Below are 54,990 nucleotides of genomic sequence, written 5' to 3'. Positions count from 1 at the left end.
GGTCGGGACCACCCCAATGGGGTCCCGATGCCGGATGGCCCCGAAGCCTTGTGGTCGTACATTACGGTCTACATGGAACAGGGCCCGGATGCACTGCCGTCGTTGACCCCGCGGGGCGAAGACTACGTCAAGCCGTCGGAATCGCTGGTGAGCCCGTTTCCGATTCTGACGGCCCGCAATCCGGTCTGGTGGCCGTTACAGCTGTTCGTGGGGTTTCCGCTGGCATGTCTGTTCATCGTGACGTTCGTGCCCACGAGTCTGCTGCATTACTGGTTGTATACCTCAATACCGCGCCAACCGCTTCCGGAAGCGATGTTCGACCCGGAGAACGATGACCCTTCGGTGCTCACGGGTAACAGCCGGCCGCCGGGGCGGACGCTCCGGGACATTATGCGGCTGCGGGGCCAGGTTGCCCCTCGAGGGATTCTTTTCTTCCGCAATCGTGAAGAGGTTGATGCCGCGCTCCGTCGCCGAGAGCGTGAGGCGGCCCGCCGCTCGCCGAAGTGAAGTCAGGAGCATCGTTGCATGGATCGCACACACACCATCGATTCGACCTTCGCCACGCCCGGAGCGGGCTCGCAGATCGAGCGCATCGGCCCCACTTGTCTGGATGTGCGGGCCAGGACCGAGAATTTCTGGACCGGTATCGGTGGCGGCGGGTGGGGGTGGCTCTGGATGATTCTGTGTTTCTCCGCGTTCGGGCAGATCGTGGTGTTTGTGCTTGAGGGCGCGCCATGGGAGCCGGGGAACTCCTGGGCGGCCCATTTCCAGATTCATGTCTGGCTGCTGCCTCTAGTCTTGGCACTCAAACTGGTGGTCCCGATCTGGGTTTGGCGCAAGCACCTGCCGGTGCGGTTCAACCGTCGGACCCGGGAGGTGAGCATGGAGCTTCGCGGCAAGGTGTACACCGTGCCGTGGGATGAACTGGCGGGGCGGCGGCGCGACCTCACCGGGTTCACGTTCCCGGGCGTGGTGCTGCACGACCAGCTGCTGCAGATCGACTTCCCGGATGGCAAAGGCGGAACGCTGAAAATGCTGATTAACGGCCAGGATCACCACAAGGGGGCGCGAGTACCGGACGGCCCGGAGGCGTTGTGGGCATACATTACCGTTTACATGGAACAGGGACCTGATGCGTTGCCGGGAAGGACGCCCCGCGGTGCTGACTACATCAAGCCTTCGGAGTTCGGGTTGGTAACGAACCCGCTCCCCATCTTTACCGCGCGAAATCCTCTGCTTTGGCCTCTGCAGTTGTTCGTGTCATTACCGCTTGTATGCCTATTTCTCGTTACAGCAATTCCGACGTCGCTAATACACTACTGGTTGTACACCTCCATCCCGCGCCAGCCGATGCCGGAGGCGATGTTCGACCCGGAGAACGATGATCCCTCGGTGCTCGCGGGCAACAGCAGACCGCCGGGTATAACGCAAAAGGACATGCTGGACTTGTGGCCGATACCACCACTTCGTGGCGGACTGTTTGTAAGCAATCGCGCTGAGGTTGAAGAAGCGTCGCAGGCGTTAAAGGCACGGAATGCGCGGAATGCACAAAGATTACGTTAATGGAGCCCACGCATGGATCGCACCCGCCCCATCCTGCCGTTTCTGAGCAAGCCCGGCGCCGGCACGCCGGGTCGCTGACACCGGCTTGTTGAGCAGGCGCACCGGCCCCGGGCATCGGCAGCTGCACGCGATTGCCGTATACTTCCGCCTTTCCCCGCGATCAAGCCGAAGACCACGAGCCACAACATGAGTATGGACGACGCCTACAAGCCGGAGATCATCGAAGCCGACGCGCAGCGTTTCTGGGATGAAAACCGCACGTTCCACGTCACCGAGGAGCCGGGGCGCGAGGCGTTCTACTGCCTCTCCATGTTCCCGTACCCCAGCGGCAAGCTGCACATGGGGCACGTGCGCAACTACACCATCGGCGACGTCATTACCCGCTACCAGCGCATGCAGGGGCGCAACGTGCTCCAGCCCATGGGCTGGGACGCCTTCGGCCTGCCGGCGGAGAACGCCGCCATGCAGAACAACGTGCCGCCGGCGCAGTGGACGCGGGAGAACATCGCCGCCATGCGCGAGCAGCTCAAGCAGCTCGGCTTCGGCTACGACTGGTCGCGGGAGTTCGCCACCTGTGATCCGTCCTACTACAAGTGGGAGCAGTGGCTGTTCACGCGTCTGTATCGCAAGGGGCTCGCCTACCGCGCCGTGGCCACGGTGAACTGGGATCCTGTGGATCAGACCGTGCTCGCCAACGAACAGGTGGTGGACGGCAAGGGCTGGCGCTCCGGTGCCACCGTGGAGCGCCGGGAGATTCCGCAGTGGTTCCTGCGCATCACCGATTACGCCGACGAGCTGCTGGACGCCCTGGATGACATGCCCGGCTGGCCGGAGCAGGTGCGCGCCATGCAGCGCAACTGGATCGGCCGCTCCGAGGGCGTGGAGCTGGAGTTTGCGATCCAGGGCCGGGAGGACACCCTCCGCGTCTACACCACCCGCCCGGACACGCTGTTCGGCGTGAGCTACATGGGGCTTGCTCCGGAGCACCCGCTCACCCGCGAGCTGGCGGAGAGCAACCCGGAGATCGCCGCCTTTGTGGAAGCGTGCAACAAGGCCGGCGTCGCCGAGGCCACCGTCGCCACCATGGAGAAGAAGGGGCTGGACACCGGCCTGCGGGCCGTCCATCCGCTCACCGGCGAGGATATCCCGGTGTGGATCGCCAACTTCGTGCTCATGACCTACGGCTCCGGCGCCATCATGGCCGTGCCCGCCCACGACCAGCGCGACTGGGAGTTCGCCACCAAGTACGACCTGCCCATCCGCCCGGTGATTGCACCGGCCGACGGCGGCGCGCCGGACGTGAGCGCCGAGGCATTCACCGACAAGGGCGTGCTGGTCAACTCCGGTGATTACACCGGCATGACCTCCGACGAGGCGTTCGACGCCATCGCCGGCTGGCTGCAGCAGCGCGGCATCGGTGAGCGCCAGACCAACTACCGCCTGCGCGACTGGGGCGTGTCGCGCCAGCGCTACTGGGGCGCGCCCATCCCCATCATCAACTGCCCCGCGTGCGGGCAGGTGCCCGTGCCGGACGACCAGCTCCCGGTGGAGCTGCCGGAGGACGTCCAGTTCGACGGCGCCGGCTCGCCGCTCAAGCAGATGCCCGAGTGGTACCAGACCACCTGCCCCGAGTGCGGCGGCGCGGCGGAGCGTGAAACCGACACCTTCGACACGTTCATGGAGTCATCCTGGTACCCCGCCCGTTTCGCCTGCGCGAACAACGACGGTGCCATGCTTGACGAGCGTGCCGGTTACTGGCTGCCGGTGGATCAGTACATCGGCGGTATCGAGCACGCGATCCTGCACCTGCTCTACGCACGCTTCTACCAGAAGGTGATGCGCGATGAAGGGCTGACCACCGCCGACGAGCCGTTCACCAACCTGCTGACCCAGGGCATGGTGCTGAAGGATGGCGCCAAGATGTCCAAGTCCAAGGGCAACACCGTCGATCCCCAGGCGCTGGTGGAGCGTTATGGCGCCGACACCGTGCGGCTGTTCGCCATGTTTGCGGCACCGCCGGAGCAGTCCCTGGAGTGGTCCGATTCCGGTGTGGAGGGCGGCTATCGCTTCCTCAAGCGGCTGTGGCACCTGGTGCGCAATCACACCGCCCGGGGGGCAGCCCCGGCGCTGGATGTGGCCGGCCTCACCGACGCGCAGCGGGATACCCGGCGCAAGGTGCACGAGACCATCCGCAAGGCCAGCGAGGACATCGGCCGCCGTTTCACCTTCAACACCGGCATCGCCGGGGTCATGGAGCTGGTGAACACCCTCTACAAGGTCGTGGACGACGACAGCGAGCAGGGCCGGGCGGTGATGCAGGAGGGGCTGGAGGCCTCTGTGCTGATCCTCGCGCCCATCGTGCCGCACATCTGCCACCGGCTTTGGCAGGCGCTGGGCCACGACGACGCCGTGGTGGACGCTGCCTGGCCGCAGGTGGACGCGGATGCGCTCACCCAGGACACGCTGGAGATCGTGGTGCAGGTCAATGGCAAGCTGCGGGGCAACATCCAGGTGCCGGCCGACGCCGGGCGCGACGCCATCGAGTCCGCTGCCCTGGACGAGCCCAACGTGCAGCGTTTCATTAGTGACAAGACCGTACGCAAGGTGATCGTCGTCCCGGGTAAACTGGTGAACGTCGTCGCCAACTGACCCTCAATCGCGGAGGTTCCATGCGTAGCCTGCAGCGCATCCTGATCGTGGTGCTTGTCCTGGCACTGGCCGGGTGCGGCTGGCATCTCCGTGGCTCCGCGCCGGGCACGGCATCCCTGGAAGGCGTCCCCGTGGTGGTGGACAGCCAGATCGGGCAGGGCGAGCTGATCCGGGAGCTGCGCCGTACGCTGGCGGCCGCCGGCGCGGACGTGCGGAGTAGCGGTGATGGCGCGCGGCTTGTGATCGAAAGCGAAAGCCGCGATCGCCAGCAGCTCAGCGTCGCGGCCGGGGGCGGCACCGAGGAGTACGAGGTGCGCTACCGGGTGCGCTGGTCCATCCGTGATGGCGATGGTGACACCCTGGCCGGCCCTGATACGTTCGAGCAGATCCGCGAATACCGGTTCGACCGTGAGGCGGTGCTCGGGAGCGAGGAGCGCGAGGAGGCGCTGATCGAAGAGCTGCGCCGCGACGTCGCATTCCTGCTGACCGAGCGCGTGCAGGCAACCCTGGGCGAGTGAGATGCGTCTGAAGCCTGAGCAGGTCGCCGACACCCTGGAGCGCAATCTGTTGCCGGTCTGGCTGATCACCGGCGATGAGCCGTTGCTGGTTGGCGAGGCCATGGATGCGGTGCGCACCGCCGCTCGTCAGGCCGGGCACACCGAGCGCGAGGTGCTCGAGGTGGAAGCGGGGTTCGACTGGCAGCGACTGGCTGCCGCCGCGGACAACCTCTCCCTGTTCGGCGACCGCCGCATCATCGAGTTGCGCATGCCCACCGGCAAACCCGGTCAGGCGGGGGCGCGTGCGCTCAGTGACTACTGCGCCCGTGCCCCTGAGGACACGGTGCTCATGATCTCCGCGCCCAGGCTGGATGCAGGCACGCGCAAGGCCGCCTGGGTGAACGCCATCGACACTGCCGGCGCGGTGGTCCAGGTCTGGCCGCTGGAGCAGCGCCAGCTCCCCGGCTGGCTGGAGCAGCGACTCCGTCAGGCCGGCCTGGCGCCCACCCGTGATGCCGTGCAGCTCCTTGCCGAGCGCAGCGAGGGCAACCTGCTGGCCGCGGTGCAGGAGATCGAAAAGCTCCGGCTGCTGGTGCCGAAGGGCGAGCTGGACGCGGACGCCGTGCGCCAGGCCGTCGCCGACAGCGCCCGTTTCGATGTCTTCGACCTTACCGCCGCCGCACTCCAGGGCGAGGTGGCCCGGTGTGCCCGCATCGTCGGTGGTCTGCGCGAAGAGGGCGTGGAGCCGACGCTGGTGTTGTGGGCGCTGTCCCGGGAGGTCCGGCTGGTCTGCCAGCTCCAGGGCGCCCCGGGCCAGGCGGAACAGGTCCTGAAGAAGAACGGCGCGTTCGGCCCGCGCAAGAGCCAGCTCCAGCGCGCCGCCCAGCGCGGTGGCCCGCGACGCTGGCAGGCGCTGCTGATGCGCTGCGCCCGGGCGGATCGGGTTATCAAGGGAGTGGCACCGGGCCGCATCTGGGATGAGTTGTTACAATTAAGCATTGCCATTGCCGGCGGTTACGGAAAACGGCGGCGCCCCCAGCCGGCGCGTGCCTGAAGCCGGGGCCGGCAGGAGATGACCACAGGGCGAGCAACCATGAGCGCAACAGCTGAAAGCGTACAGAACATCCAGGCCTACATGGCGGAACTGGGCCAGCAGGCCCGGGCTGCGGGCCGGGCCATGGCCCGTGCCGGGAGTGACGCCAAGAACCAGGCCCTGACCGCCATGGCCGACACCATCGATGCCCGCGCGGCGCAGCTGGTGGAAGAGAATGCCAAGGACATGGCTGCGGGCCGTGAGCGAGGGCTGGACGCCGCCCTGCTGGACCGCCTGGAACTGACCCCGGAGCGCATCGCCGCCATGGCTGACGGCCTGCGCCAGATCGCCGCGCTGCCCGACCCGGTGGGCGCCATCGACGACCTGCGCAGCCGTCCCTCCGGGATCCAGGTCGGCAAGATGCGTGTGCCCCTGGGCGTGATCGGCATCATCTACGAGTCGCGCCCCAACGTCACGGCCGATGCGGCCGGGCTGTGCCTGAAGTCCGGCAATGCCACGATCCTGCGCGGTGGCTCCGAAGCCATCCACTCCAACCGGGCCATTGCCGAGTGCATCCGCAGCGGGCTTGATGCCGCCGGCCTGCCCAAGGACGCGGTGCAGGTGGTGAACACCACGGACCGCGAGGCCGTGGGTCATCTGATTACCATGACCGGCGAGGTGGATGTCATCGTTCCGCGTGGCGGCAAGGGGCTGATCGAGCGGATCAGCCGCGACGCCAGTGTTCCGGTGATCAAGCACCTGGACGGCGTCTGCCACGTCTACATCGACGAGGCGGCCGATCTCGACAAGGCACTGGCGGTGGCGTTCAACGCCAAGACCCAGCGCTACGGCACCTGCAACACCATGGAGACGCTGCTCGTGGCCGAGAGTGTCGCCGCGCAGGTGCTGCCGCCGCTGGCGGAGCGTTTCACGGACGCCGGTGTGGAGCTGCGCGGGTGCGAGGCCAGCCGTCGGCTGGTGCCGGCCATGACGGCGGCAACGGACGAGGACTGGGGGGCGGAGTACCTGGCCCCGGTGCTGGCCGTGCGGGTGGTCGCCGATCTCGATGCCGCCATGGAGCACATCAACGCATGGAGCTCCGGGCATACCGAGTCCATCGTGACCCAGGACTGGAGTCGCGCCCAGCGCTTCCTGCGCGAGGTGGACTCCAGCTCGGTCATGGTCAACGCCTCCACCCGCTTCGCGGACGGCTTCGAGTACGGCCTGGGGGCCGAGATCGGCATCAGCACGGACAAGCTGCATGCCCGCGGTCCGGTTGGGCTGGAAGGTCTCACCTCGCAGAAGTGGATTGTCCTGGGGGACGGGCATGTGCGTGGCTGAGTGGCCCGCCCGGTGCCGGAGTCGCGGCGGGTGAGTGGCACGCCCCGCCCGCTGCGCGGCATGTTCGGTGGCACCTTCGACCCGGTGCACAACGCCCATCTCCGCGTTGCGCTGGATATCGTCGAAGCCGGCGCGCTGGAGCAGCTTCACCTCGTTCCCTGCCATGTCCCGCCTCACCGTGGTGATCCCGAGGTCACCGCCGCGCAGCGTCTCGCAATGCTGGAGCTGGCCGCCCGCGGCGAGCCACGCTTCCGGCTGGACGACCGGGAGCTCCGGCGCGATGGCCCCTCCTATTCGGTGGATACCCTGCGCACGCTGCGCGAGGATTACCCCGGCGACCACCTCTGCCTGCTCCTTGGCAGCGACAGCTTTGTCAGCCTGCCGCGCTGGGATCGCTGGCAGGAGCTGGCCGTACACGCACACATCGTGGTGATGCGGCGCCCGGATCACCCGCTGGAGCTGCCGCCGCCCCTGACCGACTGGTTGCAGGGCCGGGAGACGGCGGACTGGGCCGCGTTGCGAGGCGAGCCCGCCGGGCGCGTGCTGTTCCAGGACGTCACACCCATGGCGGTGTCCGCCACCGACATCCGCGCCCGTCTGGCCGACGGGCGTTCGGGACGCTATCTGTTGCCGGATGCGGTATGGGACTATATACGGGACAATAACCTGTACGGGGCCGGTGGATACGCCGGCTGAGTGGAGAGCAAGTCGGCGGCAGTGTTGCCGTCGTGGAGGTGGATCATCAGCGCAGTGGATCATGTCGAAACACTGGACTGGGCGGCACTGAGGGACGTGGTGCTTGCCTCTCTCGAGGACATGAAGGCCGTGGATCCCGTTGTGCTGGATGTACGCGGCAAGACCGGTATCACCGACATCATGGTGGTGGCGTCCGGGAATTCCGGGCGACACGTCAAGGCGATCGCCGACCGCGTCGTGGAGGACGCCCGCGAGCAGGGCGTCCGCCCGCTCGGGGTGGAAGGCGAGGACAGCGCCGAGTGGGTGCTCGTGGACCTGGGTGACGTGGTCGTCCACGTCATGGGCGCCAATACGCGGGAACTCTACCGCCTGGAGCGGATCTGGGGCATCGACGACGCGGATTCGGACGCGTCGTCCGCCGATAGCTCCCGGGCCTGAGCCGGTGCGGGTCCAGGTGACGGCCGTGGGGCAGAAGATGCCCCGGTGGGTGGCCGAGGGTTACCAGGAGTACGCCGGGCGCATGCCCCGCGAGCTGCGGCTGGACCTGCGTGAGCTGGCGTCGGGCGATCGGGGCAAGGGCGGTAATCCCGCCAGGGCGCGCGAAGTGGAAGGCCAGCGCCTGCTGCAGGCGGTGCCGAAAGGCGCCCGTGTCATCGCACTGGATGGTGGCGGGCGGCGCATCGACACGGAGGCGCTGGCAGGAGCCATGCGCGAGTGGCTGCAGGATGGCCGCGACGTGGCCCTGCTGATCGGCGGCCCGGACGGCCTGGACGACGCCTGCCTGAAGGCGGCCGACCAGCGCTGGTCCCTGTCGCCGCTGACGCTGCCGCACATGCTGGTGCGGGTGCTGGTGGCCGAGCAGCTCTACCGCGCCTGGACCCTGATCACCGGGCATCCGTACCACCGCTAGGGCCGGTCACCGGAGCGGCCAACAGAACCGATCATCGAGCAGCTTTCGAGGTACAACATGGCGTCCGAGACATCGTCCGAAATCTACCTGGCGTCGCGGTCGCCGCGCCGCCGGGAGCTGCTGCAGCAGATGGGGCTGCCGTTCACGCCGCTGGATGTGGCCGTGGACGAAACCTTCGACCCGGAAGAGAGCGCAGAGGTCTTCGTCATCCGCCTTGCCCTGGAGAAGGCCCGTGCCGGCTGGGCCCAGGTGGAAGGGAACCAGCCGTTGCCGGTGCTGGGGGCGGATACCGTGGTCGTCATGGACGACCAGGTGCTCGGCAAGCCCGGCACCCGCGACGAGGCGGTCGCCATGCTGGAGATGCTCTCGGGCAACGAACACCGGGTTCTCACCGGGGTTGCGCTCGTGGACGACCGCGAAGCAACCCGGCTCAGCGTCAATCGCGTGCAGTTCCGTGAGCTGACGTCCGCGGACATCGATCGCTACTGGGCGTCCGGCGAGCCCGAGGGCAAGGCCGGTGCCTACGCCATCCAGGGCCGTGGCGGCGTGTTCGCGGAGTACCTGGAGGGCAGCTACTCCGGCGTCATGGGGCTGCCGTTGTTCGAGACGGCGGATCTGCTGGACGAGTTCGATATCGACTACCGCCGGCACTGGTAATGAGCCAGGAAATCCTGATGAACTGCACGCCACAGGAGACCCGTGTGGCGGTGGTGGAGAATGGCGTTCTGCAGGAAGTCTCCGTGGAGCGCACGCGTCGGCGCGGCCTGGTGGGCAACATCTACAAGGGGCGCATCCAGCGCGTTCTCCCCGGCATGCAGGCGGCATTCGTGGAGGTGGGCCTGGAGCGCACGGCGTTCCTGCACGCCTCCGACGTCGCCGTGGCGCCGGACAGTGAAACCGGCGAGACCCGCCTGCGCCGCCCGGTGCCGGACATCCAGCAGCTGCTCCATGACGGTCAGGAGATCATCGTCCAGGTGATCAAGGACCCCATGGGCACCAAGGGTGCGCGGCTGACCACCCATCTGACCATTCCCTCCCGCAACCTGGTGCTTCTGCCCCGCAGCCGCAACCTGGGGGTCTCCGGGCGAATCGAGGACGCCGCGGAGCGCGAACGGCTGCGCCAGATCGGCCAGCGCTTCCTGGACGAGGGTGATACCGGCGGCTACATCATCCGCACCGCTGCCGAGCAGGCGCCCGAGAGCGCGCTGGAGGCGGACCGGCGCTTTCTCTGCAAACTCTGGGAGAACGTGGCCGCCCGCGCCCGGGAGGCCAGGGCCGGGCAGTGCATTCACGAGGACCTGCCGCTGGTGCTGCGCTCCCTGCGCGACACCATGAGCAGCGAGGTGGAGCGCATCCGCATCGACTCCCGGGAGAATTTCCAGAAGCTGCAGGCCTTCTGCGAACAGTTCTTCCCCGAGATGAACGCGCGGCTCGAAGCCTATCCCGGCGAGCGGCCCCTGTTCGACTTCTACGGCGTTGAGGAAGAGATCCAGCGTGCCCTGTCGCGCAAGGTCGAGCTGAAGTCCGGCGGTTATCTGATGATCGACCAGACCGAGGCCATGACCACCATCGACGTCAACACCGGCGCCTACGTGGGGCGGCGCAATCTCGAAGAGACCATCTTCAAGACCAACCTTGAAGCCGCCCAGGCCATCGCCCGCCAGGTGCGCCTGCGCAACCTTGGCGGCATCATCATCCTCGACTTCATAGACATGCAGGACGAGGAGCACAAACGGCAGGTGCTGCGGGCGCTGGAGAAGAGCCTGGAGAAGGACCACGCCAAGACCCAGATCAGCGGTGTCTCCGCCCTGGGGCTGGTGGAGATGACCCGCAAGCGCACCCGCGAATCCCTGGAACATATCCTGTGTGCGCCGTGTCCAAGCTGTGATGGCCGCGGCTTCATGAAAACCCCCGAGACCGTCTGCTACGAGATCTTCCGGGAGCTGATGCGCGAAGCGCGTCAGTTCGAGGCGGAACAGATGCTCGTGATCGCCTCGCGACCGGTTGTGGACCTCATGGTCGAGGACGAGAGCATGAGCGTGGCGGAACTGGAAGAGTTTATTGGGCGGCCCATCACATTTCAGGCAGATCCCATGTATGCACAGGATCAGTTCGACGTCGTCCTGATGTAATCTGGGAGCTGAACGTCACTGCTTGACCCCGGACGGGCCATGGATGCCTTGCTCGCCATGATTCATTCTGATTCGCCGACGCCGCTCGCGGGATGCGTGCGGCGCGACACGCCATGCTGACCCTGCTTACCCGCACTTTCCGAATGGTCGTCGGTCTGCTGGCGGCATTGCTCGTGCTGCTGGCCGTGGCCTTCGCCCTGGCGCGGCTGGGTGTGCACTATCTGCCCGAGTACCGCGCCCAGGTGGAGACGCGCCTGGGCGCGGCGGTCGGGCAGGACATCCGCATCGAAGGGCTGCAGGCGCACTGGGCATGGCGCGATCTGCGGCTGACGCTGGATGGGGTGCGCCTCGGTGACGGCGACGACAGCGTTCTTCTGCCGCGCCTGGAGGTCAACCTGGACCTGCTGGCCTCACTGCAGGATCGCATGGTGCGCCTGAACGAACTGGTGCTGGTGGAGCCGCGGCTCACGGTTCAGCGCGATTCCGACGGGGCCTTTCGCGTCGTCGGGGTGGGTATCGAGCCGGGCGCGGCGGGGCTGGATGAGCTTGACGTGCTCATGGCGCAGCCGGGGCGCCTGCGTGTGCAGGGCGGCCGTATGGATCTCCTGGATCTGGTCCACCAGGAGCGTTACCACTTCGCCGACCTGGACGCCGCCCTGGACGATGTCGACGGCCAACGCCGCCTTGCCGGCTCCGGCAGACTGCCGGAAGGCTGGGGTAACCGTGTTCGGTTTGCCGTGCACTGGCCGACCGACGCCGAGCAGCCGCTGACCAACGGGCCCGTGGATGTCTACGCCGAGGGCGAGGACGTCGGCGCACGGGTCATGGAGCGTATGCTGGGCCGGCCCGGCGAGCCCCCCTACGCGGCGCTCAGTGGCTCCCTGGAGCTCTGGGCCAGCTTTGGCGAAGGCCTGCCACAACCCGATGGCCGCCACCGTCAAGGAGACCTGCTGGTGCGTGCCCGGGACGGTGCGGCCGACATGCCCTATCTCTTCCGCGAACGCATCCCGTTCAGCGAACTGGACGCCGAGGTGGCCTGGAGCCTGAATGACGACGGCTGGACGGTGAACGTGGGTCGCTCGCGGGTGCTCAATGACGACGGTGAAGTCCACGGGCGGGTCCGCGTTGACAAGCCGTGGGACGGCGCGCCGTTCCTGGATATCCGCGCCAGTATCGACGGCAGCGCCGGTAATGCCGCCAATACCGGGCGTTACCTGCCGGTGGCGATCATGATGCCGGCGCTGGTGGAATGGCTGGACGGCGGTATTCTCGCCGGCACCGCCCGCAACGCGGACGTGGTGTTCCACGGCCGCGCGGACCACTTCCCCTTCGACAATGGCACCGGACGCTTCCACGTGCGCGCCGATGTTGCCGACGTGACCCTTGCCTACCACCCGGAGTGGCCGGAGATCACCGGCCTCGATGGTGCGCTCCGGTTCGAGGGGCGTTCCATGGCAATCGACGCGACTGATGGCGTCATCAGCGGCGCGCGGATTCGGGAGGCCCGGGCCTCCATTGATGACCTCCAGCGCAGCCCGCTGCGGGTGGACGGCGCGTTCTCCGGATCCGGTGATGCCTATTTCGACTTTCTCTCCACCATGCCTGCGGGCGGCGACGTGCTTGCCGGGCCGCTGGGCGCGCTGCAGCTCGACGGGCAGCACGACCTGCAGCTGGGCCTGGTGATCCCGTTCGACGGCGAGCCGGTCACCATCGACGGCACCGCCACCCTCAATGACGGACGCCTGCGCCTGCCCGACCGGGATCTGGCCATCGACGGCCTGGACGGCCAGGTGCACTTCGATCAGCGCGGCATCCGCTCGGAGGGTGTGACCGGACGTTTCCTGGACGGGCCGCTGATGCTCGGCCTGAGCACGGACGACACCGGTACCGACGAGGATCGCATCCGTCTCGCGGTGTCACTGGACGCGCTTGATGCGGGGCGGCTGGAGACGGCCCTCACCGGCGGTGAGGGGCTGCTCTCCGGCGTTGGCGCTGCGCAGGTGGATGTGCGCTTCCCCGTCTTCGATGCCGACCCCGAGCAGCAGGAGCTGACGGTGGATGTGGCCATCGCCTCGGCAATGGACGGCATCGGCGTGGCCATGCCAGCGCCGCTGGGGAAACCGGAGACAGGGGAGCGGCCGCTGGCGTTGTCGTTCCGCATCGGCGCCGATGGCCTGGAGCCCCTGCAGCTGGACTACGGTGACGACGTCAACGCCGTCATTGCGCTTGACCACGAGGCCGGTCTACAGAGTGCCGCACTGCGCTTCGGTGGCAACCCGGCGGCGCTGCCACCGTCCGGCAGCCTGCGCATCGATGGCCTGTTGCCGGCGCTGGACCTGCTTGCCTGGCACAGATGGGCGGACGACCGGGTGCCGGACAACGGCGGGGACGGCCCGGAGCTCGACGCCATCGACCTCACCGTGGGATCCCTTGCCGTCGGCGACGCGCTGCAGTTCCGCAACCAGCGGGTTCGTGGAGAACGGGACGTCACCGGCTGGTTGTTCACGCTTGCCGGGGAGGACCTGGCCGGGGAGCTGCGCTGGCCGCAGTCCCCAAACCTTGCCGTGGAGGCGGATTTCGAGCTGCTGCGCCTGCCCGTGCCGGACGAGCCGGATGTCGACGGCGAACCGGCAGCGCGCGATGACGCGCTGCTGGCAGAGGTTGACCCGTCAACCCTGCCGAGCCTGCGTGCCCAGGTGGACCGGCTGGAGCTGGACGGCCGCCTGCTGGGCAGTCTGCAGCTTCTGGGTGGTCCGGATGACGACGGCTACCGCCTCACCAACATTCTCATGCGTGGCGAGCACCATACGCTCACGGGCACGGCGGGCTGGCTCCGGGACCCGGATCACCGCACGGAGCTGGCCATCGACGTGCGCAGCGACGACATGGGCGGGCTCATGTCCGGGCTCGGTTACCAGGACGTCATCCGCGGGGGAACCGGGCGGGCAAGCTTCGATCTCAACGCCCGGTCCGCGCCGGTGCCCCTGGCCCTGGAGACGCTCTCCGGCGATGTCTCCCTGCGTCTGCGCAACGGCCACCTGACCCAGGTGGAGCCGGGTGCCGGCCGGGTGTTCGGTTTGCTCAGCGTCGCCAACCTGCCGCGCCGGCTGGTGCTCAATTTCGGTGATGTCTTTGACGAAGGCTTCGCCTTCGACCGCATCGACGGCGAGTTTCTCATCGAGGATGGCATCGCCACACCGGGGGTGCTGGTCATGGACGGGCCGGCGGCACGGGTGGAGGCGACCGGCCCCCTTGACCTGAAAGAGCGCACCTACGATCAGCTGGTGACTGTCACCCCCCGGGCATCGGCGACGTTGCCCATTCTCGGTGGCGTGTTCGGCGGCCCTCCCGGCGCCGCTGCCATGTTGTTGGCGCAGCAGGTCTTCAGCGGCGGATTCGATCGCGTTGCCCAGCTCCGGTACCGGGTGACCGGCCCGTGGGTTGAACCCGTGATCGAGCCCGTGCGTCGCGCCCAACAGCCCGCGGCCGCGCCACTGGAGTCGGGCGCCGCTCCCGGGAATGCAGACTGAAACGCCAGCGGATCGGTGCTTGAAGAGACGGGCGCCGCCCGTCCGGCGTACAATGCAGGAAACGCAGAGGAGCGGCGCGATGACGAGTAGCAGTCGGCAATCCGGCGCGCGTGTGGCGGCCGTGCAGATGGCGTCCGGTCCGCTGGTGGAGGGCAACCTCCACGAGGCGACCCGCCTGGTCGGCATGGCCGCGGAGGCGGGGGCCGAACTCGTGGTCCTGCCCGAGAACGTGGCGATCATGGGCATGGACGAGTTCGCCAAGCTTGATCACGTGGAAACGGATGCGGGCGGTCCCATCCAGGACTGCCTGGCGGGGTTGGCGCGTCGGCACGGTGTCTGGCTGGTGGCCGGCACCATCCCCATGCAGGCGAGTGACCCGCGCCGTGCCCGGGCGGCCTGCCTCGTCTACGACGCCCACGGTGAGCGGGTGGCCCGCTACGACAAGCTGCACCTCTTCGACGTGGACGTGGACGGTGAGTCGGCCTACCGGGAGTCCACCACCTTCGAGCCCGGCGAGCGGGTGGTGACCGTGGAGACGCCCTTTGGTTGTATGGGTGTCGCGGTCTGTTACGATCTGCGATTCCCCGAGCATTTCCGGGTCATGGTGGACCGGGGTGCCGAATTCTTCGTTCTGCCGTCCGCCTTTACCGCCCGTACCGGGGAAGCGCACTGGCGGCCGTTGCTGCAGGCGCGCGCCATCGAGAACCAGTGCCACATCATCGCGGCCGGCCAGGGCGGCTACCACGTCAACGGGCGGGAGACCCACGGCGACTCGCTGATCGTGGACCCCTGGGGCCGCGTTCAGGACAGTCTGGCCCGGGGATCGGGCGTCGTGCTCGGCGTGCTGGACCGCCAGCGTCTCGCCGATGTCCGCACACGCTTTCCGTCCCTGCGCCACCGCCGACTCAGCTGTGCGGACGCCGTGCAGCCGCCGGCGGCCGGAGCCACCGCTGCCGACGCAGCGAACAACGAGGCCTGAAACCACTATGGAACAGACGCTGTCGATTGCGACCGAGCGCCTGCTGGAGCCCGCCGGGCTGGGCGACGCGGCCCTGGAGGACGTGTTCGGCCGTTTGATGGGGCCGGGGGTCGATGCCGCCGATCTCTACTTCCAGGCCACGCGGCACGAGACATGGATGCTGGAAGACGGCCTGGTCAAGCGCGGCAGTCACAGCATTGACCAGGGTGTCGGCGTGCGCGCCATGGCCGGGGAGAAGACCGGCTTTGCCTATTCCGACGAGATCGTGCTGCCGGCGCTGCTGGAGGCGTCCGGCGCTGCCCGCGCCATCGCGCGCTCCGGCGACGAGCGGCGGATTCAGGCCTGGCGCCGTGGCACGGGCCTGAACCTCTACCCGCCGGACAGCCCCCTCGAGTCCATGCGTGACGCCGACAAGGTGGATCTGCTGCACCGCGTGGAAGCGGAGGCGCGGCGACAGGACCCGCGGGTGGAGCAGGTCATGGTCAGCCTCTCCGGATTGCAGGACACCGTTCTGGTTGCCGACCACGAGGGTCGGCTCACCGCCGATGTGCGGCCGCTGGTTCGCCTGAACGTCTCCGTACTGGTGGCGCACAACGGGCGGCGCGAGAACGGCAGTGCCGGAGGGGGCGGCCGCCACGGCTACAGCGTGTTCGTGGATCAGGAGCAGGCGCTGGCCTACGCCCGGGAAGCCGTCCGCCTGGCGCTGGTCAACCTCGAAGCGGTGGATGCGCCGGCCGGCACCATGCCCGTGGTGCTCGGGCCCGGCTGGCCCGGCGTGCTGCTGCACGAGGCCGTGGGGCATGGTTTGGAGGGGGACTTCAACCGCAAGGGCACATCGGCGTTCGCCGGCCGCATCGGCGAGCAGGTGGCCTCCGAGTATTGCACCGTAGTGGATGACGGCACCCTGCCGGGGCGGCGCGGTTCGCTCAACGTCGATGACGAGGGCGTGTCTACGGAGAGCACCGTGCTGATCGAGAACGGCCGCCTGGCCGGTTACATGCAGGACCGCATGAACGCTCGTCTCATGGGCATGCAACCCACCGGCAATGGCCGCCGGGAGTCCTACGCGCACCTGCCCATGCCGCGCATGACCAACACCTACATGCTCGCCGGGCCGCATGATCCGGAAGAGATCATCCGCTCGGTCCAGGACGGCATCTACGCCGTCAACTTCGGCGGCGGCCAGGTGGACATCACCTCGGGCCGGTTCGTGTTCTCGGCCAACGAGGCGTACCTGATCGAGAACGGCAGGGTCACCCGCCCGGTCAAGGGCGCGACCCTGATCGGTAATGGCCCCGAGGTCCTGAAACAGGTGAGCATGGTCGGCCACGACCTGAAACTGGACACCGGTATCGGCGTCTGCGGCAAGGAGGGCCAGAGCGTGCCCGTAGGCGTCGGCCAGCCGACCCTGAAAGTGGATGCCCTGACTGTCGGCGGGACCGAGGCCTGACGGTACCAGGAATCAGCGAATCGCAGGTCAATCGCCTATCGCGCCGGACCGGTTGCCCGGTTGCGGACCGTCATCGGCCATGGACGGCCGATGACGAGCCTACAGGGATGGACTCGCAGGCGTGTCCGCAACCGGGCAACCGGTCCGGCGCCCCAGACGGCAAGGAACACATACGATGACAACACCAACCGTGACCGCCAGCGCCGCGCTCCCCTCGGAAGCCGATCTGGAGTGCATCGTCGAGCAGGTGCTGGCCGAGGCCAGCAAACAGGGGGCCACCAGTGCCGAGGCGTCGGTGAGCGTGGGCACCGGGCTGTCCGTGCACGTGCGCCGCGGCGAGGTGGAAACCCTGGAGCATGAGCGCGACCGTGCCATTGCCGTTGCCGTCTACTTCGGCCACCGGCAGGGTACCGCCAGCTCCAGTGACTTCTCCGCCGATTCCGTTCGTGACACGGTCGCCGCCGCCTGCAGCATTGCCCGGTACACCTCCGAGGACCCGGCGCAGGGGCTGGCCGATCCGGAGCGTATGGCCACCAAGCTGCCGGAGCTGGACCTGGATCACCCCTGGGACCTGAGCGCGGATGATGCCATCGAGCTGGCGCTGACCTGCGAAGCCGCTGCCCTGGATGCTGATCCGCGTATCAGCAACTCCGAAGGCGCGGGCGTGACCACCGGCCGTTCGCTGCGGGTGTATGGCAACTCGCACGGGTTTCTTGGCAGCGTCACCGGGACCCGCCACGGTCTGAACTGTGTGGTGGTCGCCGGTGAAGGGGCCGGCATGCAGCGCGATTACTGGTATACCGTGGCGCGGGAGCCGGGGGCGCTGGAAGCCGCCGCGGCCGTGGGGCGTCGCGCCGCCGAGCGGGCCGTGCGCCGCCTCGGCAGCACCCAGGTCGAAACCGGGCGGATGCCGGTGCTCTACGTGCCCGAAACCGCGCGCGGGCTGATTGGCCATTTTATCGGCGCCGTGCAGGGCAGTGCGCTGTATCGCAACGCGTCGTTCCTGGTGGACCACCTGGGCGAGCCGATCTTCCCGGAGCACGTCACCATGACCGAGTACCCACATCTGCCCAGGGCCCTGGGCAGCGCGGCGTTCGACGGCGAAGGCGTGGCCACTGCCGACCGCACCCTGGTGGACGCGGGCGTGCTGAGTGGCTACGTGCTCGACAGCTACTCCGCCCGCAAGCTGGGCATGTCCACTACCGGCAACGCCGGCGGCGTGCACAATCTCACGGTCCAGCCGGGGGCGCTGGATTTCGACGGCCTGCTGCGGGAGATGGGCGATGGCCTGGTGGTCACCGAACTCATGGGGCAGGGCGCCAATACCGTGACCGGCGATTACTCCCGCGGGGCGGCGGGGTTTCTGGTCAGAAACGGGCAGCTTGATCAGCCCGTGGAGGAGATTACCGTTGCAGGCAATCTGAGGGACATGTTCCGGACCCTGCGTGCCGTGGGCTCGGACATGGATACCCGTGGTGGCATTCGCACCGGGTCGATCCTGCTGGACGACGTCATGGTGGCCGGACGGTAGCCGTCGTCCACCTCCGCCTCAGCGCGATCAGGACGAATCCTGCTCGCGCTGGAGCCGCTCCAGGTGTTTGCGGGTGAGGGCGTTGAAGCGCGGCGTCGTGCCCGCGTCCTCGTAGATCGGGTCGCCCTGGTCGTCCTCGGCGATGACCTGCTTGCCCTGAATGTAGGGAAAGCCGGCCTCCAGGTCGTCCAGCGCCGCCGACAGCAGGTCCGTGATCAGATCCTCTTCCGAGCGTCCGGGATACATCTCCCGCAGGGCGGCGATCTTGGCCGCGTCGTGAATGGGCAGATGGACTGCGTAGGTGGTTGCGGTCCGGCGTTCGCCGGCCGATGTCTCCCAGGCTTCGATGAGTTGCTTGACCTTCATGGGCACCCCCTCCCTTGGCCTGCCGGTGCGCGGGACGCGGCCGGCACTCGAAACCGGGCTTCGCCCGTCCCTTTCAGTGTATCATCGGAGACGGCGCGGGCACCGTGCCTTGCCGCCTATTCCGCCTCCTCGAAACGCGCGTTGATCAGCGTCTCCAGAGCGTCCAGGGCCTCGCTGGCATCCTCGCCGTCGGCCTCCAGTGTGAGCGTTGTTCCCCGCCCGGCGGCCAGCATCATCATGCCCATGATGCTCTTGCCGTTGACAGTCTTGCCGTCGCGGTGAACCTGGATGCCGGCCTGATAACGCCCCGCCATGGCGACGAACTTCGCCGCCGCGCGGGCGTGCAGGCCGAGCTTGTTGATGATCGTGACGTCGCGGGTCGGCACGCGTCTACAGCTCCTTTCTTGTTCTGAACCGTTCCACCAGCAGGACGCCGTCCTGCCCACCGGTCAGCGCCTTGTCGGCCAGTTCCGCCAGGTGCAGACCGGGGTAATTGAAGATGCGCAGCAGCATCGGCAGATTGACGCCGGCCACGACGGTGATGCGCTGGTCGCTGGCAAGGCTGGATGCGACGTTGCTGGGCGTCGAACCGTAGGCGTCGGTAAGCACCAGGACGCCGTCGCCGTCATCGAGCTCGTCGACGATCGCCTCGGCGTGACGCATCATCTCCGCCGGGTCCATGTCCTGGAGCACGCCCAGGGCCCGGGTCTGCAGCGGGCAGAAGCCAAGGGTCTCCTTGGCCGTCTCCAGGAGTTCGCAGCCGATGCGGTTGTGGGTAACCAGCAGGATGCCGACGCTCATGATAGCTCCCGGTGTCTCATGCTCACGTCCTGGGTGCCGTCACGGAAATGGTCCGCCAGGCGGTTGCTCAGGTAGACCGAGCGATGCTGCCCGCCGGTGCAGCCGATGGCCACCGTCAGGTAGCTGCGGTTCTCCCGTTTGAACGCCGGAATCCAGCGCTCCAGGTAATCGCGGATGTCGGCAAACATCGCCTCGACCTCTGCGTGGCACGACAGATACTCCGCCACGGCCGGGTCCAGCCCCGTGAGCGGGCGCAGGTGTGGCTCCCAGTGCGGGTTGGGGAGCACGCGCACGTCGAACACGAAATCCGCATCACTGGGAACACCGTGCTTGAAGCCGAACGACTGGAACAGCAGCGACAGCTGCCGGGAGTGGCCGATGAGCCGCTCGCGGACCAGTTCCCGCAGCTGGTGCAGTGTGGTTGCCGTGGTGTCGATCACCAGGTCCGCGCGTGACTGGATGGGCACCAGCAGGCGGCGTTCCCGGTCGATGGCGTCCGCCAGGGGGATGTCGCCGGTACTGAGCGGGTGGCGGCGGCGTGTCTCCGAGAAGCGTTTGATCAGTGTGTCGTCGTCGGCGGTGAGGAAGAGAATCTCCGGGCGGATCCCGGTGACGGACTCCAGCTCGGCAAGAAGGCCGGAGAATGCTTCCAGGTCCGTCATGCGGTTGCGGGCGTCGACACCGACGGCGAAGTGGCTGGCCGTGTCCTGCTCCAGGCTGGTGATGTGCTTGCCGAAGGACGACAGCATGGTCACCGGCAGGTTGTCGATGCAGTAGCAGCCGCTGTCCTCCAGCGTGTGGAGCGCCACGGTCTTGCCGGAGCCGGACAGCCCGCTGACGATGATCAGCCGAGTGCCTTCGCTCATGCCGTACCTCCTGTCAGTTGACCGCCGGCGTGTAGCCGGGCGACGACTTCGACCAGCAGGGCAAGAGGACGTTCCGGAGACACGGGCAGGGTGACACGGGGTACCGGCCTGTCGGCCAGCACGGTGTCGTCAACCGTGGGTGTCAGCCGCGGCCAGTCGGCCCAGGACGGAGGTGGCATCAGCCGGATCACCCGGTCCACTGCGGCCTGCGCCAGGACGGCGTGGCCACCGAACAGGTGGGTGACAGACTGCGGGCCAAGGCCGCGGACCTCCAGCAGGCCCGCCAGTGCGGCAGGTGCCCGGCCGATCACGCGCCCGCCCTCGACGCACAGGGCGACGGCGTCGTCCGCGACCAGCCGGTGGCCGCGCCCGAGCAACTGCAGCGCCGTATCACTCTTGCCGGTGCCGCTGTCACCTGTGAGGAGGAGGCCGCAGCCGTGCACGCTGACCAGCACGCCGGGGACGGTGGCGCCCGTGTCACCGGTCACGTGATCACTCATGTGCTCCCCTGGGCGGCCTCCCAGTCCCTGAGCAGCTCATACATGGCGTCGGCGTCGTTGGCATCGCGGAGCCTGCGGCACAGGGGCTGGTCACTGAACATCTCGGCGAGCCGGGCAAGAATCTGGAGGTGTTCGTCGGTGAAATGTTCCGGTACGACCAGGGCGAACAGGAGGTCGACGGGTTCGTTGTCGAAGGCGTCGAAGTCGATGGCTTCGCTGGTGCGGATGAAGGCCGCCGTGGCCGTGTCATTGCCGTCCATGCGGGCGTGGGGCAGGGCGACGCCGTGGCCAAGCCCGGTGCTGCCGAGCTTCTCGCGGCTGATCAGCTTGTCGAAGATGGCGTTCGCCGGCAGGGCGGAGTCGGAGCCGGCCACCATGTCACTGAGGACTTCCAGGCCGCGCTTCTTGCTGGTCACCTGGATGTCGCAGGCGATGCGCTCCGGTGTGATTAGGTCGGCAATCTTGATCATGCTTGTCCACGCAGGGTCGTGTCTGCGGTTTCGGAAGTCGGCGGCGGCCCCGCGCTGGTGGCCGCCGCTGCGCGCTGTTCAGTCCTCTTCGCCCTCTCCCTGGGCCTTGGCCTGGGCGCCTTCGTTGCGCCGGTGGTCGGTCACCTTCTCCTTGTGCTTCTTCACCTGCCGGTCGAGCTTGTCGATGAGCCCGTCGATGGCAGCATACATGTCTTCGGCGCTGGCATCAGCGTAAAGCTTGGCGCCACTGAGCAGCATGGTGGCCTCGGCCTTCTGCCGCAGCTTCTCCACCGTCAGGATCACGTGGACGTTGACCACGTTGTCAAAGTGGCGCTCCAGCTTGTCCATCTTGGAATGCACGTACTCGCGCAGTGCTTCGGTGAGATCCACATGGTGCCCGGTGATGTCGATCTGCATAGAGACTCCTCCCGTATGAGAGCCGGAAACGGCTGGCCCAGTGTTGCCTCAGGCAATCCTTTTTCGTTCGTTCGACGAGGCAATCGACATGGATTCACGATACTTTGCCACTGTCCGTCGCGCCACATCGATTCCCTCATTTTTCAGGATTTCGGCCAGTTTGCTGTCGCTGAGCGGTTTGCGGGCGTCCTCTTCGGCGATCAGCCGGCGAATCCGGGCGCGGATGGAGGTTGCCGAGCACTCCTGTCCGTCCACGGTATGCACGTGGCTGGAGAAGAAATACTTGAACTCGAACGTGCCGCGGGGCGTGTACATGTACTTCTGCGTGGTGATCCGGGAGATGGTGGACTCGTGCATCTCCACTTCTTCCGCCACCTCGCGCAGCACCAGCGGCTTCATGGCCTCCTCGCCCTGTTCCAGGAACTCCTGCTGGTGATTGACGATGCACGTGGCCACCTTGAGGAGCGTTTCATTGCGGCTCTTCAGGCTCTTGATGAACCAGCGTGCCTCCTGCAGGTGCTGGCGCATGGTGGCGTTGTCGTTGCCCTGGTCGCCGCGGCGGACGAGGCCGGCGTAGTAGCTGTTGACGCGGATCCTGGGTGATGCCTCGGGGTTCAGCTCCACCCGCCAGGCGCCGCGCTCCTTGCGGACGTAGACGTCGGGCACCACGTACTCGGCCGCGGGTGTGCCGATCTGGGAGCCGGGCCGCGGGTCCAGGGTGCGTACCAGCTCCAGTACCTGGCCGAACTCCTCCTGGGAGACCTTGAGCTTGCGGGTGAGGGGGCCGAGCTGGCGGCTGCCGAGGAGGTCCAGGTGCTTGTCCACCAGCAGCCGTGCTTCGGCAAGCCAGGGGGTGTCTTCCGGGAACTGCTCGAGCTGGACCAGTAGCGCCTCGCGGGGGTCCAGGGAGGCTACTCCGAGCGGGTCGAACCGCTGGATCAGGTGGCGTACCGCCTCCACCTCGTCGGGCTCCACGGGGTCGTCGCCGTCAGTCACCGATTCGCAGATTTCCTCGATGGTGACGCCCAGGTAGCCGTCGTCGCGGACGCCGTCGATGATGGCCTCGGCGATGGCCATGTCCCGTTCGCTGAAATGGGACAGCTGAGCCTGCCACAGCAGGTGGTCGTGCAGGCCGCCGCTGCTGCCGGCGGTCCGGTTCTCCCACGCCTCGCGCTGGTCGTCCTCGCCGGCGGGCGCGCTGTAGGCGGTGCTGCCGTCGTAGATGTCGTTCCAGTCGGAATCCAGGGGCAGGTCCTCGGGGATGTCGGCCTGGTCCGAGGCGGGCTTGTCATCGGCGCCGTCGTGATCGTCGATCGTGTCGGCGACGTCCGGAGCGGTGTCGGTGTCCGTCGCTTCGCCACCGCTTGCCTCGCCGTCGCCGTCCGTTTCGCCGGACTCCCGGGCGTCGGTCGTGTTCTCGGTGCTGGTGTCGGTATCGGCGGCATTGGCGCTGTCGTCGCCGCGGTCGGTGTCAGCGGCCGCCTCGTCAGCTTCGTCGAGCTCGTCAGCGGGCTCCAGCATCAGGTTGGAATCCAGTGCCTGCTGGATCTCCGTGCGCAGCTCCAGAGTCGACAGCTGCAGCAGTTTGATCGCCTGCTGGAGCTGCGGTGTCATGGTGAGCTGCTGGCCGAGACGTAGCTGCAGCGACTGTTTCATTGGCGATGCCTCTCTCCTGCTGCCCCTCGGGCTGCGGGTCAGGCCGGGCCTGCATGCGAGTGGGTTGATGACCCTATCGTAACTGACTCTGTCGCCGGTTAGAACATTGGCCCGATACTTGCGTGGGCTCCTGGAAAGTGCTAAGCCACGAGATCACAGGCGAAAATGTTCGCCCAGGTACACCTCGCGGACCTGCTTGTTCGCCAGGACCTCGTCGGAGCTGCCGCGGGCGATGACTTCGCCCTGGGCGAGGATGTAGGCGCGCTGGCAGATGCCGAGCGTCTCCCGCACGTTGTGGTCGGTGATGAGTACGCCGATGTCCCGGTCCGCCAGGTGGCGGATGATTTCCTGAATGTCCAGCACCGAGATGGGGTCGACGCCCGCGAAGGGTTCGTCCAGCAGGATGAACTGCGGGTTGGCGGCGAGCGCCCGCGCGATCTCGACCCGCCGGCGTTCGCCGCCGGAGAGGCTGATGCCGTTCTGATCGTGCAGGTGGCCGACGTTGAACTCGTCCAGCAGCTCTCTGGCGCGCTCCCGGCGCTGCTTCCGGTTGAGTTCGGGGCGGGTTTCCAGAATCGCCAGCAGGTTGTCCATGACCGTGAGCTTGCGGAAGATCGAGGCTTCCTGGGGGAGGTAGCCGACGCCACGGCGGGCGCGCACGTGCATGGGCAGGTCGGTGATGTCGTTGCCGTCCAGCTCGATGCGCCCGCCGTCGGCCTGCACCAGGCCCACCACCATGTAGAAGCACGTGGTCTTGCCTGCGCCGTTGGGGCCCAGCAGGCCGACCACCTCGCCGCTGGAGACTTCCAGCGACGCGCCGTGGACCACGGTCTTGCGGCGGTAGGTCTTCACCAGCTTCTCGGTGCGCGGCGGGCTCACTCGTCGTCTCCGTTGTCCTCGTCGTCGGGGAACAGTCGGATCTGCACGCGGCGTCCGGTCTCGGGCTCGCCGCGCGCATGCACCCGGTCGGCGGCCACCTCGTATTCGATACGCTCGCCGGTGAACGTGTTCCGCCCCTGGGTCAGCCGCGCGCCTTCCAGCAGGATGACCCGCTCGGGGCCGGAGGCGTAGTACTCCATGCGCGGCGCTTCCGCCTCGATGGGGCGGCGGTCCTCGCCACCCCGCTGGTTGTAGACGGCGGGCTCGCCTTCCACCACCACGTGGTCCAGCGCCTGATCGCCGGCGTCGTCCTCCCGCAGGTGTACGGTCATGCGGTCGCCGGTGATGCGGCGTGGCCCGCGTGTGAGCACGACGTTGCCGGTGTAGACGCTGACGCCCCGGGCGTTGTCGATCTCGGCGTTGTCGGCGTCCAGGTCGATCGGCTCGGCCTGCGCGCCGGCGGCGCCGAGCAGAATCAGCAGGGCCGGCAGCAGGCACAACGGGAGCGCGCGCCTCCAGGCGCGGACTGCGGAATTACTCCGGCGCATCATAACGACCTCTTACCTCGGACAGCAGTTCCACCAGTTCACGGTCCAGGTAGGCGCGGACGCCGACCCCCTCAATGCGTGCGCCGTCGCGCCAGTAGACGGCGTGACGGTCGGTTTCCGCGTACCGGCGCTCCGGCTCCAGGTGAACCTCGCTGGTGTCCACGTTGGCGGGCAGGTTGTCGCTGCCGCCGGCCCGCCGGATTTCCACCTCGCCCTGGAGGTGGACGTTCTCGACGTTGTTGGTGGCGCGGCCGCGCTCGGCACGCAGGTGCCACGGCTCTCCCGAGTCGGCGAAGTAGGTTACTTCCGGGTGTTCCATCAACCAGAGGTCCTGCCCCTGGAAATGCTCCATGCGCGGCGACGTGACCCGGTAGGTCGGGGTGCCTTCCTCGCTGGTGGCGTTCAGGGTGAACGTCTCCATGAAGTAGTCGGGCCGCTGCTCTGCTTCCTCGGGATCGGCTTCGATGGGCTCATGGGTCTCCTCGTCCAGCACCCACCAGCCCACCGCCACCAGCAGGATCACGGCGACGATTCGGAATGTCCAGCGTTTATCCGGAAGCATAGTCCGCGATCACCCCGTCCAGTGCGCCGTGGGCCGCGAGCAGTAGCTCGGCCATCTCGCGGACGGCACCATCACCGCCGCTGCGGCCGGTCACGTAGTGGGCCGCCGCCCGAACGGCCGGGTGTGCATTGGCCACGGCGAAGGCCAGCCCGGCGCGGTGGAGCACGCCCAGGTCGATGAGATCGTCACCGGCGAACGCCGCCTGGGCGGAGGTCAGCCCCGTGCGCTCCAGCAATGCGGCCCATGCAGCCGGCTTGTCGTGCTGGCCGAAGTAGGTGAAGCCGATGCCCAGATCGTCCGCGCGGCGCTGCAAAGGTGCGGACTGGCGGGCACTGATGATGGCGGTGCGGATACCGGCGCGCTCCAGCAGGCGCAGGCCGAGACCGTCCATGATGTTGAAGGCCTTGAGGGTCTCGCCGTCGGCACCGTAGTACACGGTGCCATCCGTGAGGACGCCGTCCACGTCCAGCGCGAGCAGCTGGATGCCTGCCGCGCGCCCGCGCAGCGCGTCGTCCAGCTCCGGTGCCAGGGAGGGGTGCGCCATCAGACCACCCCCGCCCGCAACAGGTCGTGCATGTTCAGTGCCCCCACCACGCGCTCCTGGGTGTCGAGCACGATGACCGCATTGATCTTGTGCTCCTCCATGGTCTGAAGCGCCTCGGCAGCCAGGCTGCCGGCGGTGATGGTCTTGCACTGGCGGGTCATGACGTCGGCCACGGCCGTCTGGTGGAGGTCGATGCCCTGGTCCAGGCTGCGGCGCAGGTCGCCGTCGGTAAAGATGCCCACGAGCCGCTGATCGTCGTCCATCACGGTGGTCATGCCCAGGCCCTTGCGGCTCACTTCCACCAGTGCGTCGCGCACCGATGCCGAGGGCGACACCCGCGGCACGCCGTCGCCCTTGTGCATGATGTCGTCGATGAGCAGCAGCAGCCGCCGTCCCAGCTTGCCGCCGGGGTGGGAGCGGGCGAAGTCCTCACGGGTGAAACCGCGCGCCTCCAGCAGCGATACCGCCAGAGCATCTCCCATGGCGAGAGCCGCCGTGGTGCTGGACGTCGGCGCGAGGTTGAGCGGGCAGGCCTCCTGCTCCACGCCCACGTGGATGTTCACGGACGCGGCCTGCGCCAGGGTGGACCGGGGCTTTCCTGTCATGGTGATCAGGGGCACACCCAGGCGCTTGATCAGCGGCAGGATGGTGATGATCTCGTCCGTCTCGCCGGAGTTGGACAGTGCCAGCACCACGTCCCGCGGCGTGATCATGCCCAGGTCCCCGTGGCTTGCCTCGCCGGGGTGGACGAAGAATGCAGGCGAGCCGGTGCTCGCAAGGGTGGCGGCGAGCTTGCCGGCGATGTGTCCGGACTTGCCCATGCCCAGGACGACGATGCGACCCTCGCAGCCGAGCATGTAATGGCAGGCGCGGACGAAATCGCCGTTGACCCGCGGCAGCAGGTCGGCAATTGCCGCTGCCTCCGTCTCGAGCACCGCGCGTCCGAGCGCCTGGAGGCGGTCGTCCGTGACCTGGCTGGTCACCTGGCCCGTATTTGCATTCATGGCGTGTCAGGCTCCGTTTTCAATCGTCGTAGTATGCCTTTGCGCAGGTCACCATAGATAGAGCGACCCCTGGTAGCCGGCGTAGAGCGTGACCATGGCCACCCCCATGAGGCGGGAGCCGGTCATCCGGCCCGTGGCGAGCAGGATGAGCGGGATGGTCAGCAGGGCCATCAGGGCGCCGTCGCGCAGGAGCACTTCCGGTGACAGGGCGAACGGGCTGATGATCGCCGCCAGGCCCAGGACGGCGAGCAGGTTGAACAGGTTGGAGCCGATCAGGTTGCCGTAGAGCAGCCCCGTCTCCTGCCGGCGTGCGGCGGCAATGGCCGTGGCGAGCTCCGGCAGGCTGGTGCCGACCGCGACAATGCTGAGGCCGATCACCAGCTCGCTGATGCCCGCCCGCTCGGCCAGCAGAACGGCGGCCCATACCAGTGCCCGCGCGCTGGCCAGCAGGAGCAGCAGCGCGACCGCAATGGTGGCGGCGCTGCGCAGGCGGGACATGGCCGGTGCGTCCGGCTCCACGCCCACGGCCGGTGCGCCGCGGCGGCTGGTGTGAAGCATCCAGGCGAAGCTGCCGACCAGGCCGGCCATCAGCGCCATGCCCTCGATGCGCCCCAGATACCGGTCGGCGATCAGCAACAGGGTGACGGCGGTTGCCACGGCCAGCAGGGTGACGGTCACGCCCTGGCCGGCGTGCTGACGCGCCAGCGGAAAGACGGCCAGCGTCAGCGCCAGGATCAGGCCCACGTTGGCGATGTTGGACCCGATGGCGTTCCCCAGCGCCAGCTCCGGTTCGCCGTCCAGCGCGGCGAGGGCGGAGACCAGCAGTTCCGGGATGGAGGTGCCGAAGCCGATGATGAACAGCCCTACCAGCAGCGGCGCCAGCCCCAGGTGCAGGGCCAGTGCGGAGGCGCCGATCACGAGGCGGTCCGCGCTCCAGGCGAGCACGATGAAGCCGGCGGCGAGCGTCAGCCAGGGGAGCAGGGCCTGCATGGGCGGATCCTTGCTGCGGATGAGACGGACGCGATGATACCAGTCCGCGCGGCTGACCGCTCGGTCATTGACTCTCCCCGGGGGTTGCCGGATACTCGACCCGCTTCAAGCCCATCGCCCGGCGGACCCGAGTCTATGACCGATCCAACTGCTGCAGGTGACGTCCTTGTCGATATCCGGGATCTCCATTTCGCCCGGGGCGAGCGTGTGCTCTTCGACGGTGTGGACCTGCGCATCCGGCGGGGCGAGGTTACGGCCATCATGGGGCCGAGCGGCACCGGCAAGACCACGCTGCTGAAACTCATCGGTGGCCAGCTGCAGCCCGCCAGCGGCACCGTCCACGTGGACGGCGAGAACGTCCACGCGCTCTCCCTGGGCGACCTCTACGTGCTCCGTCGCCGCATGGGCATGCTGTTCCAGAGCGGTGCGCTGTTCACCGATCTCAACGTGTTCGACAACGTGGCGTTTCCCCTGCGCGAGCACACCGACCTGCCGGAGCAGCTGGTGCGCGATCTGGTGCTGCTCAAGCTGCAAGCCGTGGGGCTGCGTGGCGCGCGCGACCTCATGCCGGCACAGCTCTCCGGCGGCATGGCCCGACGGGTGGCGCTCGCCCGTGCCATCGCGCTGGACCCGACCATGGTGATGTATGATGAACCCTTCACCGGGCAGGATCCCATTTCCATGGGGGTGCTGGTGGACCTCATCCGGCGCCTGAACGACAGCCTGAACCTCACCAGCGTCATCGTCTCCCACGACGTCGCCGAGACCGCGCGCATCGCCGACCGGATCCATGTGCTGTCGGGTGGACGCATCGTCGAGTCGGGAACACCGGAGGCCCTGTACGCGTCCGAGTCCGAGTGGGTGCGGCAGTTCATGCACGGCCTGCCGGACGGGCCGGTACCGTTTCATTACCCCGCGGCCGTCGGTTTCGACGATGACCTGCTGGGACACGCCGGGAGCGGGCGCCCATCATGACGGATCTCCTGCAGCGCATCGGTGCACGGACGCTGGGCGTCGCCGAGCGGCTCGGGCGCGCGTTTCTGTTTCTGCTGCGCGCCCTTGCCGCAATGCCGTCGCTGGTGCTGCGGCCCGGGCTGGTGGTCCAGCAGCTCTACTCCGTGGGTGTGCTGTCCCTGGTCATCATCGTCGTCTCCGGGGTGTTCGTGGGCCTGGTGCTTGGCCTCCAGGGGCATACGACCCTGGTCAATTTCGGCGCGGAGCAGTCCCTGGGGGTTCTGGTCGCGCTGTCCATCGTGCGCGAGCTCGGCCCGGTGGTGACCGCGCTGCTGTTCGCCGGTCGCGCCGGCTCCGCCCTGGCGGCGGAGATCGGGTTGATGAAGAGCACCGAACAGCTCTCCGGCATGGAGATGATGGCGGTGGACCCGATGCGGCGGATCGTCGCGCCGCGTCTGCTGGCCGGCTTCATCGCCATGCCCCTGCTGGCGGCCATTTTCAGTTTTCTCGCCATCTTCGGTTCGTACGTGATCGGTGTGGGGCTGCTGGGCGTCGACACGGGGGCGTTCTGGGGGCAGATGCAGGACGCGGTGGAGTTCCGCGAGGACATTATCAACGGCGTCATCAAGAGCCTGGCTTTCGGCTTCGTGGCAAGCTGGATTGCCGTGTTCGAGGGCTATGATGCCGAGCCCACGTCAGCAGGCGTCAGCAGGGCCACCACGCGTGCCGTGGTGTACACCTCGCTGGCCGTGCTCGGGCTTGATTTCGTGCTTACTGCGCTGATGTTTGCATAACAAGGCAGGCGATTCGCCTGGTACCGGGAGCCGGCATGGGAAGCAACAGACGACTCATCGAGATCTGGGTAGGCGTGTTCGTGGCGCTGGGGTTTGCCGCGTTGTTCGGCCTCGCCATGCAGGTCAGCAACGTGCAGTTCTTCGAGGCGCGCGACGGCTACGAGGTGGAGCTGCGGTTCGAGAATATCGGCGGCCTGCGCACGCGCGCACCGGTGACCGTCGGCGGCGTGCGCGTGGGTCGGGTGACCGATGTCGGGCTGGATGCCAATACCTACGAGGCGGTGGTGCGCGTGCGCATTGACGAGACGTATCAATTGCCCGAGGACACCAGCGCCAGCATCTACACGTCGGGCCTTCTGGGCGAGCAGTACATTGCTCTGGACCCGGGCGGACTGGATTTCTACCTTCAGGATGGGGACGAGATCACGCTGACCCAGTCGGCGCTGGTGCTCGAGCGCCTGATCGGGCAGTTCCTCTACCAGATGGGAGACGGCGATGACTGAGACCGTGCGCGCCTGGCCGGCCATCTTCTGGTTTGCGCTGCTGTTGCTGCTACCCGCCACGGCACTTGCGGAAGACAAGCGCCCCGAGCAGATCGTGCGTGACACGACCGAAACGGTGCTGGAGAAGCTGCGCAACTACGACGGCGACCTCTCCGAAAACCCGGATTACGTCTATGACGTCGTGCGCGAGGACGTGCTGCCCTATTTCAATTTTCAGCTCATCACGCGGTTCGCCCTGGGGCGGCACTGGAATGATGCCACCGAGGAGCAGCGTGAACAGTTCACCGAGGAGCTGACCACGCTGCTGGTGCGCACCTATTCCCAGCCACTGCTGGAGTACGACGGCGAGGAGGTGCGTTTTCGCTCCGAGCGGGTCGACGAGGACCGGGGTCGGGCGTCCATGCAGATGGAAGTCCAGCAGCGCGACGGGCCGGCGATCCCGCTGACCTATCAGTTCCGCCGGCACGACCAGCACGGCTGGCAGGTCTACGATGTGGTGGTGGAGGGCATCAGCCTGGTCACCAACTACCGGGACACCTTCAACAGCGAGATTCGTCGTAACGGCATGGACGGGCTGATCCAGCGATTGCGCGAGCGCAACCGCCGGGGGGAGACGGATCTGTGAGCGGGGGACGGCTCAGCAGCATCGATGGCGGCGGGCTGCGCCTGGAGGGCGAGCTCGGTTTCGCCACGGCCAGGTCGCTGTGGCAGGAGGCGGCCGAGCACCTTCCGGCTGCCGGTACGGTCAGGATCGACCTGGCGGGCGTCACCCGGGCGGACAGCGCCGGGGTTGCCCTGCTGATTCACTGGACCCGCATGCAGCGGGATCACGGTGGCGGCGTCGAGTTTGTTAACATACCGGCCCAGATGCGTTCCATCGCCCGGGTCAGCGGCGTCGACGGGATCCTGCCGTTGTCGGACCAGTAAGCCCGCGGGGCCCGTGTCGGGCGTGGATTGGTCGAACACAGCACACAGGAGCACCGGCTCGTCATGATGGAGCCCCAGGAAATCAAGAAGCTGATCGAGGGCGGTCTGCCGGACTGCCACGCCACCGTTCAGGGCGACGGCCGGCATTTTCAGGCGGTGATCGTCAGCCCCGCGTTCGAGGGTGCGGCCCCGCTTGCGCGACATCGGCTTGTCTACGGAGTGCTCGAGCAGCACATCCACTCCGACGAGCTGCACGCCCTGTCCATGCGCACCCTGACCCCTGAGCAGTGGGAGCGGGAGCAGGGCTGATCCTCTCCGGGGCCTTTCGCCCCGCTTGCATACCGGATTCGATCAATGGAGAAACTCACTATCAACGGCGGGGGGCCGCTGGACGGCAGCATCCGTATCTCCGGCGCCAAGAATGCAGCGTTGCCGATTCTCTCGGCGACCCTGCTTGCCGATGGCCCGATGACCATCGGCAACATCCCCCACCTGCACGACATCACCACGACCATGGAGCTGCTCGGGCGCATGGGCGTGCGGCTGACCGTGGACGAGCGCATGAGCATCGAGGTGGACCCCTCCACCATCGACAGCCTGTATGCACCCTACGAACTGGTGCGGACCATGCGCGCGTCCATCCTCGTGCTGGGGCCGTTGCTGGCGCGCTACGGCGAGGCGGACGTCTCCCTGCCGGGGGGCTGCGCCATCGGGTCACGCCCGGTGAATCTGCACATCGACGGCCTGAGCGCCATGGGTGCGGACATCACCGTCGAGGGTGGCTACATCCGCGCCCGGGCCAGCCGGCTCAAGGGCGCGCGGATCGTGCTGGACCTGATTACCGTCACGGGGACGGAGAACCTCATGATGGCCGCGACCCTGGCGGAGGGCACGACGGTCATCGAGAACGCCGCCCGCGAGCCCGAGGTGGTGGACCTGGCGGACTGCCTCAACGCCATGGGTGCGCGGGTCAGTGGCGCGGGTACGGACACCGTCACCATCGAAGGCGTGGAGCGCCTCCACGGCACCCAGTACCAGGTGCTCCCGGACCGCATCGAGACCGGCACCTACCTGGTGGCGGCGGCGATGACCGGCGGCCGCGTGCACCTGCGCGACACCCGCGCCGGGCTGCTGGACGCGGTGCTGCAGAAGCTGCGCGAGACCGGTGCGGAGATCGATGTCACCGATGACTCCATTACCCTCGACATGCACGGGCGGCGACCGAAGGCGGTGAGTCTGCGCACGGCGCCGTATCCCGCGTTTCCCACGGACATGCAGGCGCAGTTCTGTGCGCTCAACGCCGTGGCCGATGGTGGTGCCACCGTGACCGAAACCGTGTTCGAGAACCGCTTCATGCACGTGCTGGAGATGCAGCGCATGGGCGCCGATATCCGCCTCGAGGGGAACACGGCGATCAGCCGTGGCGTCGATGCCCTGAAGGGCGCACCGGTGATGGCCACGGATCTGCGCGCGTCGGCCAGCCTGGTGCTGGCGGGGCTGGTGGCCGAGGGCGAGACCGAGGTGGATCGCATCTATCATATCGACCGCGGTTACGAGTGCATCGAGGAGAAGCTGGCACAGCTTGGCGCCGAGATCCGCCGCGTGCCGGCCTGAGGACAGCTGGAGAGGCAACAAGTCATGGCGGATTCGCTGACCATCGCGCTGTCCAAGGGGCGCATCCTGGAAGACACGCTACCGTTGCTGGCGCAGGCCGGCATCGAGCCGACCGACGACCCGGACCGCAGCCGCAAGCTGGTGCTGGACACCACCGACCCGGTGGTGAAGCTGGTGATTCTGCGCGCCACGGACGTGCCCACCTACGTGGAGTACGGCGCCGCCGATGTGGGTGTCGCCGGCAAGGACGTGCTGCTGGAGCACGGCGGCGAGGGGCTCTACGAGCCGCTGGACCTGGGCATTGCCCGCTGCCGCATGATGGTCGCCGGCTTTCCCGGCGCCAACGCGGGGCGGGGCAAGGTGCGCGTGGCCACCAAGTTCGTGAACATCGCCCGGCGCTACTTCGCCGAGCAGGGGCGGCAGGTGGAAACGGTGAAGCTGTACGGCTCCATGGAGCTCGCGCCCATCGCCGGGCTGTCCGACCTGATCGTGGATCTGGTGGACACCGGCAACACCCTGCGCGCCAACGGCCTGGAGCCGCTTGAGCATATCGCCGACATCAGCTCCCGGCTGATCGTCAACAAGGCGGCCATGAAGATGAAGCACCGCCGCATCAAGGCATTCACCGAGCGCCTGTCCGACGCCGTCGGCGGACGTGCGGCCTGAGAGGGGAGAGGGAGATGCTGGAGATCACGCGACTGAGCACCACCCAGCCCGATTTCTGGGAGTCCCTGGCCCGGTTGACCAGTGACGAAACCGAGACCGACGCCGCCGTCGAGAATGCTGTCACGGCCATTCTCGCGGCTGTTCGCAAGGAGGGCGACGCGGCGGTGTTGCGCTACACCAGCGAGCTCGATCGTCTCGACGCGTCCACGGTGGCGGAGCTGGAGGTCGCGCCGGAGCGGCTGCGGGCGGCGTTCGAGAGCCTGGGCGAGGAGCAGCGCGCCGCGCTCACCCGCGCCGAGGAGCGTATCCGCGCCTACGCCGAGCGCCAGCGTATGAAATCGTGGGAGTACACCGAGGCCGACGGCACCATGCTGGGCCAGAAGGTGACCCCGCTGGACCGGGTCGGCCTGTACGTGCCCGGCGGCAAGGCGGCCTACCCGTCATCCGTGCTCATGAACGCGGTGCCCGCCAGCGTGGCCGGTGTGTCGGATATCGTCATGGTCGTACCGGCGCCGGACGGCGAGCTGGATCCGCTGGTGCTGGCGGCGGCGCACCTGGCCGGCGTGACCCGCGTCTACACCATCGGCGGTGCCCAGGCCATTGCCGCGCTTGCCTACGGCACGGCGACCATCCCGGCCGTGGACAAGATCGTGGGGCCGGGGAACGCCTACGTGGCGGCGGCGAAGCGGCGCGTGTTCGGCCGCGTCGGCATCGACATGATCGCCGGGCCGTCGGAGATTCTCATCATCTGTGACGGCCAGACCGACCCGGACTGGATTGCCATGGACCTGTTCTCCCAGGCGGAACACGACGAAGTGGCGCGCGCCGTGCTGGTGTGCCCGGATGCGCTCTACCTGGATCAGGTGCAGCAGTCCATGGAGCGGCTGCTGCCGTCCATGGAACGCTCGGACATCATCCGTGCCGCCCTGGCGAACCGCGGTGCACTGATCTGCGTGCGCGATCTGGTGGAGGCGGAAGAGGTGACCAACACGGTCGCGCCCGAGCACCTGGAGCTCTCGGTCGCGCAACCGCAGAAGATGGCGGAACGGATCCGGCACGCCGGTGCCATCTTTCTCGGCCGGCACACGCCGGAGGTGCTCGGTGACTACTGCGCCGGGCCGAACCACGTTCTGCCCACGTCCGGCACGGCGCGGTTCGCCTCGCCGCTGGGCGTCTACGACTTCCAGAAGCGCAGCAGCCTGATCCAGGCGACACCGGCGGGTGCCGCCGAGCACGGGCGTGTCGCTGCGGTGCTCGCCCAGGCGGAGGGCCTGACGGCCCACGCCGAATCTGCCGCCTACCGGGTGCGGGCGCATGAGCAGGAGTGACGACCGCAACGCCCGGATCACCCGGCTGGTGCGGCCGGCCGTGCAGGCCGTGCAGGCGTATCACGTGCCGCCGGCCCAGGGCATGGTCAAGCTCGATGCCATGGAGAATCCCTACCCGTGGCCTGGCGAGCTGCGCGACGCCTGGCTGGCGGCGCTGGCGGACGTCAGTGCCAACCGGTACCCGGACCCCACGGCGGCGGCGCTCAAGGCGCAGCTGCGCCGTGATGGCGGTGTGCCCGATGCCGCCGGCCTGCTCCTGGGCAATGGCTCCGATGAGCTGATCCAGCTTCTCGCCCTGGCCCTGGGCGGTGAAGGGCGGGTAGTCCTGGCGCCGGGGCCCGGGTTCGCCATGTACCGGCTCATCGCGGCGTTCACCGGGCTGGAGTATCAGGAAGTGCCGCTGGCGGATGAGGATTTCGCCCTGGACGAGGGCGCGATGCTGGCGGCGATTGCGCGGCACCAGCCGACGGTGATCTATCTCGCCTACCCGAACAACCCCACGGGCAATGCCTTTGATGCCGCCGCCATGGAGGCCGTGATCGAGGCGGCCCCCGGCGTGGTCGTCATCGACGAGGCGTATGAGCCGTTTTGCGGCCGCACCTGGATGTCTGCCCTGGAGCGTTACGATCACCTGCTGGTGATGCGCACCGTCTCCAAGATGGGGCTGGCGGGACTTCGCCTGGGTTATCTGGCCGGCCATCCGGACTGGCTCGCCCAGCTGGAGAAGTGTCGCCTGCCCTACAACATCAATGTGCTCACCCAGGCGAGCGCAACCTTTGCCCTGGAACACGGCGACCGCCTGCGTGCCCAGACGGACAGCCTGCGGGCCGAGCGGGAGCGGCTGTTCGAGGCGTTGCAGGTGCGCGATGGCCTGCAGCAGGTGTGGCCCAGCGAGGCGAATTTCATCACGTTCCGGACGCAACCGGGGCGGGCCGGCGGGGTCCATGCGTCACTCAGGGAGAACGGCGTCCTGATCAAGAACCTCGACGGCAGTCACCCGCTGCTGTCGGACTGCCTGCGGGTGACCGTGGGCACCGCCGACGAGAATGCCCGCTTTCTCGTCGCCCTGGATGCCGCCATCGGCTGAGGCGCGCTGGCCTCGGCCTACTGGCGCCGCAGCTCCCCGGCGGTTGGCCGCTCCTGCACCGTCAGCTCCTGCTCGAACGCCTCACCGTCACGCAGCACGACGATGGAGACTGTCGTCTCCGGCGAGCGTTCGGTGATGCGCATCAGCAGGTCCTGGCTGTTGCGCAGCTCTTCGCCATCCACGGACAGCACGATGTCCCCCGGGCGCAACCCGGCCGCGTCCGCCGGGCCGTCGCGCATGATTCCCGCGATCAGCACGCCGTCCCGGGAGTCCAGTTCGAACGATTCAGCCAGGGAGCGGGTGATGTCCTGCACCTCGACGCCGGCCCAGCCGCGAATCACCCGCCCTTCCTCGATGATGCTCTCCATGACGCCCTGGGCCAGCACCGCGGGGATGGCGAAGCCGATGCCGTGGGAGCCGCCCGAGCGACTGAAGATCGCCGTGTTGATGCCGACCAGCTCGCCGTGGGCGTTGATGAGCGCCCCCCCGGAGTTGCCCGGGTTGATGGCGGCATCGGTCTGGATGAAGTTCTCGAACGTGGTGAGCCCCAGGCGGCTCCGGCCCGTGGCGCTGACAATGCCCTGGGTCACCGTCTGGCCGACACCGAACGGGTTGCCGATGGCGAGCACCACGTCGCCCACCCGCAGCTCTTCCGAACGGCCCAGCGTGATCACCGGCAGATCGTCCATGTCGATGGCGAGCACGGCCAGGTCGGTTTCCGGGTCCGTGCCGACGACCTGCGCCTCCACCGCGCGGCCATCGTTCAGCGAGACCTGGATGGCGTCCGCCCCCTCGACGATGTGGTTGCTGGTGAGGATGAACCCGCTGTCGCTGACGATCACCCCGGAGCCGAGGTTGGTGTCCGTCTGTTCCTCGTCCTGGTCGCGATCGCCGAAGAACTCGCGGAACAGCGGGTCGTCGTACATGGAGTGCTCGCCGCGCGCCACACGGGTGGCGGTGAAGATGTTCACCACCGCCGGTGCAGCCGCGTCCACCGCATCGGCGTAGGACGCGGGGCCCTGTTCACGCACGGGCTGACCGTCCTCGCCCGCCGCCGTCTCCGGCGCCTGCTGCACGGTGATCGTCCGCAGGGGTTCTCCCGGCAGGCCGAGGACCCCGGGAAAGAACCAGATGATCACGGCGGCAGCCACCATGCCGAGCAGGGAGTAGGTCAGGAGAAAGCGCATTGCGCGTCGAGTCTGCATGTCTGCGTCCGGGGCCATCAGTGTAAAATCCGTGAGACATTGTAACGGCTTGGCCGCGACGCGGAACCATCTGTCTGATCGCAAACCGGGAGAACACCATGGAGCCGGAACAGCTTGCCGCCTATGCGGATGAACTGCTCGATGCACAGGCGTTTCAGGATTATGCCCCCAACGGCATGCAGGTGCGGGGGCGGCGCCCGGTCCGCCGTCTCGTCTCCGGCGTGACCGCGTCCCAGGCCCTGCTCGAGGAGGCGGTGCGGCTCGACGCCGATGCGGTGCTGGTCCACCACGGCTATTTCTGGAAGGGGGAGAGCCCGTGTATCACCGGGATGAAGGCCGAGCGGCTGCGCACGCTGCTCACCAATGACATGAGCCTGTTCGCCTACCATCTACCCCTCGACGCCCATGCAGAGCTGGGCAATAACGCCTGTCTTGCCGCGGATCTCGGACTGACGGTGACCGGTACCTTCGAGACGGGCACGTACCGTCCGCTGGGCATGCTCGGCGAACCGGACGAGCCGGTATCGCTGGAGGCGTTCGCCGCGCGTGTGGCGACGGCGCTGGGCCGGCGGCCCACCGTGGTCCAGGGCGGCGATCACCCCGTGCGCCGTATCGCCTGGTGCAGTGGCGGCGCCCAGGGGTTCATCGATCACGTGGCGACCCTGGGAGTGGATCTCTACTTCTCGGGCGAGATTTCCGAGCCCACCGTCCACACCGCCCGGGAGTGTGGCCTGCATTACCTGGCTGCCGGGCACCACGCCACCGAGCGGGGCGGCGTGCGTGCGCTGGGCGAGCATCTGGCCGCGCGTTTCGGCCTGGACCATCACTTCATCGACATCGACAGCCCGGCCTGATGCAGGTGCATGGTGCGAACGTGAAACAGCGCGCTGAACAACGCCGCGGAACGGTGTCAAAATAGGTAGGTGAAGTGGGCGCGGGAGGGGCTTTGGCTTGACCCGGCAGGCCGGATGTCGGATCCTTGTGCGCCGTGCCAGCGGGGGTACATGGGGCGATTGTGCCTTCGATATGCGCTAGCGGCCTCCGGCAGGCGTTCTGTGCCCGGAAGGGCGATGGGATCCGGGGCGCGGCAACCCGCCACAACAGGCAGTTCGTTTTCGCAAGACACCATCGAGTCAGGTGGCTAAAACCCAGTAGGGGGCAGCAATGAATCAGGAAGGCGCGGACAAGAGCAGGCGCCGCTTTCTGACTGCGGCAACGTCCGTGGTCGGTGGAGCGGGCGCCGCGTTTCTCGCGGTACCGTTTATCAGCTACTGGCGTCCGAGTGCTCGGGCCCAGGCAGCCGGTGCCCCGGTCGAAGTGGACATTACCGGCCTGGAGCCGGGCGAGCTGATCAACGTCAAATGGCGTGGTGATCCCGTATGGCTGTTCCGTCGTACGGATCAGAACCTTGATGACCTCGAGGGGATCCGGGACCGCCTGCGGGACCCGGACTCCGATGAGCCGCAGCAGCCCGAGTATGCGCGCAACACCCACCGGTCCATCGAGCCCGAGCTCATGGTGATGGTCGGCATCTGCACGCACCTGGGCTGCTCGCCGCTGTTCCGGCCCGATCAGACGCCGGAAGGCATGGACGGAGAATGGCCGGGGGGCTTCTTCTGTCCGTGTCATGGCTCCTATTTCGACCTCGCGGGGCGTGTGTTCCGCGGCGTCCCGGCGGACAAGAACATGGAGGTGCCGCCCTACTACTTCATGGATGACGACACCGTCCTGGTGGGCGAAGACGAAGAAGGAGACGCCTGATGAGCGAGACCAGATCGGGGGGGCTGGTCGGCTGGATCGATGACCGCTTCCCGCTCACCAAGATGTGGCGCGAGCACGTCTCGGAGTATTACGCGCCCAAGAACTTCAACTTCTGGTACTACTTCGGGTCGCTGGCGCTGCTGACGCTGGTGATCCAGGTGGTGTCGGGCATTTTCCTGACCATGAACTACATCCCCTCCGGCGATCGCGCGTTCGAATCGGTGGAGTACATCATGCGGGATGTGGAGTGGGGGTGGTTGATCCGCTACATCCACACCACCGGTGCGTCCGCGTTCTTCGTGGTGGTCTATCTGCACATGTTCCGGGCGCTGATGTACGGCTCCTACCAGAAGCCGCGCGAGCTGCTGTGGATCTTCGGCTGCCTGATCTTCGTGCTGCTCATGGCCGAGGCGTTCATGGGCTACATGCTGCCCTGGGGGCAGATGTCCTACTGGGGCGGGCAGGTGATTATCTCGCTGTTCGGCGCCATCCCGGTCATCGGGCCGGACCTGGCGCTGTGGATCCGGGGTGACTACGTCATCTCCGAGGCGACCCTGAACCGGTTCTTCGCCCTGCACGTGGTGGCGGTGCCGCTGGTGATCATCTTCCTGGTGGTCGCCCACATCCTGGCGCTGCACGAGGTGGGGTCGAACAACCCCGACGGCATCGACATCAAGAAGAACAAGGACGCCAACGGCATTCCGAAGGACGGGATTCCCTTCCACCCGTACTACACGGTGAAGGATCTCATCGGTGTCGGGGTCTACTTCATCCTGTTCTCGGTGGTGGTGTTCTACATCCCGGATTTCTGGGGCATGTTCATCGAACACCCGAACTTCGAGGAAGCGAACCCGCAGGTGACCCCGGATCACATCGCGCCGGTCTGGTACTTCGCGGCTTACTACGCCATCCTGCGCGCCATTCCGGATACGTTCGGGGGGGTGCTGGCGATGGGCCTGGCGGTCATGATCCTGTTCGTGCTGCCCTGGCTCGACCGCGGCAAGGTGCGCTCGATCCGCTATCGTGGCCTCAGCTTCAAGATCGCCCTGGGTATCTTCGCTGTCGGCTTCATGCTGCTCACCTATCTGGGCACGCAGCCAGCGACCGGGCTGAACACGATGCTGTCGCGTCTGGGCACCGTGATCTACTTCGGCTACTTCATCTTCCTTTTCGTCTATACGGCCTTCGGGCTGGAAAGGACCAAGCCAGTTCCCGAGAGGGTGACGTCCTGATGAAAAAACTAATGCTAATGCTGACGTTCCTGTTGATGCCGCTGACCGCCATGGGTGAGGTGGACAGCCGGATGAGTGTCGACGTGGACCCCAACGACAAGCCGTCGCTGCAGCGCGGTGCCAAGCTGTTCGCGAACTACTGCATGGCGTGCCATGAGGCGTCGTTGATTCGCTACAATCGGATCGGGCAGGATCTGGGCATTGATGATGAGCTGGTCGAGGAGTACCTCATCTTCAAACCGGAAACCCAGATCCAGGAACAGATGACCAACGCCATGAGCGAAAGTGACGCCGAGAACTGGTTCGGCGTCCCGGCGCCGGATCTCTCCCTGACCGCACGCCGGCATGGGCCCGATTACATCTACACGTTCCTGAACCGGTTCTATGTTGACGAGGACACCATCACCGGCTTCAACAACACGGTGATCAGTGGTACCGCCATGCCGCACGCGCTGGAGTCGCTCCAGGGGCGGCAGCACCCGGTCTATGAAGAGCGGGATGGCGAAGAGGTGCTGGTCGGTTTCGAGATCGAGGAAGGCACCGGCACCATGGATGAGTCCGAGTACCGGCAGGCGACCCGGGATCTGACCAACTTCCTGGACTACGTGGCCGAGCCGATCAAGGCCGAGCGGCAGCGTCTGGGTGTCTGGGTGCTGCTGTTCTTCGGTGTATTCACGGTGCTGGCGTACTTCCTCAAGAAGGAATACTGGAAGGACGTCCATTGATCCGAACGCCGCCGGGCATGTTGCCCGGCGGCGTGCTGACAGCCCACGGGAGTGCCGAATGGCCTCAGTGAACAAGCGTTCCGTAATGACTCTTTTCTCCGGGGCGACCTGCCCCTTCAGCCACCGGGTTCGCTTTGTTCTGGCCGAGAAGGGAATCCAGGCCGAGATCCATACGGTGGATGACGATGCCATCCCCGAGGATCTCATGGAACTCAATCCCTACGGGGGCGTACCGACGCTGGTCGACAGGGATCTGTGCCTGTACGAGTCCAAGATCATCATCGAATACCTGGACGAGCGGTTCCCGCATCCGCCGCTGATGCCGGTGGACCCGGTGACCCGCGCCAAGGCGCGACTGGTGCAGTACCGGATCGAGCGGGACTGGTACGGCCTGATGCAGCAGCTCGAGTCCGGGGCCGCCGAGGCGCCGGAGCGGGTGGCCCAGTCGCTGCGCGAGGAGCTCACGGCTGCGGACGAGCTCTTTGCCCAGGATGAATGGTTCATGAGCGAAGAGCGGACGGTCATGGACGTGGCGCTTGCGCCACTGCTGTGGCGGCTTCCCCGGCTCGGGGCCGACCCGGGCGATGCGGCGCCTGCACTGCAGGCGTACAGCGAGCGGCTGTTCGATCTCGAGGTGTTCAGGAACAGCCTGACCGAGTCCGAACGGACCATGCGTGGCTGACGGCGGTAGCCGCGGCTGTATCGTGCACACGAATAATTCCGGGTCCGACCCGGGGAGTCTGATGGTGATGGATGCCCCGATGACGCCAAGTCGTCCCTATCTGATCCGCGCCCTGTACGACTGGATCATCGACAATGACCTGACCCCCTACCTGCTGGTGGATGCCACGCGGGAGGGCCTGCGCGCGCCCATGGAGTTCGCGGACAAGGGGAGGCTGGTCCTGAACATCTCCGAGCGGGCGGTGCGGGCGCTCGAGCTGGGGAACGAACAGATCGCCTTCAGTGGCCGGTTCGGTGGTACGCCCCTGGACGTGGAGGTGCCGGTGCGTGCGGTCATGGCCATTTATGCCCGCGAGAACGGTCAGGGCATGCTGTTCAACGACACCGACGATGATCCCCCGCCGTCCGGTGATGGCGACGGCGAGCAGTCCACGGACAACCAGGCCCAGACTTCGCGCCGTCCGAACCTGCGCGTGGTCAAGTAACCCGCTTTCAGTCGACGTATTCGAAAGCGCGGACCACTTCGCGAACACCGGCGATGCGCCGTACCTTCTCCGTGATCGCCTCGGCTTCGTCCCGGGTGACGCGGCCCATGAGGTAGATGCGGCCGCGGTTGGTGATCATGTAGACCCGGTCGCGGTCCAGGTCCTCGGGTTCGTTCAGGGACAGCAGGCGCGTGGATGCGCGGGCGCTGATGAAGCGGTCCCGGCTGCGCGCGAAGACAGAGCTCATTTCGGCGATGACCAGCTCGTTGTGCACGTGTCGCGCGCCGCTCTCTTCCCGTGCCAGTCTGGCGATCCGCTGGCCGACCTCCCGTGAGGGCACCTCGCCGGTCAGCAATGCGATGCCCTCGAAGACCGTGACGCGAATATTGGACGCGTGCCTGAGGTCGTCGTCGCTGAGAATTTCCGCCTGGATCCGAGACCGGATGCGCTGATCCGACAGACGGTCCATGAACGACCGGCTGTCCAGGGCAGCTTCCGTCTCGGCATCTCCGTTGTCGCCGGTTCCCGCGCAGCCCGCAACGGCCAGGGACGCCCCGAGCAGCAGAGCGATGGTGGCAGCGCGGTAACGCCGGTTGGCCATGGCTTAGTCGCTACCGAACAGCGACCGGTCAATGAGATCGCACAGGCAGTGGATCACCAGCAGGTGGACCTCCTGGATGCGCGCGGTGACGTTGGACGGGACCCGGATCTCCACGTCGGTCTCCTGGAGCAGACCGGCAATGGGGCCGCCGTCCTTGCCGGAGAACGCCACCACGTGGACGCCCCGCTCGTGTGCCGCCCGGATGGCCGCGGCCACGTTCGGTGACTGGCCGCTGGTGCTGATGGCCAGCAGCACGTCGCCGTTCTGCCCGAGGGCGCGAACCTGTTTCGCGAAGACTTCTTCGTAGGCCTCGTCGTTCGCGATGGAGGTCAGCGTCGAGCTGTCCGTGGTCAGGGCAAGGGCCGGCAGACCGGGGCGCTCCATTTCGAAACGGTTCAGAAGCTCGGAGGAGAAGTGCTGGGCGTCCGCTGCCGAGCCGCCGTTGCCGCAGCTGAGAATCTTGCCGTCGCGACTCAGGCACCGGACCATGAGCTCCCCTGCATCGACAATGGCGGGCGCGAGGGCGTCCATGGCCATCTGCTTGGTGCGGATGCTGTCGTGGAAGTGCTGAATGATGCGGTCGTGGCTATCCATCGGGTGTCTCTGTGTTGGGTCGGTTTCGCGGCGAATGTAGCACTGCCTGCAGGTTGCTGCACCTGCTCAGGCCGCATCGAAGGCGTTGGTGATCCACTCCAGGGTTTCGCCCGTGATGGCGACGACGTCGAAGCGGCAGGGGCGGTCGAGCCGGTGGCGCTGCAGATACGTGCTGGCCGCGTGGATCAACCGCCGCCGCTTGGTTGCGCCGATACTCTCGAGCGCGCTCCCGTGGGTTGCGTCCGCGCGGTAGCGCACCTCCACGAACACGAGGACGTCGCCGTCCTCCATGATCAGGTCGATCTCCCCGCGACGGGCGTGGGCGTTGCGGTCCAGCAGGCGCAGCCCGTGCGCTTCCAGGTGGCGGCGGGCGGCCTCCTCGGCGGTCTGGCCGCTCTCCCTGCGGCTTGAATCCGTCACTCGTCGAACTCGTCCAGTTCGTCCAGCCCGTCGCGGGCATCGATCCCATCGGTCTCGGCCGGCACGCCGGCGCCGTTGGCGTCGTCTTCACCGACGGTGTCCAGCCCCGGTAGCCGGGGGGCGTCGTCCTCTTCCAGCTCCAGCCTCTCCACGCGGCCGCGGTGGAAGCGGGCCGGCATGACTTCGCGCTGCACCTCGCCTCCATCACTGATCCGCAGCAGCCCCGTGGCGCCCTCGAGGCGCTCGCCTTCGTTGTTGCGCATGGTGGCCAGGTAGGGAATCAGGCGGTGGGCATCGGCGCCCAGTGCATACAGCGGCGCATGCTGCTGGACACGTCCGTCCCACGCCGTGACCAGCGAGGTGCGTGTCGGTGCCAGGCGGTCACCCTCACCGAGCATCCACGGCATGTCGAAGAAAACCACGCCGGCCATGTCACGGTCGGCGGCCACATCGTCACGGCCACCCCAGGCGTGGGATGTGGCCATGACCGGGAGATCCAGTGCGTGGTGGAAACGCAGCTGGGGCCGGATCAGCCTCGCCTGGCGGGGGAATGCGCCCATGAAGATGACGTCCACATCCATCCGTCGCCGTGGCTCGAACTCCACCGAGCGGCTAATGGTCTGCTGCAGCCGCCGCTGGCGCTGGCTGCTCTCGTCCAGGGCGAGCATCCGCCGAATGGGCAGTGAGAAATCGGTGCGGTCGCTATCGTAGCGCTCATGGGCGAGCACGGTGCCGCCGTTGTCTTCGAACTCCTCCGCGAAGGCGTTGGCAACCCGGCGCCCCCAGTCGTTGGAGGGCACCAGCATCACGGCATGCCGCTGCCCGCCAGCGAGGGCGTGTCTGGCGGCCTGACGGGCCTCGTGTTCCGGTAGCAGACCGAAACGGAAGAGGTTTCCGGGCAGTTCATCGCGATCCCCCGCGCTGTTCAGCGCCAGCATGGGCACGGGCAGCGACCGGTTCCCTGCAAACACGGACACCGCCGGGCGGGTCAGGGGGCCGATGACCAGGTCCGAGCCGCCCTGGACGGCGTTCATGTAGGCGGCCCAGGGGTCGTCACCGTCGTCGCCGATGTCATGCACCCGGACGTCCGGCCCCTCGTCGCCCTGCTCCAGCCGTGCGGCGAGAAAGCCATCCCGGACGGCGCGGCCGGAGTCGGCAAGGGAGCCGGACAGTGGCAGCAGCAGGTCGACCCGCTCCGGCCGCAGGACTTCATCCCGGTAGCGGGCCATGATGTCGTCGGCGATGGTCTCCGCTGCCGGGTGATCCGGGAAGCGTTCCCGCCAGAGCTCCACCGCCTCTTCCATGCGGGTCGGGTCCAGCCGGTAGTTGCGCACCAGGAACGTCAGCTCCAGCCAGCCGCCATAGACATCCGGTGCAGGCGGCATGGTCTCGCGCAGGCGCCGCATGGGGACTTCAGCGAGCGCCTGTTGCAGGCGGTCGCGATTGCGGTCAAGGCGGTCACCCTCCGGCAGGAGTTCCTCCAGCCCGGCGCGTGTCTCGGCGCTCTCGAGCAGCCGCCCGACGCGGTACAGAGCGTCGGCACGGACCTCCACCAGGTCCGCCGCACGCCCGGTTTCGCTGGGCAGGCGTTCGTCCACGAGCTCAAGGCTGCGGTCGTAGTCGCCGTCCGCCATGGCAGCCCGTGCCAGGACCACGTTGCGGAAATCGATGATGGCATCCGGCGTGTCTTCCGTGATGGGCACGTCCTCGGCCATGCGTTCACCGCGTCCCGGCTCGCCGGAATCCACCAGGGCGGCTGCCGCCATCAGGGTGTACTCTTCGCGCAGCGGAGACTCCTCCGCTTCCGCCGCCTCCAGGAAAGACGCCACGGCGGTGTCGAAATCGCCACGGGACAGGGCGTCCTCGGCGGTCTCCACGGCCGGGTGGCGGTCCGGCTCGTCGGGCCGGGGTGCGCAGGCGGTGAGCATCGCCAGTAGCAGGATCATGGCGACGCGGGCTGTCCACCGCGGAAACTGGTCGTGCATCTGCATGGATGATCCGTCACTATCGGGTGGAAAATCGCGGTTGGCGGTCCGTGCCGGAGTCGCCACGATCGCAGTCTCAACCCTGCCGCGCACGCGGCCGAAAGCTGTTGTACTGCAGGGTCTTCGAGTCTATCAGCAACGCTGACAGGGGGGAATGTGTCGCCGCAACCGGGCACCTTGTATGTGGTCGCGACGCCCATGGGGAATCTCAGGGACATGACGCCGCGGGCCGTCGATGTCCTCGGTGAAGTGGATATCGTGGCCGCCGAGGACACGCGTCACAGCGGGCGACTGCTCGCCCATTTCGGTGTTCGCGCGCGTCTGCTCAGCCTGCACGAGCACAATGAGGACGAGCGCGTTGATACCTTGATGAACCGGCTGCAGGCGGGCGAGCACATCGCGTTGATCAGTGATGCGGGTACGCCGCTGATCAGTGATCCCGGGTTTCGCGTGGTGCGTGCGGCGCACCGGGCCGGCATCCGGGTCGTGCCGGTGCCCGGCGCCTCCAGCCCCATTGCTGCGCTGTCGGTCTCCGGCCTGCCCACCGACCGGTTCTGTTTCGAGGGGTTTCTGCCGGCCCGGGCCGGCCCGCGTCGGCGGGTGCTGGAAGGGCTGCGACAGGAGCCGCGCACGCTGGTCCTGCTGGAGTCGTCCCATCGTATCGAGGGGGCGCTCCGGGATCTGGTGGCGGTGTTCGGGGCGGAGCGGCAGGGTGTGATCGCCCGGGAGCTCACCAAGGCATTCGAGACGGTACAGTCTTTGCCGCTCGGCGAACTGCTCGGCTGGCTGCAGGCGGATGACAACCAGCGTCGCGGCGAGTTCGTGCTGGTGGTCGAGGGTGCGCCGGACGCGGATGTTGACCAGGCCGAGCAGGATCGGGTTCTGGGGCTCCTGCTGGCCGAGCTGCCGGTCAAGAAAGCGGCGGCCGTCGCCTCCGGTATTCTCGGGGTGCCCCGTAATGCGCTCTACCAGCGTGCGCTCGCGCTGCGTGATCACTGAACCCGCCACGGGCGTGGTACCATCGGAGCCGGAGTTGGCCAGACAGTCGCTGCCAGCCAACAGCTGGCGGAGGAAAGTCCGGGCTCCACAGGGCAGGGTGCCAGGTAACGCCTGGGAGGCGCGAGCCTACGGAAAGTGCAGCAGAGAGCAGACCGCCGATGGCCCTTCGCGGGCACAGGCAAGGGTGAAACGGTGCGGTAAGAGCGCACCGCGCGCGTGGTAACACGTCGTGGCACGGCAAACCCCACCCGGAGCAAGACCAAATAGGGGGGCGATGGTGTGGCCCGCACCGCTCCCGGGTAGGTCGCTTGAGGCGTGCGGTGACGCGCGTCCCAGAGGAATGACTGTCCACTGACAGAACCCGGCTTATCGGCCGACTCCTTTCCCATTCCCGGCGCCGGGCGCCTGCCGACCCGGCGGGCGCCCGGGTGCTTCCATGCAGCCTGCTCAGGCGCTTTTTCCTCGTTATTCCCGTGCATGTCGCCATTTAATGGCGCTTCTTTTCCGCGGTTCTCTCCAGAGTCGGGTAACACGCTGATTTTCTGATTGTTCCTTTCGCGCTCGAATCGTCGTTCAGCGGCGACACGGTGTGTTTCTTAAGTCATTGTCTCACAAGAAAGAATCGCTCTCTTTAGCTTGACACGTGGGAGACGCGCTCCCTATAGTGTGGCGAAGTGGGATGAAGTGGCACAAAATGGATCAAAAGGGGGTCTCGGGGGATAACGTGTTTCGGGTCCGGGGGGTTTCCAATCTCAACCTCGATACGAAGGGGCGCATGAGCTTTCCCAGTCGCTTTCGCGACCGGCTCATGAGCTTCTGCGAGGGTGAGGTCGTGGTGACTGCGGATCCCGAGCGGTGTCTGCTGGTCTACCCGTTGCCCGAGTGGGAAGAGGTCGAGAACAAGCTCATGGCCCTGCCCACGCAGAACGCGCATGCGCGATCCCTGCAGCGGCTCTATCTCGGCTATGCCACCGAGGCCCAGCTGGACGGCAGTGGACGCATTCTGCTGCCGCCCCCGCTGCGCGAGTTCGCCGGGCTGGAGAAGCACGTGGTCCTGGTTGGCCAGGGCAAGCGGTTCGAACTTTGGGATGAGAACGCCTGGAATGAACAGTTCGACACGTGGCTGTCGGCGGCTGCGGACAAGGAGGGGATGCCGGAAGAGCTCCAGCAGCTCTCTCTGTGATCCGCGCTGAGCCATGGCTGCTGAACACGAACACCGGCCGGTGCTGCTGGCCGAAGCAGTGGAGGCGCTCAACGTGCGGCAGAGCGGTCTGTATGTCGACGGAACCTTCGGTCGCGGCGGTCACGCCGCCGCGGTGCTGGAGCGCCTCGGCCCCGACGGCCGCCTCTGGGCCCTGGATCGTGATCCGCAGGCAGTAGCGGCTGCCCGCGACCGTTTTGGCGGTGATGCCCGTTTGCGGGTGCATCACGGGCGGTTCGCCGAGATGGCCGATGTGCTGGACGCCGACGGTGTCGACACCGTGGACGGCATTCTACTGGACCTGGGCGTGTCGTCGCCGCAGCTGGATGATCCGGCGCGGGGCTTCAGCTTCCTGCACGAAGGGCCGCTGGACATGCGCATGGACACCAGCCGCGGCCCCACCGCCCGCGACTGGCTGGCGTCGGTGGACGAGCGGGAGCTGGTCCGCGTGCTGCGTGTATACGGGGAAGAGCGCTTCGCCAAGCGCATTGCCCGTGCAGTGGTCCGGGCGCGGGAGGCAGGCGAACTGCCGGCGACGACCGCCGCGTTCGCGTCCCTGGTGAGCGAGGCCGTCCCCTATCCGGACCGTCACAAACACCCTGCGACACGGACGTTTCAGGCCGTCCGCATTGCGGTCAACGGGGAGCTTGACGACCTGGAGGCGCTGCTCGAGACGGTCTGTGACCGGCTCGCCCCCGGTGGGCGGCTCGTGGTGATCAGCTTCCATTCGCTGGAGGACCGGATCGTCAAGCGTTTCATCCGTGGAGCCGGCGAGCAGCGGGATCTGCCGCCGGAGATCCCCATCGTGCCGGAAGGGCTCAGGGCGCGCCTCAAGCCCGTCGGCAAGGTGGTGCGTGCCTCGGAAGACGAGACACGCGCGAACCCGCGGGCGCGGAGTGCCGTCATGCGCGTTGCGGAGCGGTTGCCGTGAACGGCTCGGTGCTGTGCGCGTTGTTGCTCGCCGCGGCGACGGCCGCCTCGGCCGTGCTGGTGATCTACAGCCAGCACCAGAGCCGGCTGCTGTTCGCCGAGGTGCAGGAGCTCAACCGCGAACGAGATGCCCTGGATGCGGAATGGGGCATGTTGCGCCTGGAACAGGGCGCCTGGGCGACACACGGCCGTGTCGAGCAACTGGCACGGGAAGAGTTGGACATGGTCATGCCCGGCGCGGATGACGTCATCATTCTGCGGCGCACCGGCCGGGAGCAGAGCCGGTGACCGAATACGAGCGTGAAGGAGTTGCGGGTGGTCAATAACACGGCCAGGCAAACGTACCAACCACCGCACTGGCGTTATGTCGCCGTGCTGGTGGTGTTTGCGTTGCTGGCCGGCAGTGCCTTCTGGCGGGCGGTCGACCTGCAGGTGGTGCGCAAGGACTTTCTCCAGCACCAGGGTGATGCACGTCACCTGCGCGTGATCTCCGACCCCGCCCACCGCGGCATGCTGACCGACCGCACCGGCGAGCCGCTTGCCATCAGCACGCCGGTGGATTCCATCTGGGCGCACCCGAAGAATCTGCTCGAGGCGGCGGACCGGCTCCCGGAGCTGGCCGAGGCGCTGGATCTCGACCCGTCCCGCCTGGCGCAAAGGCTGCGCGAGCGCAGCGATCGCCAGTTCGTGTACCTGCGCCGGCATGTTCCGCCGCACCGCGCCGACGAGGTCATGGCGCTGGACCTGCCCGGTGTTGCCGTGCGCCGCGAATACCGGCGTTTCTATCCGGCGGGGGAAGTGACCGGCCAGCTGCTCGGCTTCACCGATGTGGATGATGTCGGGCTGGAGGGTCTGGAGCTCAGTTACGAGGGGTGGTTGCGCGGCGAACCCGGGCGCAAGCGCGTGCTGCAGGATCAGCGCGGGCGTATCATCGAGGACGTGGAACAGCTCCGCGAGCCGCGTCCCGGTCGGGATCTGCGTCTCAGCATTGACCGGCGTCTGCAGTACCTGGCCTACCGCGAGTTCAAGCAGGCCGTGAATACCCATGATGCCGATGGTGGCTCCCTGGTGCTCATGAGCCCGAAGACCGGCGAGATTCTCGCGATGGTCAACCAGCCTGCATTCAACCCGAACAATCGCCGTGCCATGGAGCCGGGCAGTCATCGCAATTCCGCGGTTGTGGACGCCTACGAGCCGGGGTCCACCATCAAGCCGTTTACCGTGGCCGCCGCGCTTGATGCCGGCATCGCGACCCCGGAGACCGAGTTTGATACCGAGCCCGGTTACATGCGTGTTGGCAACCATGGCATCTATGACCTCCGGGACTATGGCCGCATCGATGTGTCCACGGTCCTGAGCAAGTCCAGCAACATCGGTGCCGCCAAGCTGGCGCTGGACATGGAGAATGATGAGCTCTGGCGCATGCTGGACCGCGCCGGCTTCGGGCAGCGCAGCGGTGCCGGGTTCCCGGGCGAGAGCTCGGGACGTCTGGCGGACATGCCGCCGCGCAGCGACGTGGAACGCGCGACCCTCGCCTTCGGTTACGGGCTGTCGTCGACGCCGATGCAGCTCGCCCGCGCCTATGCGGCGATCGCCAGCGATGGCCGCATGCCAATGCCGTCGTTCGTGCGCCAGGACGAGGCCGAGTATTACGAGCGGGTGATGACACCAGGCACCGCCTCGGTCGTGCGTGACATGCTCGAACAGGCCGTCCTCCCGGGTGGCACGGCAACCCGGGCCAGCATTCCGGCCTACCGGGTCGCCGGCAAGACCGGCACCGTGCGCAAGTCCATGGCCGGCGGGTACGCCGATGACCGCTATGTGGCGTGGTTCGCCGGCATGGCTCCGGCCAGCGACCCGGAGCTGGTGATGGTCGTCATGCTCGATGAGCCCTCGGGCGATGCCTACTACGGCGGCCAGGTCGCCGCTCCCGTGTTCGCCGAGGTGATGGGTGGCGCATTGCGGCTGCTCAACATCGCACCGGACGGGCTCGACAGCGAGCTGGTGCCCACCCCGCTGACGGCCATGGGCGAGGAGTCACAATGAGTGCCGCCCCCGAACAGGCCGCCACCGCCACACTGGATGGCGTGCTCGCTGGTGTGGAGGGCGTCCCGCCGGTGTCCGGTAGCGCCGTCCGGGGGATTACCGTGGACAGCCGGCGGGTCGAGCGTGGGTTCGTCTTCGCGGCGCTGCGTGGTGCGCGCGGCCACGGCCTCGACCATCTGGACGCTGCCCTGCAACAGACACCCGCGGCGGTGCTCTACGATCCGGCGACCCGCGATGATGCGGACGCGGCGATCCGGGCGTGTGCCGATGCCGGCGTGCCGCTGGTCCCCGTGCCGGCACTGGACGCCCGGCTGGGCGAGATTGCTGCACGTGTGCACGGCGAGCCCGCATCGCAGCTGTGCTGCATTGGCGTGACCGGGACCGACGGCAAGACATCCGTGACCCAGTTCCTCGCCGGTGCGCTGCAGCGGGCCGGCGAGCCCTGCGGCTTGCTGGGGACGCTGGGATACGGCTTCCCGGAAGCGCTTGTCGATACCGGCATGACCACCCCGGACGCGGCGGCCACCCAGGCGTTGCTGCGCGAGCTGCTGGACCGCGGCGCGTCCCACGTGGCCATGGAGGTATCATCCCACGCGCTGGTCCAGCACCGTGTTGGTGGCGTGGTGTTCGATACGGCCGTGCTCACCAACCTGGGCCGCGACCACCTGGATTATCACGGCACCGCGGAAGCGTATGCCGATGCCAAGCGGCGCCTGTTCCAGTCGCAGGGGCTCCGGCTGGCCGTCCTCAACCTTGATGATGCCCTGGGCATGCGCGTTGGCCGCGAGCTGGCGGACGCGCCGGTACAGGTTATCGGCTACTCCATGGACGCCAACGCCAGTGCCGAGATCATCTGCACATCCCTCAAACCGCACCCCGACGGGCTGCGCATGACGGTGGTGACGCCCGTGGGGCGTATCGACCTGGATGTGCCGCTGCTGGGCCGGTTCAATGGCGCCAACCTGCTGGCGGTGATCGGGACACTGGTGGGGCGTGGTTACGAGGCGGCCCGGATCGAGGCGGCGCTGGCAGGAGTCTGTTCCGTGCCCGGGCGCATGGAACCCTTCCCCCGCGCCCATGGCCCGCTGGCCGTGGTGGACTACGCCCACACGCCGGGCGCCCTGCAGGCGGCGCTGGCGGCATTGCGGGAGCATCTGCAGGGACGGCTGTGGTGCGTGTTCGGCTGTGGCGGTGATCGCGACACCGGCAAACGCCCACTGATGGCCGCCGCTGCCGAGCGACTCGCGGACCAGCTCGTCATTACCGATGACAACCCCCGCGGCGAGGATCCGGACGCCATTGTGTCGGCGATCAGCAACGGCTTGCGCCACCCTGGCGCGGCACGGATTATCCGCGACCGTGGCGAGGCCATTGCGACCGCCCTGCGGGAGGCCGGACCGGGTGACGTGGTCCTGATTGCCGGCAAGGGGCACGAAACGGACCAGTTGACCGCCACCGGCCGGCATCACTTCAGTGACCGCGAAACCGCCCGGCACATCCAGGCAGGAGGGGGCGCATGATCCGTTTTGCCCTCAATGACCTGGTGGAGCCGCTCCGGGCCCGGTGCGTCGGACCGTCGGTGACCTTCTCCGGCGTCACCACAGACAGCCGGAACGTGCCCGAAGGGGCGCTGTTCGTGGCCCTTGAGGGCGAGCGCTTCGATGGCCACGGTTTCGCCCAGCAGGCGCTGGACCAGGGCGCAGCCGCGGCGATGGTGGCGCGACCGGAGGGTCTCTCCGGGCCCTGTCTGGTGGTCGCCGACACGCTGCGTGCCCTCGGCGAGCTGGCGACACTGTGGCGGCGCTGCTCCACCGCACGGGTGGCAGCAGTGACGGGCAGTAATGGCAAGACCACCGTCAAGGAGATGCTCACCAGCATTCTCGCGCTGCGCGCCCCGACGCTGTTCACCCAGGGCAATCTCAACAACGAAATCGGCGTGCCGTTGACCCTGTTCCGGCTCAACGATGCCCATGCGCTGGCCGTGATCGAGATGGGCGCGAACCATGCCGGGGAGATTGCGCGGCTGACCGCCATGGTCGAGCCGGACGTGGGCGTGGTGACCAACGCGGGCCCGTCCCACCTGGAGGGGTTCGGCAGCCTTGACGGCGTGGCGCGGGCCAAGGGCGAACTGTTCCGGGATCTGCCTGCCGGGGCAGTTGCGGTGATCAATGCCGATGACCACTACGCGCCCCTGTGGCGGGAACTGGCCGGGGAACGGCGGGTGGTGACCTTCGGGCTCGAGGGTGACGCGGACGTCACGGCCGCGCGCCATGGCGGCACCATCACCATGACCGTTGGTGGCCGTTGCCTTGATCTGGCGCTGCCCGTGCCCGGCCGGCACAACCTGGCCAATGCCATGGCCGCTGCGGCCGCCGCACACGCCCTGGGAATTGCGCCGGAAGCCATTCGCGACGGGCTGCAGGGCTTCCGGCCTGCGGCTGGTCGCCTGACCCGCCGGGCCGGACGGGCCGGGAGCGAGCTGCTGGACGACACCTACAACGCCAACCCGGCCTCGCTGGCGGCCGGACTCGACGTGCTTGCCGAAGCGGACGCACCGCGCTGGCTGATTCTCGGGGACATGGGGGAGCTGGGACCCGATGCGGAGCAGCTGCACGCGGAAGCGGGGCGCCAGGCACTGGCCGCCGGCGTGACACGACTGCTCGCTGTGGGGCCGCTCAGTGCCGCCGCGGTGGAGGCATTCGGCACGGGAGCAGAGCATTTCCGGGATCGGGACGCCCTGGTTGCGAGCGCCAGGCAGGCACTGACCGGTGGGGTCACGGTGCTGATCAAGGGATCCCGGAGCATGGGGATGGAAGCGGTGGTGCGGGCACTAGAAGAGCCGGAAACGGCCGACGGAGACGGGTGACATGCTGTTTCATTTGTTCGAGTTTCTTGAAGAGTTCTACAGCGGGTTCAGGGTGTTCCAGTACATCACCCTGCGCGCCATCATGGGCGTGCTGACCGCGCTGGTGATCTCGTTCATTGTCGGGCCCTACGTCATCCGGCGGCTCGGCCAGCACCAGATCGGGCAGCAGGTCCGCGACGACGGCCCCGAGTCCCACCTGTCCAAGGCCGGTACGCCCACCATGGGCGGCGCCATGATTCTGGTGGCCATTGCCGCGTCGACCCTGCTGTGGTCCGACCTGACCAACCGCTATGTGTGGATCGTCCTCATGACCACGCTGGCCTTTGGCGTCATCGGCGGTGTGGACGACTACCTCAAGCTGCGTTACGGCAACAGCCGCGGGCTGCCGGCGCGGCAGAAGTATTTCTGGCAGTCGGTGGTCGGAGTGGCCGCCGCCGCGGCGCTGTTCCTGTCCGCCCAGAACACGGTGGAGACCGAGCTGATCCTGCCCTTCGTCAAGGATGTGAGCTGGCAGCTCGGCTGGCTCTTCATTCCGCTGGCCTACCTGGTGGTGGTGGGGGCCAGTAACGCGGTCAACCTCACCGACGGACTCGACGGCCTGGCCATCAACCCGGCCGTCCTCGTTGGTGGTGCCCTGGGCGTGTTCGCCTACGCTTCCGGCCACTTCCAGTTCGCGGACTACCTGGGCATTCCCTTCGTCCCGGGTGTCGGCGAGGTGGTGATCTTCTGTGGCGCGCTGGTGGGTGCCGGGCTGGGGTTTCTCTGGTTCAACGCCTATCCGGCCCAGGTGTTCATGGGCGATGTGGGCGCGCTGGCACTGGGTGCGGCGCTGGGGATCGTCGCCGTGGTCACGCGGCAGGAGATCGTGCTGTTCATCATGGCGGGCGTGTTCGTCATGGAGACCATCTCCGTGATGATCCAGGTCGCCTCGTTCAAGCTCACCGGTCGCCGCGTGTTTCGCATGGCGCCGCTGCACCACCATTTTGAACTCAAGGGTTGGCCCGAGCCCCGGGTCATTGTTCGGTTCTGGATCATTACCGTGATTCTGGTTCTGATCGGCCTCGCTTCACTGAAGATCAGGTAAATGCAACAAGCCATGGCAACAAGTGCGCAGAGAACAGTGGTTGTCGGCCTGGGCCGGACGGGCGAGGCCTGTGTGCGCTTTCTGCATGCGCGTGGTGTTGCGGTGGCGGCCACCGACAGTCGCCAGCGGCCGCCGGGGCTGGCGACCGTTCAGGAACTGGATCGGGGCATTCCGCTGCAGGTGGGCGGGTTCGACGCCGCCATGCTTGCCGATGCCCAGGAGATCGTGGTGAGCCCCGGTGTTTCCCTGGACGAGCAGGCTCTGCGTCAGGCGCGCCTGTGCGGCGTTCCGGTGATCAGCGAGATCGAGCTGTTCGCCCGGCATGCCCGGGCACCGGTTGTGGCCATCACCGGATCGAACGGCAAGAGCACGGTCACCACCCTGGTGG

59 protein-coding genes and 1 other RNA gene (2 of these 60 cut by a window edge) are annotated in these 54,990 nt (G+C 67.4%); 41 read left to right on the top strand and 19 right to left on the bottom strand.

All coding sequences use genetic code 11. The features are described from left to right. The 15 genes from BMZ02_RS07875 to pmbA form a co-directional block, all read left to right on the top strand. Window positions 1-507, top strand: partial view of a hypothetical protein gene (locus BMZ02_RS07875; RefSeq protein WP_091641726.1) — the 3' portion only. It extends 519 nt beyond the left edge of the window; only the last 507 of its 1,026 coding nucleotides appear in the window; the start codon falls outside the window, past its left edge; its stop codon occupies window positions 505-507. A gap of 18 nt (window positions 508-525) precedes the next feature. Then, the gene (locus BMZ02_RS07870) at window positions 526-1,563 is read left to right on the top strand and encodes a DUF6708 domain-containing protein (protein WP_091641723.1); all 1,038 of its coding nucleotides are present in this window, start codon (window positions 526-528) and stop codon (window positions 1,561-1,563) included. 192 nt (window positions 1,564-1,755) lie between these two features. Continuing rightward, on the top strand, window positions 1,756-4,212 hold the full coding sequence (leuS, locus tag BMZ02_RS07865) for a leucine--tRNA ligase (RefSeq protein ID WP_091641972.1): 2,457 nt from the start codon (window positions 1,756-1,758) through the stop codon (window positions 4,210-4,212). 20 nt (window positions 4,213-4,232) lie between these two features. Continuing rightward, window positions 4,233-4,730 carry an LPS-assembly lipoprotein LptE gene (locus tag BMZ02_RS07860; protein WP_091641721.1) on the top strand — a complete coding sequence of 166 codons (498 nt, stop codon included), beginning with the start codon at window positions 4,233-4,235 and terminating at the stop codon, window positions 4,728-4,730. 1 nt (window position 4,731) lies between these two features. Continuing rightward, a complete protein-coding gene (holA, locus tag BMZ02_RS07855; protein WP_091641718.1) occupies window positions 4,732-5,763 on the top strand; it encodes a DNA polymerase III subunit delta in 1,032 nt (343 codons plus the stop codon). A gap of 39 nt (window positions 5,764-5,802) precedes the next feature. Beyond that, window positions 5,803-7,083 (top strand): glutamate-5-semialdehyde dehydrogenase, encoded by a 1,281-nt coding sequence (locus BMZ02_RS07850; protein ID WP_091641716.1) that lies wholly within the window; start codon window positions 5,803-5,805, stop codon window positions 7,081-7,083. Between the two features lie 60 nt (window positions 7,084-7,143). After that, entirely contained in the window at window positions 7,144-7,779 is a 636-nt protein-coding gene (nadD, locus tag BMZ02_RS07845; RefSeq protein ID WP_091641970.1) for a nicotinate-nucleotide adenylyltransferase, read from the top strand. A 120-nt stretch (window positions 7,780-7,899) separates the two neighbouring features. Then, a complete protein-coding gene (rsfS, locus tag BMZ02_RS07840) occupies window positions 7,900-8,217 on the top strand; it encodes a ribosome silencing factor (RefSeq protein ID WP_245753983.1) in 318 nt (105 codons plus the stop codon). Between the two features lie 4 nt (window positions 8,218-8,221). Then, window positions 8,222-8,689 carry a 23S rRNA (pseudouridine(1915)-N(3))-methyltransferase RlmH gene (gene rlmH / locus BMZ02_RS07835; RefSeq protein ID WP_091641713.1) on the top strand — a complete coding sequence of 156 codons (468 nt, stop codon included), beginning with the start codon at window positions 8,222-8,224 and terminating at the stop codon, window positions 8,687-8,689. A gap of 57 nt (window positions 8,690-8,746) precedes the next feature. Continuing rightward, a complete protein-coding gene (locus BMZ02_RS07830; protein ID WP_091641711.1) occupies window positions 8,747-9,346 on the top strand; it encodes a Maf family protein in 600 nt (199 codons plus the stop codon). Further along, window positions 9,346-10,821, top strand: coding sequence for a ribonuclease G (rng, locus tag BMZ02_RS07825; RefSeq protein ID WP_091641708.1), 1,476 nt, complete (start codon window positions 9,346-9,348; stop codon window positions 10,819-10,821). Before BMZ02_RS07830 ends, rng begins: the two co-directional genes overlap by 1 nt. 113 nt (window positions 10,822-10,934) lie before the next feature. Beyond that, window positions 10,935-14,351, top strand: coding sequence for a YhdP family protein (locus BMZ02_RS07820; protein ID WP_171909853.1), 3,417 nt, complete (start codon window positions 10,935-10,937; stop codon window positions 14,349-14,351). Window positions 14,352-14,430: 79 nt separating this feature from the next. After that, window positions 14,431-15,330, top strand: coding sequence for a carbon-nitrogen hydrolase family protein (locus tag BMZ02_RS07815; RefSeq protein ID WP_091641703.1), 900 nt, complete (start codon window positions 14,431-14,433; stop codon window positions 15,328-15,330). A gap of 7 nt (window positions 15,331-15,337) precedes the next feature. Then, window positions 15,338-16,780, top strand: coding sequence for a metalloprotease TldD (gene tldD / locus BMZ02_RS07810; RefSeq protein ID WP_091641700.1), 1,443 nt, complete (start codon window positions 15,338-15,340; stop codon window positions 16,778-16,780). A gap of 175 nt (window positions 16,781-16,955) precedes the next feature. Continuing rightward, complete coding sequence (gene pmbA / locus BMZ02_RS07805; RefSeq protein WP_171909852.1) at window positions 16,956-18,311, top strand: metalloprotease PmbA; 1,356 nt, start codon at window positions 16,956-16,958, stop codon at window positions 18,309-18,311. A 27-nt stretch (window positions 18,312-18,338) separates the two neighbouring features. On the opposite strand, the gene BMZ02_RS07800 is transcribed toward pmbA, so the two are convergent. The 14 genes from BMZ02_RS07800 to BMZ02_RS07735 form a co-directional block, all read right to left on the bottom strand. Next, window positions 18,339-18,677 carry a type 1 pili tip component gene (locus BMZ02_RS07800; RefSeq protein ID WP_091641697.1) on the bottom strand — a complete coding sequence of 113 codons (339 nt, stop codon included), beginning with the start codon at window positions 18,675-18,677 and terminating at the stop codon, window positions 18,339-18,341. Window positions 18,678-18,793: 116 nt separating this feature from the next. Next, complete coding sequence (locus BMZ02_RS07795) at window positions 18,794-19,063, bottom strand: HPr family phosphocarrier protein (protein ID WP_091641695.1); 270 nt, start codon at window positions 19,061-19,063, stop codon at window positions 18,794-18,796. Window positions 19,064-19,067: 4 nt separating this feature from the next. Further along, window positions 19,068-19,478, bottom strand: coding sequence for a PTS sugar transporter subunit IIA (locus BMZ02_RS07790; protein ID WP_091641692.1), 411 nt, complete (start codon window positions 19,476-19,478; stop codon window positions 19,068-19,070). Beyond that, complete coding sequence (rapZ, locus tag BMZ02_RS07785; RefSeq protein ID WP_091641690.1) at window positions 19,475-20,344, bottom strand: RNase adapter RapZ; 870 nt, start codon at window positions 20,342-20,344, stop codon at window positions 19,475-19,477. Before rapZ ends, BMZ02_RS07790 begins: the two co-directional genes overlap by 4 nt. Beyond that, complete coding sequence (locus BMZ02_RS07780; RefSeq protein ID WP_091641687.1) at window positions 20,341-20,844, bottom strand: HPr kinase/phosphorylase; 504 nt, start codon at window positions 20,842-20,844, stop codon at window positions 20,341-20,343. Before BMZ02_RS07780 ends, rapZ begins: the two co-directional genes overlap by 4 nt. Then, window positions 20,841-21,314, bottom strand: coding sequence for a PTS IIA-like nitrogen regulatory protein PtsN (gene ptsN, locus BMZ02_RS07775; protein ID WP_342707939.1), 474 nt, complete (start codon window positions 21,312-21,314; stop codon window positions 20,841-20,843). Before ptsN ends, BMZ02_RS07780 begins: the two co-directional genes overlap by 4 nt. A gap of 78 nt (window positions 21,315-21,392) precedes the next feature. Continuing rightward, window positions 21,393-21,731, bottom strand: coding sequence for a ribosome hibernation-promoting factor, HPF/YfiA family (hpf, locus tag BMZ02_RS07770; RefSeq protein WP_091641684.1), 339 nt, complete (start codon window positions 21,729-21,731; stop codon window positions 21,393-21,395). Window positions 21,732-21,779: 48 nt separating this feature from the next. Then, window positions 21,780-23,387, bottom strand: a complete 1,608-nt coding sequence (locus BMZ02_RS07765; protein WP_091641681.1) for an RNA polymerase factor sigma-54 — start codon at window positions 23,385-23,387, stop codon at window positions 21,780-21,782. A 153-nt stretch (window positions 23,388-23,540) separates the two neighbouring features. Further along, a complete protein-coding gene (gene lptB, locus BMZ02_RS07760; RefSeq protein ID WP_091641679.1) occupies window positions 23,541-24,266 on the bottom strand; it encodes an LPS export ABC transporter ATP-binding protein in 726 nt (241 codons plus the stop codon). Continuing rightward, on the bottom strand, window positions 24,263-24,766 hold the full coding sequence (lptA, locus tag BMZ02_RS07755) for a lipopolysaccharide transport periplasmic protein LptA (RefSeq protein ID WP_171909851.1): 504 nt from the start codon (window positions 24,764-24,766) through the stop codon (window positions 24,263-24,265). The genes lptB and lptA overlap by 4 nt, the downstream gene beginning before the upstream one ends. 34 nt (window positions 24,767-24,800) lie before the next feature. Then, the gene (gene lptC / locus BMZ02_RS07750; RefSeq protein WP_091641674.1) at window positions 24,801-25,376 is read right to left on the bottom strand and encodes an LPS export ABC transporter periplasmic protein LptC; all 576 of its coding nucleotides are present in this window, start codon (window positions 25,374-25,376) and stop codon (window positions 24,801-24,803) included. Continuing rightward, complete coding sequence (locus BMZ02_RS07745) at window positions 25,363-25,920, bottom strand: KdsC family phosphatase (RefSeq protein ID WP_091641671.1); 558 nt, start codon at window positions 25,918-25,920, stop codon at window positions 25,363-25,365. The genes lptC and BMZ02_RS07745 overlap by 14 nt, the downstream gene beginning before the upstream one ends. Then, on the bottom strand, window positions 25,920-26,924 hold the full coding sequence (locus tag BMZ02_RS07740) for a KpsF/GutQ family sugar-phosphate isomerase (RefSeq protein WP_091641668.1): 1,005 nt from the start codon (window positions 26,922-26,924) through the stop codon (window positions 25,920-25,922). Before BMZ02_RS07740 ends, BMZ02_RS07745 begins: the two co-directional genes overlap by 1 nt. Before the next feature lie 48 nt (window positions 26,925-26,972). Continuing rightward, the gene (locus BMZ02_RS07735; protein WP_091641666.1) at window positions 26,973-27,914 is read right to left on the bottom strand and encodes a sodium:calcium antiporter; all 942 of its coding nucleotides are present in this window, start codon (window positions 27,912-27,914) and stop codon (window positions 26,973-26,975) included. A gap of 135 nt (window positions 27,915-28,049) precedes the next feature. Between BMZ02_RS07735 and BMZ02_RS07730 the strand changes: the two genes are divergently transcribed. The 10 genes from BMZ02_RS07730 (at window position 28,050) to hisC (ending at window position 35,787) form a co-directional block, all read left to right on the top strand. Then, on the top strand, window positions 28,050-28,889 hold the full coding sequence (locus tag BMZ02_RS07730) for an ABC transporter ATP-binding protein (protein WP_091641663.1): 840 nt from the start codon (window positions 28,050-28,052) through the stop codon (window positions 28,887-28,889). Continuing rightward, entirely contained in the window at window positions 28,886-29,662 is a 777-nt protein-coding gene (gene mlaE, locus BMZ02_RS07725) for a lipid asymmetry maintenance ABC transporter permease subunit MlaE (protein WP_091641661.1), read from the top strand. The genes BMZ02_RS07730 and mlaE overlap by 4 nt, the downstream gene beginning before the upstream one ends. Window positions 29,663-29,697: 35 nt before the next feature. Beyond that, entirely contained in the window at window positions 29,698-30,165 is a 468-nt protein-coding gene (mlaD, locus tag BMZ02_RS07720; RefSeq protein ID WP_091641658.1) for an outer membrane lipid asymmetry maintenance protein MlaD, read from the top strand. Beyond that, a complete protein-coding gene (locus BMZ02_RS07715; protein WP_091641655.1) occupies window positions 30,158-30,790 on the top strand; it encodes an MlaC/ttg2D family ABC transporter substrate-binding protein in 633 nt (210 codons plus the stop codon). Before mlaD ends, BMZ02_RS07715 begins: the two co-directional genes overlap by 8 nt. Further along, window positions 30,787-31,092: an STAS domain-containing protein gene (locus BMZ02_RS07710; protein WP_171909850.1), complete on the top strand. Its 306-nt coding sequence runs from the start codon at window positions 30,787-30,789 to the stop codon at window positions 31,090-31,092. Before BMZ02_RS07715 ends, BMZ02_RS07710 begins: the two co-directional genes overlap by 4 nt. A gap of 63 nt (window positions 31,093-31,155) precedes the next feature. Then, complete coding sequence (locus BMZ02_RS07705) at window positions 31,156-31,401, top strand: BolA family protein (protein ID WP_216110738.1); 246 nt, start codon at window positions 31,156-31,158, stop codon at window positions 31,399-31,401. Window positions 31,402-31,446: 45 nt separating this feature from the next. Then, a complete protein-coding gene (gene murA / locus BMZ02_RS07700; RefSeq protein ID WP_091641650.1) occupies window positions 31,447-32,706 on the top strand; it encodes a UDP-N-acetylglucosamine 1-carboxyvinyltransferase in 1,260 nt (419 codons plus the stop codon). Between the two features lie 24 nt (window positions 32,707-32,730). Then, window positions 32,731-33,372: an ATP phosphoribosyltransferase gene (gene hisG / locus BMZ02_RS07695; RefSeq protein ID WP_091641647.1), complete on the top strand. Its 642-nt coding sequence runs from the start codon at window positions 32,731-32,733 to the stop codon at window positions 33,370-33,372. Between the two features lie 14 nt (window positions 33,373-33,386). Then, on the top strand, window positions 33,387-34,700 hold the full coding sequence (gene hisD, locus BMZ02_RS07690; protein ID WP_091641644.1) for a histidinol dehydrogenase: 1,314 nt from the start codon (window positions 33,387-33,389) through the stop codon (window positions 34,698-34,700). After that, window positions 34,687-35,787 carry a histidinol-phosphate transaminase gene (hisC, locus tag BMZ02_RS07685; RefSeq protein WP_091641642.1) on the top strand — a complete coding sequence of 367 codons (1,101 nt, stop codon included), beginning with the start codon at window positions 34,687-34,689 and terminating at the stop codon, window positions 35,785-35,787. Before hisD ends, hisC begins: the two co-directional genes overlap by 14 nt. Before the next feature lie 17 nt (window positions 35,788-35,804). On the opposite strand, the gene BMZ02_RS07680 is transcribed toward hisC, so the two are convergent. Next, complete coding sequence (locus BMZ02_RS07680) at window positions 35,805-36,992, bottom strand: S1C family serine protease (protein ID WP_091641956.1); 1,188 nt, start codon at window positions 36,990-36,992, stop codon at window positions 35,805-35,807. 98 nt (window positions 36,993-37,090) lie between these two features. Between BMZ02_RS07680 and BMZ02_RS07675 the strand changes: the two genes are divergently transcribed. The 6 genes from BMZ02_RS07675 (at window position 37,091) to BMZ02_RS07650 (ending at window position 41,876) form a co-directional block, all read left to right on the top strand. After that, window positions 37,091-37,846 carry a Nif3-like dinuclear metal center hexameric protein gene (locus tag BMZ02_RS07675; protein ID WP_091641639.1) on the top strand — a complete coding sequence of 252 codons (756 nt, stop codon included), beginning with the start codon at window positions 37,091-37,093 and terminating at the stop codon, window positions 37,844-37,846. Between the two features lie 310 nt (window positions 37,847-38,156). Beyond that, entirely contained in the window at window positions 38,157-38,753 is a 597-nt protein-coding gene (gene petA / locus BMZ02_RS07670; RefSeq protein ID WP_091641636.1) for a ubiquinol-cytochrome c reductase iron-sulfur subunit, read from the top strand. Then, window positions 38,753-39,985, top strand: coding sequence for a cytochrome b (locus BMZ02_RS07665; RefSeq protein ID WP_091641633.1), 1,233 nt, complete (start codon window positions 38,753-38,755; stop codon window positions 39,983-39,985). Before petA ends, BMZ02_RS07665 begins: the two co-directional genes overlap by 1 nt. Further along, window positions 39,985-40,710, top strand: coding sequence for a cytochrome c1 (locus BMZ02_RS07660; RefSeq protein ID WP_091641630.1), 726 nt, complete (start codon window positions 39,985-39,987; stop codon window positions 40,708-40,710). The genes BMZ02_RS07665 and BMZ02_RS07660 overlap by 1 nt, the downstream gene beginning before the upstream one ends. Window positions 40,711-40,768: 58 nt before the next feature. Continuing rightward, window positions 40,769-41,392, top strand: coding sequence for a glutathione S-transferase N-terminal domain-containing protein (locus BMZ02_RS07655; RefSeq protein ID WP_091641628.1), 624 nt, complete (start codon window positions 40,769-40,771; stop codon window positions 41,390-41,392). A 79-nt stretch (window positions 41,393-41,471) separates the two neighbouring features. Further along, complete coding sequence (locus tag BMZ02_RS07650; protein WP_091641953.1) at window positions 41,472-41,876, top strand: ClpXP protease specificity-enhancing factor; 405 nt, start codon at window positions 41,472-41,474, stop codon at window positions 41,874-41,876. Between the two features lie 7 nt (window positions 41,877-41,883). Here the strand turns inward: BMZ02_RS07650 and BMZ02_RS07645 are convergent, their stop codons facing one another. The 4 genes from BMZ02_RS07645 to BMZ02_RS07630 all read right to left on the bottom strand — a co-directional run bounded on the left by BMZ02_RS07645 (window position 41,884) and on the right by BMZ02_RS07630 (window position 45,482). Beyond that, the gene (locus BMZ02_RS07645; RefSeq protein ID WP_091641625.1) at window positions 41,884-42,477 is read right to left on the bottom strand and encodes a BON domain-containing protein; all 594 of its coding nucleotides are present in this window, start codon (window positions 42,475-42,477) and stop codon (window positions 41,884-41,886) included. A 3-nt stretch (window positions 42,478-42,480) separates the two neighbouring features. Further along, window positions 42,481-43,071: a phosphoheptose isomerase gene (locus BMZ02_RS07640; RefSeq protein WP_091641623.1), complete on the bottom strand. Its 591-nt coding sequence runs from the start codon at window positions 43,069-43,071 to the stop codon at window positions 42,481-42,483. Between the two features lie 66 nt (window positions 43,072-43,137). Further along, window positions 43,138-43,491 (bottom strand): YraN family protein, encoded by a 354-nt coding sequence (locus BMZ02_RS07635; RefSeq protein ID WP_091641622.1) that lies wholly within the window; start codon window positions 43,489-43,491, stop codon window positions 43,138-43,140. Beyond that, window positions 43,488-45,482 carry a penicillin-binding protein activator gene (locus BMZ02_RS07630; RefSeq protein ID WP_091641619.1) on the bottom strand — a complete coding sequence of 665 codons (1,995 nt, stop codon included), beginning with the start codon at window positions 45,480-45,482 and terminating at the stop codon, window positions 43,488-43,490. Before BMZ02_RS07630 ends, BMZ02_RS07635 begins: the two co-directional genes overlap by 4 nt. Window positions 45,483-45,632: 150 nt before the next feature. Between BMZ02_RS07630 and rsmI the strand changes: the two genes are divergently transcribed. The 10 genes from rsmI to murD all read left to right on the top strand — a co-directional run. Further along, a complete protein-coding gene (rsmI, locus tag BMZ02_RS07625) occupies window positions 45,633-46,475 on the top strand; it encodes a 16S rRNA (cytidine(1402)-2'-O)-methyltransferase (protein WP_139209172.1) in 843 nt (280 codons plus the stop codon). 30 nt (window positions 46,476-46,505) lie between these two features. Continuing rightward, window positions 46,506-46,860, top strand: an RNA gene (rnpB, locus tag BMZ02_RS07620) — RNase P RNA component class A. A 309-nt stretch (window positions 46,861-47,169) separates the two neighbouring features. Beyond that, a complete protein-coding gene (mraZ, locus tag BMZ02_RS07615) occupies window positions 47,170-47,658 on the top strand; it encodes a division/cell wall cluster transcriptional repressor MraZ (RefSeq protein ID WP_091641613.1) in 489 nt (162 codons plus the stop codon). Between the two features lie 13 nt (window positions 47,659-47,671). After that, on the top strand, window positions 47,672-48,607 hold the full coding sequence (gene rsmH, locus BMZ02_RS07610; RefSeq protein ID WP_091641610.1) for a 16S rRNA (cytosine(1402)-N(4))-methyltransferase RsmH: 936 nt from the start codon (window positions 47,672-47,674) through the stop codon (window positions 48,605-48,607). Beyond that, the gene (gene ftsL, locus BMZ02_RS07605) at window positions 48,604-48,894 is read left to right on the top strand and encodes a cell division protein FtsL (RefSeq protein ID WP_091641608.1); all 291 of its coding nucleotides are present in this window, start codon (window positions 48,604-48,606) and stop codon (window positions 48,892-48,894) included. Before rsmH ends, ftsL begins: the two co-directional genes overlap by 4 nt. A 27-nt stretch (window positions 48,895-48,921) precedes the next feature. Then, the gene (locus tag BMZ02_RS07600; RefSeq protein WP_091641606.1) at window positions 48,922-50,652 is read left to right on the top strand and encodes a peptidoglycan D,D-transpeptidase FtsI family protein; all 1,731 of its coding nucleotides are present in this window, start codon (window positions 48,922-48,924) and stop codon (window positions 50,650-50,652) included. Further along, window positions 50,649-52,172: a UDP-N-acetylmuramoyl-L-alanyl-D-glutamate--2,6-diaminopimelate ligase gene (locus BMZ02_RS07595; protein WP_091641603.1), complete on the top strand. Its 1,524-nt coding sequence runs from the start codon at window positions 50,649-50,651 to the stop codon at window positions 52,170-52,172. The genes BMZ02_RS07600 and BMZ02_RS07595 overlap by 4 nt, the downstream gene beginning before the upstream one ends. Then, entirely contained in the window at window positions 52,169-53,518 is a 1,350-nt protein-coding gene (locus tag BMZ02_RS07590) for a UDP-N-acetylmuramoyl-tripeptide--D-alanyl-D-alanine ligase (RefSeq protein ID WP_091641600.1), read from the top strand. The genes BMZ02_RS07595 and BMZ02_RS07590 overlap by 4 nt, the downstream gene beginning before the upstream one ends. 1 nt (window position 53,519) lies before the next feature. Further along, on the top strand, window positions 53,520-54,602 hold the full coding sequence (gene mraY / locus BMZ02_RS07585) for a phospho-N-acetylmuramoyl-pentapeptide-transferase (RefSeq protein ID WP_091641597.1): 1,083 nt from the start codon (window positions 53,520-53,522) through the stop codon (window positions 54,600-54,602). Between the two features lie 12 nt (window positions 54,603-54,614). Then, a protein-coding gene (gene murD / locus BMZ02_RS07580; RefSeq protein ID WP_245753974.1) for a UDP-N-acetylmuramoyl-L-alanine--D-glutamate ligase crosses the window boundary here: on the top strand, window positions 54,615-54,990 show its 5' portion. It continues 959 nt past the right edge of the window; only the first 376 of its 1,335 coding nucleotides appear in the window; its start codon is at window positions 54,615-54,617; its stop codon lies beyond the right edge, outside the window.

The organism is Aquisalimonas asiatica (assembly GCF_900110585.1).
In the GTDB taxonomy this organism is placed as follows: Bacteria; Pseudomonadota; Gammaproteobacteria; order Nitrococcales; family Aquisalimonadaceae; genus Aquisalimonas; species Aquisalimonas asiatica.
This window is presented reverse-complemented; position numbering and strand designations above follow the sequence as displayed.

What these genes read in the sequence shown, in the direction of transcription:
- BMZ02_RS07640 (WP_091641623.1), bottom strand. Translation starts at nt 43,071, where the DNA reads ATGGATAGCCACGACCGCATCATTCAGCACTTCCACGACAGCATCCGC.
- BMZ02_RS07590 (WP_091641600.1), top strand. Translation starts at nt 52,169, where the DNA reads ATGATCCGTTTTGCCCTCAATGACCTGGTGGAGCCGCTCCGGGCCCGG.
- mlaD (WP_091641658.1), top strand. Translation starts at nt 29,698, where the DNA reads ATGGGAAGCAACAGACGACTCATCGAGATCTGGGTAGGCGTGTTCGTG.
- ptsN (WP_342707939.1), bottom strand. Translation starts at nt 21,314, where the DNA reads ATGATCAAGATTGCCGACCTAATCACACCGGAGCGCATCGCCTGCGAC.
- BMZ02_RS07705 (WP_216110738.1), top strand. Translation starts at nt 31,156, where the DNA reads ATGATGGAGCCCCAGGAAATCAAGAAGCTGATCGAGGGCGGTCTGCCG.
- BMZ02_RS07745 (WP_091641671.1), bottom strand. Translation starts at nt 25,920, where the DNA reads ATGGCGCACCCCTCCCTGGCACCGGAGCTGGACGACGCGCTGCGCGGG.
- BMZ02_RS07820 (WP_171909853.1), top strand. Translation starts at nt 10,935, where the DNA reads ATGCTGACCCTGCTTACCCGCACTTTCCGAATGGTCGTCGGTCTGCTG.
- BMZ02_RS07765 (WP_091641681.1), bottom strand. Translation starts at nt 23,387, where the DNA reads ATGAAACAGTCGCTGCAGCTACGTCTCGGCCAGCAGCTCACCATGACA.
- rapZ (WP_091641690.1), bottom strand. Translation starts at nt 20,344, where the DNA reads ATGAGCGAAGGCACTCGGCTGATCATCGTCAGCGGGCTGTCCGGCTCC.
- hisD (WP_091641644.1), top strand. Translation starts at nt 33,387, where the DNA reads ATGCTGGAGATCACGCGACTGAGCACCACCCAGCCCGATTTCTGGGAG.
- BMZ02_RS07735 (WP_091641666.1), bottom strand. Translation starts at nt 27,914, where the DNA reads ATGCAGGCCCTGCTCCCCTGGCTGACGCTCGCCGCCGGCTTCATCGTG.
- BMZ02_RS07715 (WP_091641655.1), top strand. Translation starts at nt 30,158, where the DNA reads ATGACTGAGACCGTGCGCGCCTGGCCGGCCATCTTCTGGTTTGCGCTG.
- murA (WP_091641650.1), top strand. Translation starts at nt 31,447, where the DNA reads ATGGAGAAACTCACTATCAACGGCGGGGGGCCGCTGGACGGCAGCATC.
- mraY (WP_091641597.1), top strand. Translation starts at nt 53,520, where the DNA reads ATGCTGTTTCATTTGTTCGAGTTTCTTGAAGAGTTCTACAGCGGGTTC.
- petA (WP_091641636.1), top strand. Translation starts at nt 38,157, where the DNA reads ATGAATCAGGAAGGCGCGGACAAGAGCAGGCGCCGCTTTCTGACTGCG.
- BMZ02_RS07665 (WP_091641633.1), top strand. Translation starts at nt 38,753, where the DNA reads ATGAGCGAGACCAGATCGGGGGGGCTGGTCGGCTGGATCGATGACCGC.
- BMZ02_RS07595 (WP_091641603.1), top strand. Translation starts at nt 50,649, where the DNA reads ATGAGTGCCGCCCCCGAACAGGCCGCCACCGCCACACTGGATGGCGTG.
- rsfS (WP_245753983.1), top strand. Translation starts at nt 7,900, where the DNA reads ATGAAGGCCGTGGATCCCGTTGTGCTGGATGTACGCGGCAAGACCGGT.
- BMZ02_RS07660 (WP_091641630.1), top strand. Translation starts at nt 39,985, where the DNA reads ATGAAAAAACTAATGCTAATGCTGACGTTCCTGTTGATGCCGCTGACC.
- lptC (WP_091641674.1), bottom strand. Translation starts at nt 25,376, where the DNA reads ATGCTTCCGGATAAACGCTGGACATTCCGAATCGTCGCCGTGATCCTG.
- BMZ02_RS07870 (WP_091641723.1), top strand. Translation starts at nt 526, where the DNA reads ATGGATCGCACACACACCATCGATTCGACCTTCGCCACGCCCGGAGCG.
- holA (WP_091641718.1), top strand. Translation starts at nt 4,732, where the DNA reads ATGCGTCTGAAGCCTGAGCAGGTCGCCGACACCCTGGAGCGCAATCTG.
- BMZ02_RS07790 (WP_091641692.1), bottom strand. Translation starts at nt 19,478, where the DNA reads ATGAGCGTCGGCATCCTGCTGGTTACCCACAACCGCATCGGCTGCGAA.
- BMZ02_RS07630 (WP_091641619.1), bottom strand. Translation starts at nt 45,482, where the DNA reads ATGCAGATGCACGACCAGTTTCCGCGGTGGACAGCCCGCGTCGCCATG.
- BMZ02_RS07650 (WP_091641953.1), top strand. Translation starts at nt 41,472, where the DNA reads ATGACGCCAAGTCGTCCCTATCTGATCCGCGCCCTGTACGACTGGATC.
- nadD (WP_091641970.1), top strand. Translation starts at nt 7,144, where the DNA reads ATGTTCGGTGGCACCTTCGACCCGGTGCACAACGCCCATCTCCGCGTT.
- BMZ02_RS07780 (WP_091641687.1), bottom strand. Translation starts at nt 20,844, where the DNA reads ATGAGTGATCACGTGACCGGTGACACGGGCGCCACCGTCCCCGGCGTG.
- BMZ02_RS07645 (WP_091641625.1), bottom strand. Translation starts at nt 42,477, where the DNA reads ATGGCCAACCGGCGTTACCGCGCTGCCACCATCGCTCTGCTGCTCGGG.
- mlaE (WP_091641661.1), top strand. Translation starts at nt 28,886, where the DNA reads ATGACGGATCTCCTGCAGCGCATCGGTGCACGGACGCTGGGCGTCGCC.
- leuS (WP_091641972.1), top strand. Translation starts at nt 1,756, where the DNA reads ATGGACGACGCCTACAAGCCGGAGATCATCGAAGCCGACGCGCAGCGT.
- mraZ (WP_091641613.1), top strand. Translation starts at nt 47,170, where the DNA reads ATGGATCAAAAGGGGGTCTCGGGGGATAACGTGTTTCGGGTCCGGGGG.
- pmbA (WP_171909852.1), top strand. Translation starts at nt 16,956, where the DNA reads ATGACAACACCAACCGTGACCGCCAGCGCCGCGCTCCCCTCGGAAGCC.
- hisG (WP_091641647.1), top strand. Translation starts at nt 32,731, where the DNA reads ATGGCGGATTCGCTGACCATCGCGCTGTCCAAGGGGCGCATCCTGGAA.
- BMZ02_RS07850 (WP_091641716.1), top strand. Translation starts at nt 5,803, where the DNA reads ATGAGCGCAACAGCTGAAAGCGTACAGAACATCCAGGCCTACATGGCG.
- BMZ02_RS07680 (WP_091641956.1), bottom strand. Translation starts at nt 36,992, where the DNA reads ATGCAGACTCGACGCGCAATGCGCTTTCTCCTGACCTACTCCCTGCTC.
- BMZ02_RS07860 (WP_091641721.1), top strand. Translation starts at nt 4,233, where the DNA reads ATGCGTAGCCTGCAGCGCATCCTGATCGTGGTGCTTGTCCTGGCACTG.
- BMZ02_RS07800 (WP_091641697.1), bottom strand. Translation starts at nt 18,677, where the DNA reads ATGAAGGTCAAGCAACTCATCGAAGCCTGGGAGACATCGGCCGGCGAA.
- rng (WP_091641708.1), top strand. Translation starts at nt 9,346, where the DNA reads ATGAGCCAGGAAATCCTGATGAACTGCACGCCACAGGAGACCCGTGTG.
- hisC (WP_091641642.1), top strand. Translation starts at nt 34,687, where the DNA reads ATGAGCAGGAGTGACGACCGCAACGCCCGGATCACCCGGCTGGTGCGG.
- rsmH (WP_091641610.1), top strand. Translation starts at nt 47,672, where the DNA reads ATGGCTGCTGAACACGAACACCGGCCGGTGCTGCTGGCCGAAGCAGTG.
- BMZ02_RS07830 (WP_091641711.1), top strand. Translation starts at nt 8,747, where the DNA reads ATGGCGTCCGAGACATCGTCCGAAATCTACCTGGCGTCGCGGTCGCCG.
- hpf (WP_091641684.1), bottom strand. Translation starts at nt 21,731, where the DNA reads ATGCAGATCGACATCACCGGGCACCATGTGGATCTCACCGAAGCACTG.
- BMZ02_RS07740 (WP_091641668.1), bottom strand. Translation starts at nt 26,924, where the DNA reads ATGAATGCAAATACGGGCCAGGTGACCAGCCAGGTCACGGACGACCGC.
- BMZ02_RS07815 (WP_091641703.1), top strand. Translation starts at nt 14,431, where the DNA reads ATGACGAGTAGCAGTCGGCAATCCGGCGCGCGTGTGGCGGCCGTGCAG.
- BMZ02_RS07730 (WP_091641663.1), top strand. Translation starts at nt 28,050, where the DNA reads ATGACCGATCCAACTGCTGCAGGTGACGTCCTTGTCGATATCCGGGAT.
- BMZ02_RS07675 (WP_091641639.1), top strand. Translation starts at nt 37,091, where the DNA reads ATGGAGCCGGAACAGCTTGCCGCCTATGCGGATGAACTGCTCGATGCA.
- tldD (WP_091641700.1), top strand. Translation starts at nt 15,338, where the DNA reads ATGGAACAGACGCTGTCGATTGCGACCGAGCGCCTGCTGGAGCCCGCC.
- BMZ02_RS07655 (WP_091641628.1), top strand. Translation starts at nt 40,769, where the DNA reads ATGGCCTCAGTGAACAAGCGTTCCGTAATGACTCTTTTCTCCGGGGCG.